The sequence below is a fragment of the Streptomyces polyrhachis genome (genome assembly GCF_042663125.1).
GTDB classification, from domain to species: domain Bacteria; phylum Actinomycetota; class Actinomycetes; order Streptomycetales; family Streptomycetaceae; genus Streptomyces; species Streptomyces polyrhachii.
Map to the genome: position 1 here is coordinate 1 of NZ_JBHSZO010000024.1, position 56236 is coordinate 56236.

The 56236-nt window shown below is 73.5% G+C and carries 55 protein-coding genes and 1 pseudogene (1 of these 56 cut by a window edge); 33 read left to right on the top strand and 23 right to left on the bottom strand.

Features of this window, described 5'->3' with window-relative positions; all coding sequences use genetic code 11:
* A pseudogene (locus tag ACFQLX_RS16235) lies at positions 1-195 on the bottom strand (cation acetate symporter); the annotation flags it as partial.
* Positions 192-611 carry a DUF485 domain-containing protein gene (locus tag ACFQLX_RS16240; RefSeq protein ID WP_386415680.1) on the bottom strand — a complete coding sequence of 140 codons (420 nt, stop codon included), beginning with the start codon at positions 609-611 and terminating at the stop codon, positions 192-194. The pseudogene ACFQLX_RS16235 and the gene ACFQLX_RS16240, both read right to left, overlap by 4 nt.
* Before the next feature lie 192 nt (positions 612-803).
* Between ACFQLX_RS16240 and ACFQLX_RS16245 the strand changes: the two genes are divergently transcribed.
* A complete protein-coding gene (locus ACFQLX_RS16245) occupies positions 804-2327 on the top strand; it encodes a S8 family peptidase (RefSeq protein ID WP_386415681.1) in 1524 nt (507 codons plus the stop codon).
* Here the strand turns inward: ACFQLX_RS16245 and ACFQLX_RS16250 are convergent.
* Genes ACFQLX_RS16250 through ACFQLX_RS16260 form a run of 3 tightly spaced genes read right to left on the bottom strand, consistent with a single transcriptional unit; the run spans position 2317 to position 5738 of the window.
* Positions 2317-3120, bottom strand: coding sequence for a lysoplasmalogenase (locus tag ACFQLX_RS16250; protein ID WP_386415683.1), 804 nt, complete (start codon positions 3118-3120; stop codon positions 2317-2319). The two genes, ACFQLX_RS16245 and ACFQLX_RS16250, sit on opposite strands and share 11 nt — an antisense overlap.
* The gene (locus ACFQLX_RS16255; RefSeq protein ID WP_386415839.1) at positions 3117-4001 is read right to left on the bottom strand and encodes a sterol desaturase family protein; all 885 of its coding nucleotides are present in this window, start codon (positions 3999-4001) and stop codon (positions 3117-3119) included. Before ACFQLX_RS16255 ends, ACFQLX_RS16250 begins: the two co-directional genes overlap by 4 nt.
* A 54-nt stretch (positions 4002-4055) precedes the next feature.
* Positions 4056-5738: a hydrogenase maturation protein gene (locus ACFQLX_RS16260; protein WP_386415685.1), complete on the bottom strand. Its 1683-nt coding sequence runs from the start codon at positions 5736-5738 to the stop codon at positions 4056-4058.
* Positions 5739-5996: 258 nt separating this feature from the next.
* On the opposite strand from ACFQLX_RS16260, the gene ACFQLX_RS16265 reads away from it, so the two are divergent.
* From ACFQLX_RS16265 to ACFQLX_RS16285, 5 genes are all read left to right on the top strand, one after another.
* Complete coding sequence (locus ACFQLX_RS16265) at positions 5997-8048, top strand: phosphocholine-specific phospholipase C (protein ID WP_386415841.1); 2052 nt, start codon at positions 5997-5999, stop codon at positions 8046-8048.
* 238 nt (positions 8049-8286) lie between these two features.
* Complete coding sequence (locus ACFQLX_RS16270) at positions 8287-9285, top strand: DEDDh family exonuclease (protein WP_386415687.1); 999 nt, start codon at positions 8287-8289, stop codon at positions 9283-9285.
* 98 nt (positions 9286-9383) lie between these two features.
* A complete protein-coding gene (locus tag ACFQLX_RS16275) occupies positions 9384-9617 on the top strand; it encodes a hypothetical protein (protein WP_386415689.1) in 234 nt (77 codons plus the stop codon).
* Between the two features lie 78 nt (positions 9618-9695).
* Positions 9696-10520 carry an SURF1 family cytochrome oxidase biogenesis protein gene (locus tag ACFQLX_RS16280; protein ID WP_386415690.1) on the top strand — a complete coding sequence of 275 codons (825 nt, stop codon included), beginning with the start codon at positions 9696-9698 and terminating at the stop codon, positions 10518-10520.
* 4 nt (positions 10521-10524) lie between these two features.
* Positions 10525-11280: an SDR family oxidoreductase gene (locus ACFQLX_RS16285; RefSeq protein ID WP_386415693.1), complete on the top strand. Its 756-nt coding sequence runs from the start codon at positions 10525-10527 to the stop codon at positions 11278-11280.
* Positions 11281-11344: 64 nt separating this feature from the next.
* Here the strand turns inward: ACFQLX_RS16285 and ACFQLX_RS16290 are convergent, their stop codons facing one another.
* The 6 genes from ACFQLX_RS16290 to ACFQLX_RS16315 all read right to left on the bottom strand — a co-directional run bounded on the left by ACFQLX_RS16290 (position 11345) and on the right by ACFQLX_RS16315 (position 18857).
* A complete protein-coding gene (locus tag ACFQLX_RS16290) occupies positions 11345-12136 on the bottom strand; it encodes an enoyl-CoA hydratase/isomerase family protein (RefSeq protein WP_386415695.1) in 792 nt (263 codons plus the stop codon).
* Between the two features lie 101 nt (positions 12137-12237).
* Positions 12238-12459, bottom strand: a complete 222-nt coding sequence (locus ACFQLX_RS16295; RefSeq protein ID WP_323377788.1) for a helix-turn-helix domain-containing protein — start codon at positions 12457-12459, stop codon at positions 12238-12240.
* A 325-nt stretch (positions 12460-12784) separates the two neighbouring features.
* Positions 12785-14383 (bottom strand): ABC-F family ATP-binding cassette domain-containing protein, encoded by a 1599-nt coding sequence (locus tag ACFQLX_RS16300; RefSeq protein WP_386415697.1) that lies wholly within the window; start codon positions 14381-14383, stop codon positions 12785-12787.
* A 191-nt stretch (positions 14384-14574) separates the two neighbouring features.
* Positions 14575-16023 carry a hypothetical protein gene (locus ACFQLX_RS16305; protein ID WP_386415699.1) on the bottom strand — a complete coding sequence of 483 codons (1449 nt, stop codon included), beginning with the start codon at positions 16021-16023 and terminating at the stop codon, positions 14575-14577.
* Between the two features lie 940 nt (positions 16024-16963).
* Positions 16964-18100, bottom strand: coding sequence for an alpha/beta hydrolase (locus ACFQLX_RS16310; protein ID WP_386415702.1), 1137 nt, complete (start codon positions 18098-18100; stop codon positions 16964-16966).
* A 97-nt stretch (positions 18101-18197) separates the two neighbouring features.
* A complete protein-coding gene (locus ACFQLX_RS16315; RefSeq protein WP_386415704.1) occupies positions 18198-18857 on the bottom strand; it encodes a class II aldolase/adducin family protein in 660 nt (219 codons plus the stop codon).
* Positions 18858-19144: 287 nt separating this feature from the next.
* On the opposite strand from ACFQLX_RS16315, the gene ACFQLX_RS16320 reads away from it, so the two are divergent.
* Together ACFQLX_RS16320 and ACFQLX_RS16325 are read left to right on the top strand one after the other, a co-directional pair.
* A complete protein-coding gene (locus ACFQLX_RS16320; protein ID WP_386415707.1) occupies positions 19145-20329 on the top strand; it encodes an inorganic phosphate transporter in 1185 nt (394 codons plus the stop codon).
* A 34-nt stretch (positions 20330-20363) separates the two neighbouring features.
* Positions 20364-20606 carry a hypothetical protein gene (locus ACFQLX_RS16325; RefSeq protein WP_386415708.1) on the top strand — a complete coding sequence of 81 codons (243 nt, stop codon included), beginning with the start codon at positions 20364-20366 and terminating at the stop codon, positions 20604-20606.
* 68 nt (positions 20607-20674) lie between these two features.
* On the opposite strand, the gene ACFQLX_RS16330 is transcribed toward ACFQLX_RS16325, so the two are convergent.
* Together ACFQLX_RS16330 and ACFQLX_RS16335 are read right to left on the bottom strand one after the other, a co-directional pair.
* Positions 20675-21643 (bottom strand): SCO1860 family LAETG-anchored protein, encoded by a 969-nt coding sequence (locus ACFQLX_RS16330; protein WP_386415710.1) that lies wholly within the window; start codon positions 21641-21643, stop codon positions 20675-20677.
* Positions 21644-21854: 211 nt separating this feature from the next.
* Entirely contained in the window at positions 21855-22946 is a 1092-nt protein-coding gene (locus tag ACFQLX_RS16335) for an amidohydrolase family protein (RefSeq protein ID WP_386415713.1), read from the bottom strand.
* Positions 22947-23308: 362 nt separating this feature from the next.
* Between ACFQLX_RS16335 and ectA the strand changes: the two genes are divergently transcribed.
* The 5 genes from ectA to ACFQLX_RS16360 all read left to right on the top strand — a co-directional run bounded on the left by ectA (position 23309) and on the right by ACFQLX_RS16360 (position 27894).
* Entirely contained in the window at positions 23309-23896 is a 588-nt protein-coding gene (ectA, locus tag ACFQLX_RS16340) for a diaminobutyrate acetyltransferase (RefSeq protein WP_386415715.1), read from the top strand.
* Positions 23893-25161: a diaminobutyrate--2-oxoglutarate transaminase gene (gene ectB, locus ACFQLX_RS16345; protein WP_386415718.1), complete on the top strand. Its 1269-nt coding sequence runs from the start codon at positions 23893-23895 to the stop codon at positions 25159-25161. The genes ectA and ectB overlap by 4 nt, the downstream gene beginning before the upstream one ends.
* 52 nt (positions 25162-25213) lie before the next feature.
* A complete protein-coding gene (locus ACFQLX_RS16350) occupies positions 25214-25609 on the top strand; it encodes an ectoine synthase (RefSeq protein ID WP_386415719.1) in 396 nt (131 codons plus the stop codon).
* Positions 25610-25627: 18 nt separating this feature from the next.
* A complete protein-coding gene (gene thpD, locus ACFQLX_RS16355) occupies positions 25628-26524 on the top strand; it encodes an ectoine hydroxylase (RefSeq protein ID WP_386415721.1) in 897 nt (298 codons plus the stop codon).
* 71 nt (positions 26525-26595) lie between these two features.
* A complete protein-coding gene (locus ACFQLX_RS16360) occupies positions 26596-27894 on the top strand; it encodes an alpha/beta fold hydrolase (protein ID WP_386415724.1) in 1299 nt (432 codons plus the stop codon).
* A 66-nt stretch (positions 27895-27960) separates the two neighbouring features.
* On the opposite strand, the gene ACFQLX_RS16365 is transcribed toward ACFQLX_RS16360, so the two are convergent.
* From ACFQLX_RS16365 to ACFQLX_RS16375, 3 genes are all read right to left on the bottom strand, one after another.
* Positions 27961-28248 (bottom strand): hypothetical protein, encoded by a 288-nt coding sequence (locus ACFQLX_RS16365; protein ID WP_386415726.1) that lies wholly within the window; start codon positions 28246-28248, stop codon positions 27961-27963.
* 59 nt (positions 28249-28307) lie between these two features.
* On the bottom strand, positions 28308-29567 hold the full coding sequence (locus tag ACFQLX_RS16370) for a cobalamin-independent methionine synthase II family protein (RefSeq protein WP_386415729.1): 1260 nt from the start codon (positions 29565-29567) through the stop codon (positions 28308-28310).
* 81 nt (positions 29568-29648) lie between these two features.
* Entirely contained in the window at positions 29649-30296 is a 648-nt protein-coding gene (locus ACFQLX_RS16375; protein WP_386415732.1) for a histidine phosphatase family protein, read from the bottom strand.
* Positions 30297-30608: 312 nt separating this feature from the next.
* On the opposite strand from ACFQLX_RS16375, the gene ACFQLX_RS16380 reads away from it, so the two are divergent.
* The 20 genes from ACFQLX_RS16380 to ACFQLX_RS16475 all read left to right on the top strand — a co-directional run bounded on the left by ACFQLX_RS16380 (position 30609) and on the right by ACFQLX_RS16475 (position 52357).
* The gene (locus tag ACFQLX_RS16380; RefSeq protein ID WP_386415734.1) at positions 30609-30815 is read left to right on the top strand and encodes a CbtB domain-containing protein; all 207 of its coding nucleotides are present in this window, start codon (positions 30609-30611) and stop codon (positions 30813-30815) included.
* Between the two features lie 21 nt (positions 30816-30836).
* The gene (locus tag ACFQLX_RS16385; protein WP_386415736.1) at positions 30837-31640 is read left to right on the top strand and encodes a CbtA family protein; all 804 of its coding nucleotides are present in this window, start codon (positions 30837-30839) and stop codon (positions 31638-31640) included.
* 31 nt (positions 31641-31671) lie between these two features.
* On the top strand, positions 31672-32682 hold the full coding sequence (locus tag ACFQLX_RS16390; RefSeq protein WP_386415739.1) for a cobalamin biosynthesis protein: 1011 nt from the start codon (positions 31672-31674) through the stop codon (positions 32680-32682).
* Complete coding sequence (locus ACFQLX_RS16395) at positions 32679-34208, top strand: cobyric acid synthase (RefSeq protein ID WP_386415741.1); 1530 nt, start codon at positions 32679-32681, stop codon at positions 34206-34208. The genes ACFQLX_RS16390 and ACFQLX_RS16395 overlap by 4 nt, the downstream gene beginning before the upstream one ends.
* A gap of 38 nt (positions 34209-34246) precedes the next feature.
* Positions 34247-37897: a cobaltochelatase subunit CobN gene (gene cobN, locus ACFQLX_RS16400; protein WP_386415743.1), complete on the top strand. Its 3651-nt coding sequence runs from the start codon at positions 34247-34249 to the stop codon at positions 37895-37897.
* Positions 37894-40026 carry a putative cobaltochelatase gene (locus ACFQLX_RS16405; RefSeq protein ID WP_386415745.1) on the top strand — a complete coding sequence of 711 codons (2133 nt, stop codon included), beginning with the start codon at positions 37894-37896 and terminating at the stop codon, positions 40024-40026. The genes cobN and ACFQLX_RS16405 overlap by 4 nt, the downstream gene beginning before the upstream one ends.
* Positions 40026-40634 (top strand): cob(I)yrinic acid a,c-diamide adenosyltransferase, encoded by a 609-nt coding sequence (gene cobO, locus ACFQLX_RS16410; protein WP_386415747.1) that lies wholly within the window; start codon positions 40026-40028, stop codon positions 40632-40634. Before ACFQLX_RS16405 ends, cobO begins: the two co-directional genes overlap by 1 nt.
* Positions 40628-42160: a cobyrinate a,c-diamide synthase gene (locus ACFQLX_RS16415; protein ID WP_386415749.1), complete on the top strand. Its 1533-nt coding sequence runs from the start codon at positions 40628-40630 to the stop codon at positions 42158-42160. The genes cobO and ACFQLX_RS16415 overlap by 7 nt, the downstream gene beginning before the upstream one ends.
* A complete protein-coding gene (gene cobI, locus ACFQLX_RS16420; RefSeq protein ID WP_386415750.1) occupies positions 42145-42888 on the top strand; it encodes a precorrin-2 C(20)-methyltransferase in 744 nt (247 codons plus the stop codon). Before ACFQLX_RS16415 ends, cobI begins: the two co-directional genes overlap by 16 nt.
* Complete coding sequence (cobM, locus tag ACFQLX_RS16425; RefSeq protein ID WP_386415752.1) at positions 42885-43799, top strand: precorrin-4 C(11)-methyltransferase; 915 nt, start codon at positions 42885-42887, stop codon at positions 43797-43799. The genes cobI and cobM overlap by 4 nt, the downstream gene beginning before the upstream one ends.
* Positions 43796-45037: a cobalt-precorrin-5B (C(1))-methyltransferase gene (locus tag ACFQLX_RS16430; RefSeq protein ID WP_386415753.1), complete on the top strand. Its 1242-nt coding sequence runs from the start codon at positions 43796-43798 to the stop codon at positions 45035-45037. The genes cobM and ACFQLX_RS16430 overlap by 4 nt, the downstream gene beginning before the upstream one ends.
* Positions 45034-46284 (top strand): precorrin-6y C5,15-methyltransferase (decarboxylating) subunit CbiE, encoded by a 1251-nt coding sequence (cbiE, locus tag ACFQLX_RS16435; RefSeq protein ID WP_386415755.1) that lies wholly within the window; start codon positions 45034-45036, stop codon positions 46282-46284. Before ACFQLX_RS16430 ends, cbiE begins: the two co-directional genes overlap by 4 nt.
* Complete coding sequence (gene cobJ, locus ACFQLX_RS16440) at positions 46281-47978, top strand: precorrin-3B C(17)-methyltransferase (RefSeq protein ID WP_386415757.1); 1698 nt, start codon at positions 46281-46283, stop codon at positions 47976-47978. The genes cbiE and cobJ overlap by 4 nt, the downstream gene beginning before the upstream one ends.
* Positions 47979-48157: 179 nt before the next feature.
* The gene (locus tag ACFQLX_RS16445; RefSeq protein WP_386415760.1) at positions 48158-48505 is read left to right on the top strand and encodes a DUF362 domain-containing protein; all 348 of its coding nucleotides are present in this window, start codon (positions 48158-48160) and stop codon (positions 48503-48505) included.
* Positions 48502-49149: a precorrin-8X methylmutase gene (locus tag ACFQLX_RS16450; protein ID WP_386415762.1), complete on the top strand. Its 648-nt coding sequence runs from the start codon at positions 48502-48504 to the stop codon at positions 49147-49149. Before ACFQLX_RS16445 ends, ACFQLX_RS16450 begins: the two co-directional genes overlap by 4 nt.
* Positions 49146-50066: a sirohydrochlorin chelatase gene (locus tag ACFQLX_RS16455; RefSeq protein WP_386415763.1), complete on the top strand. Its 921-nt coding sequence runs from the start codon at positions 49146-49148 to the stop codon at positions 50064-50066. The genes ACFQLX_RS16450 and ACFQLX_RS16455 overlap by 4 nt, the downstream gene beginning before the upstream one ends.
* Positions 50056-51225 carry an Rv2231c family pyridoxal phosphate-dependent protein CobC gene (gene cobC / locus ACFQLX_RS16460; protein ID WP_386415766.1) on the top strand — a complete coding sequence of 390 codons (1170 nt, stop codon included), beginning with the start codon at positions 50056-50058 and terminating at the stop codon, positions 51223-51225. Before ACFQLX_RS16455 ends, cobC begins: the two co-directional genes overlap by 11 nt.
* On the top strand, positions 51222-51746 hold the full coding sequence (locus ACFQLX_RS16465; protein ID WP_386415767.1) for a DinB family protein: 525 nt from the start codon (positions 51222-51224) through the stop codon (positions 51744-51746). The genes cobC and ACFQLX_RS16465 overlap by 4 nt, the downstream gene beginning before the upstream one ends.
* A gap of 99 nt (positions 51747-51845) precedes the next feature.
* A complete protein-coding gene (locus tag ACFQLX_RS16470; protein WP_386415768.1) occupies positions 51846-52103 on the top strand; it encodes a type II toxin-antitoxin system Phd/YefM family antitoxin in 258 nt (85 codons plus the stop codon).
* The gene (locus ACFQLX_RS16475) at positions 52100-52357 is read left to right on the top strand and encodes a Txe/YoeB family addiction module toxin (RefSeq protein WP_386415771.1); all 258 of its coding nucleotides are present in this window, start codon (positions 52100-52102) and stop codon (positions 52355-52357) included. Before ACFQLX_RS16470 ends, ACFQLX_RS16475 begins: the two co-directional genes overlap by 4 nt.
* 264 nt (positions 52358-52621) lie before the next feature.
* On the opposite strand, the gene ACFQLX_RS16480 is transcribed toward ACFQLX_RS16475, so the two are convergent.
* From ACFQLX_RS16480 to tnpC, 7 genes are all read right to left on the bottom strand, one after another.
* Complete coding sequence (locus ACFQLX_RS16480; RefSeq protein ID WP_386415772.1) at positions 52622-53053, bottom strand: Uma2 family endonuclease; 432 nt, start codon at positions 53051-53053, stop codon at positions 52622-52624.
* Between the two features lie 68 nt (positions 53054-53121).
* Entirely contained in the window at positions 53122-53898 is a 777-nt protein-coding gene (locus ACFQLX_RS16485; RefSeq protein ID WP_386415775.1) for a hypothetical protein, read from the bottom strand.
* Complete coding sequence (locus tag ACFQLX_RS16490; RefSeq protein ID WP_386415777.1) at positions 53885-54178, bottom strand: hypothetical protein; 294 nt, start codon at positions 54176-54178, stop codon at positions 53885-53887. The genes ACFQLX_RS16485 and ACFQLX_RS16490 overlap by 14 nt, the downstream gene beginning before the upstream one ends.
* A gap of 691 nt (positions 54179-54869) precedes the next feature.
* Positions 54870-55334 (bottom strand): hypothetical protein, encoded by a 465-nt coding sequence (locus ACFQLX_RS16495; RefSeq protein ID WP_386415779.1) that lies wholly within the window; start codon positions 55332-55334, stop codon positions 54870-54872.
* 5 nt (positions 55335-55339) lie between these two features.
* The gene (locus ACFQLX_RS16500; RefSeq protein ID WP_386415844.1) at positions 55340-55750 is read right to left on the bottom strand and encodes a hypothetical protein; all 411 of its coding nucleotides are present in this window, start codon (positions 55748-55750) and stop codon (positions 55340-55342) included.
* 37 nt (positions 55751-55787) lie between these two features.
* Positions 55788-55961: a hypothetical protein gene (locus tag ACFQLX_RS16505; protein ID WP_386415781.1), complete on the bottom strand. Its 174-nt coding sequence runs from the start codon at positions 55959-55961 to the stop codon at positions 55788-55790.
* A gap of 18 nt (positions 55962-55979) precedes the next feature.
* Positions 55980-56236 carry the 3' end of an IS66 family transposase gene (gene tnpC, locus ACFQLX_RS16510; protein WP_386415784.1) on the bottom strand. It continues 961 nt past the right edge of the window, so only the last 257 of its 1218 coding nucleotides appear in the window; the start codon falls outside the window, past its right edge; its stop codon occupies positions 55980-55982.

Sequence of the window (56236 nt, forward strand, 5' to 3'; positions counted from 1 at the left end):
CAACCCGTTCTGGAACCCCGTGAACGACCGCCCGCCCGCGTAGTAGTCGGTGGCGCTCTTCGTGCCGCGCGCCGCCCACAGCGTGATGGCCAGCGTCCCCAGCACGAAGACGGAGAACAGCCCGACGATCAGCGGCCGGTGCTCCTGCGCCTGGACGGCCGCCTCCCAGGTGCGGTCCGCGGACCCGGCGCTCACGCGGCCTCCTCCACCTGGGTACGGACCGCCTCGGCGCGCGGGTCGAGCCTGGCCGCCGCGTAACGGGCGTAGGCCCAGGCGAGCAGGAACGTCGTGGCGAACTGGCCGATGCCCAGGACGAAGGCGACGTTCAGCCCGCCGGCGACCTGGCGGCCCATCAGGGAGCCGGCGTAGTTGGACAGCAGGACGTACAGCAGGTACCAGCCGACGAAGGCGGCGGTCAGCGGGAACGCGAACGAGCGGTGCGCGCGGCGCAGTTCGGTGAAATCGGCGCCGCGCTGCACCTGCGTGTAGCGGCCGGGCCGCTGCTGGTGCGGGATGGCCCCGGGCAGGGTGCCGTCCTGCGGGGAGGGTGCGGTGTCCAACGGTGACTCCTGGGCGTGGGGCCGGACTGCGGGGACGGGGCGGGGATTCATGAACGTGACATGCATCACACCGCCGTTTGGCGCATCGTACAAACGCAACACCCCTGGCCATCCGTGTGGACACGGGAAAGCACCGCCAAGTGTCGTATTGATGGCCACCGGTGGGCGGGATAGCTTCCCTTGCCATGCCCCCGACCGGGCTGACCCCCAGAAGCCGGTCGGACCCTATGAGCGGGAGACCCCATGACCCATCCCGGTTTTGGAAGGCGGCGGCTGACCGCCGCCGCGATCGGCCTGGCCCTCACGGCGACCGTCGGGTTCCTGCCCGGGATCGCCGCCACCGCCACGGCGGCGAACACCAACCCGGCGGGCAAGTCCGCCGGGCAGACCCTCACCTACGTGGTCAACACCGCGACGGACGAGGCGACTTTGGCCCGGGTGCGCGGCGCGGTCACCGAGGCAGCCGGTTCGGTCGTCATCACGTACGAGAAGATCGGCGTGATCGTCGCCAGCTCCGCGAACCCCTCCTTCGGTGACCGCATGCGGCGCGTCCCCGGTGTGGACTCCGCGGGCGCCACCCGCACCGCGCCGCTGCGTCCGCAGTCCACCACCGAGGTCGGCGGCCCTCAGGTGGTGGACGCGGCGAAGGCGGCCCAGGCGCCGGCGGCCGAGGGCATGGAGCCGATGGAGGCCGACCAGTGGGACCTGCGGGCCATCCGGGCCGACCAGGCCCACCGGGTCTCCACCGGCAGCCAGGACGTGACCGTCGCGGTCATCGACACCGGCGTGGACGACACCCACCCGGACCTCGCGGCGAACTTCTCGGCCGCGCAGTCCGCGAACTGCGTCGGCGGTGTCGCCGACACCAGCGCCGGCGCCTGGCGGCCCGACAGCGCGAAGAACGACTACCACGGCACCCATGTCGCCGGTGAGATCGCCGCCGCCCGCAACGGCGTCGGCGTCGCCGGGGTCGCGCCCGGCGTGAAGGTGTCGAGCATCCGGGTCAGCGAGAAGAAGACCGCGCTCTTCTACCCGGAGGCCGTGGTCTGCGCCTTCGTCTTCGCCGCCGACCACGGGGTGGAGATCACCAACAACAGCTACTACATCGACCCGTGGCTCTACAACTGCCTGGACGACCCCGACCAGCGCGCCATCGTCGACGCGGTGGACCGCGCCTCGCGCTACGCCCAGTCGAAGGGCACCCTGCACCTGGCGTCCGCGGGCAACTCCAACCACGACCTCGACTCCGACGCCATCCTGGACGACTCCAGCCCGGACGACTCCACGGCGTACCCGCGCACCGTCGACCCGCACTCCTGCTTCGACATCCCCACCCAGCTCCCGGGTGTCGTCACCGTCAGTGCCACCGGGGTGCACAACCTCAAGTCGTACTACTCCAGTTACGGACTCGGGGTGGTCGACGTGGCGGCGCCCGGCGGCGACCGCTACCAGATCCCCGACACCCCCTCGGCCAACGGGCGCATCCTGTCCACGATGCCCGGCGGCGAGTACGGCTTCCTGCAGGGCACCTCGATGGCGAGCCCGCACGCGGCCGGCGTCGCGGCGCTGATCAAGAGCAGCCACCCGGAGCTCTCCGCCGAGCACCTCCAGGCGGCGCTGGAGGCCCAGGCCGACGACGTGGCGTGCCCGGAGTTCTACGACCCGGACGGCAACGGCGTCCAGGACTCCACCTGTTCGGGCCCGGCGGCGGACAACGCCTTCTACGGCGAGGGTGTCGTGGACGCCCTGGACGCCGTCACGAAGTAGCGGCGCCCCGCGGCTGGTGGAGGGTGTGCTGCGCGCGCAGCACACCCTCCACCAGCAGGAACTGCCCGCCGATGTAGGTGAGCATCACCCAGAAGGACGCCGCGGGAGGCTGCGGCCAGCCCGCGAGGTCGCCGGCGATCAGGGTGTCGGAGAGCAGGAAGAGCGCCCCGCCCGCCCCCGCGACGCGCCCGAGTGCGCCCGCGCAGCAGGCCATCGCGGCCAGCAGCAGGCTGTACGCGCCGACGGGGACGCGCAGCCCGGCGTCCAGCCCCGGCCAGAGCGCGACCAGCAGCGCCGCCCAGGCGACCGCGTAGCCGAGGGCGATCCGGGGCGCGGGGTCCGTAAGGAGGAGTCGCGGCGGGGAGAACCGCAGCCGGGAGAGCCACGGACGGAAGAGCAGCAGGTAGCAGACGTGCCCGGCGGCGAAGGCGGCCATTCCGGCCAGGAAGGGCACGGTGGCGCCGCCCTGCAGCAGTACGTCCCCCGCCCAGCCGCACAGCAGCGCCGCGATCAGCGCGCGCGGGGCCCGGCGGGCGGCGGCCCAGGCGGCGAGGAGCGGCATCAGCAGCGGCTTGGTGAGCAGGTCGAGCCAGTGCAGGTCCAGCAGCAGGGCGAGCAGGTGTACGGCGCCCGCGGCGGCGAAGGCGCGCAGCAGTACGGGCGGGCGCGGCGCGATGTCGGCCCAGGCGACGCGGCCAACGACCGCCTGGCCGCGGTCGGCGCCCAGGCGCGGGGCGCCGAGACGGGCCGGGCGGGCCGGGAGGGGGTGGGTCGGGAGGGAACGGAACTTCATGCGGCAGGTTCTTCCAGACGGTCGGGGCCTTCCAGACGGTCGGCGGCGGGGTGGGGCGGCTGCCAGCCGGGCCCGCGCAGGAGGTGCCCGGCGCGGGCGCGCCAGCCGCGCGCCGCGCGCAGGTCGCGGGCGAGGGCGGCGTACTCGTGGGTGGCGACGCGCAGCGGGTTGTGGGTGGTGATGTTCTTCGTCAGCCCGTAGACGCACCGCTCGCGCTCCGGGGCGAAGGAGCCGAAGAGGCGGTCCCAGACGATGAGGATGCCGCCGAAGTTGCGGTCCAGGTAGCCGCCCTGCGAGGCGTGGTGGACGCGGTGGTGGGAGGGGGTGTTGAGGAGGAACTCCACGGGGCGCGGCAGCCGGCCGATGCGCTCGGTGTGGATCCAGAACTGGTAGACGAGGCTGACCGAGGAGCAGAAGGCCAGCGCCGCCGGGTGGACGCCGCAGGCGATCAGCGGCAGGTAGAACGGCCAGGAGGTGAGCGAGGTCCAGGGCTGGCGCAGGGCGGTGGAGAGGTTGAACCTCCGGCTGGAGTGGTGGACCACGTGGCAGGCCCACAGCAGCCGCACCACGTGGTGGCCTCGGTGCGAGAAGTAGTAGAAGAAGTCCTGGCCGAGCAGGATCAGCGGCAGCGTCCACCAGGTGGTCTCGATCCGCAGCGGGGTGGCCGCGTAGAGGGCCGTGTAGAGCGCGACGACGGGGATCTTCCACAGCAGGTCGGTGCCGAGGCTGCCGAGGCCCATGGTGATGCTGGTGGCGGCGTCCTTCGCCTCGTAGCCGGCGGCGTCCTCGTCGGGGTGCAGCCGGTAGCTGACGAGCTCCACGAGGGTCAGCAGGACGAAGGCGGGTATGGACCAGAGCACCACGTCGGGCAGGTCGGGCACGGGCATGACCGCACAGTAGGGCGGGCGGGGGGCCCGCGACCAGGGTCCACGTAGTCACGTTGTCACTACGGTGGCGGTCGGGTGCTTGCGGACGAAGGCCGCGCGCAGGCGGTGGTAGGGCTCGTCGGGGCCGTAGAAGTTGCGGCGTATCCGGGCGAGTTCGTCGGCGCGGTACCAGGCCAGCGGCTTGACCTCCTCGTCCTGGGCGAGCCGGCGGCGTTTGGCGGCCAGCCGCGCCGCCAGGTGCGGGGAGGCGGCCGCGGCGGCGGCCAGCGCGGCGACCTCGGCGGGGAAGGCGGCGGGGGTGGTGGGCAGGACGCGGTCGGCGAGGCCGAGGTGGCGGGCGCGGGCGGCGCTGACGGGCAGCGCCTCCTCGGTGAGGGCGCGGGCCTGTTCGCGGCCGACGCGGCGGGGCAGGGTGTACGTCCACAGCTCGGAGCCGTACAGGCCCATCCGGCGGTAGTGCGGGTTGAACACGGTGCCTTGGCGGCACCAGACCTCGTCCGCCGCCAGCGCCAGCATCACGCCGCCGGCCGCCGCGTTGCCGCCCAGGGCGGCGACGGTGAGCCGGTCGGTGGTGGTGAGGACCGCCTCCACCAGGTCGTCCATGGCGTTGATGTTCTCCCAGGACTCCGCCGCCGGGTCGGCGGCGGCCTCGATCACGCCGAGGTGGATGCCGTTGGAGAAGAAGTCGCGGGCCCCGCCCAGCACCACCACGCGTGTGGGGCGGGTGAGGGCGTGGCGGTAGGCGGCGAGCAGCCGGCGGCACTGGGTGGTCGACATGGCGCCGGCCGGGAAGGAGAAGCGCAGGAAGCCGACCGGGCCGCGCTCCCGGTAGTGGATGTCCGTCCAGGTGCGGCGGCCGGGCGGCAGCTCCAGGCGGGCCGGGACGGCGGTCAGCCTGCGGGCGCGGGCGCCGAGCGCGAGGGTGGCGGGCTGCTTGAAGGCGGGGGCGCCCGACTCGTGGCGGGGGCGCAGTTGGGTGAGCCAGACGGCGCCGTCGGTGGTGGCGCGGCAGACGGCGCCGGCCCGGCGGGCGACCAGCCGGCCCGCCTCGCCGGTGAGCTGGTCCTCCTGGTGGCCGCCGTAGAGGAAGAACCCGCGGCCCTCGATCTCGTCGGGCACGCCGGGCTGGGAGTCGGCCGCGCGGAGTTTGCGCAGCACGGTGGCGGTGGTGTCGCGGGTCCAGTCGATACGGCGCCGCTCGGCGGGGAAGCGCGGGCGGGCGCGGCCCGCGGTGTCGGGGCGGGTGTAGTCCAGCGGGCGGGGGCGGTAGCTCCCCGACTCGTAGCGCTGGACGGCGAGATGGACCGCCTCCAGGGCCGCGTCGGCGACCTCGCCCCGGTAGAGGTCGCTCTTGGCCGTGCCCGCAGGCAGGACGCACTCCGCACTCGCCCAGATGTCGCCGGCGTCGAACTCCTCGGCCGCCTGCAGCACGGTGACGCCCCAGCGGCCCGCGCCCTCCTCGATCGCCCAGTCCAGCGCGGAGGGCCCCCGGTCGCCGGGCGGCCCCGGGTGGACGACCAGGCAGACCCGGGTCGTCCACAGGGCGGCGGGGATGCGGGAGGTGAGCATCGGGGCGATGACCAGAGGGGGGTCGAAGGCGCGGACGGCCGCGAGCAGGGCGGCGTCCCCGGCGGCGAGCTGCAGCCGTACGACGTGGCCGCGGTCGCGCAGCTCGGCGTCGACGCGCTGGGTGAGGCTGTTGTCGGCGCTGGCGACGAGCAGGATCCGCATCTGTCCTCCGGTCCGGAAGCGGGCTCGGTCACCATTGGCGCACGCACCGACACTCACCGTCGCGGAGATGGCCGTTTTCGCTCATCGGGTGGCATGTGTCGGGTATACGCGCCGCGGCTGTGCGAAATGCGGCTCCTTAAGGGGGAGTTCCACGCGTGTTCGCGCCAGGATTACGGGCACGCCTCACCGGGCACGCACCGTGGGGCACACCGCTCCCGTCCCGCACACCGCCACAGGAGGCCCCTCCCCATGTCGCCCATCCCCGATCTGGACCGCCGCCGATTCCTCCAGATAGCGGGCGGCACCGCCGCCGTCGCCGCCCTCACCGGCAGCATCACCCGCGCCGCCGCCATCCCGGCGGCCGTCTCCACCGGCACCATCCAGGACGTCGAGCACATCGTCGTCCTGATGCAGGAGAACGAGTCCTTCGACCACTACTTCGGCCGGCTGAAGGGCGTGCGCGGCTTCGGCGACCCCCGCCCCGTCGTCCTGCCGTCCGGGAAGCCGGTCTGGCACCAGGAGGGCGGCGGCAAGACCGTGCTGCCGTTCCGCACCGGCTCGGGGGGCACGGTGCTGGGCGACGAGTACCTGCAGGGCCTCAACCACGACTGGGCGGGCGGCCAGTCGGCGTACAACGGCGGCACCTACGACAACTGGATCCCCGCCAAGACCGCCGCGACCATGTCCTACCTGAACCGCCAGGACATCCCCTTCCACTACGCGCTCGCCGACGCCTTCACCGTCTGCGACGCGTACTTCTGCTCCTTCATCGGCGCGACCGACCCCAACCGCTACTACCTGTGGTCCGGTTACTCGGGCAACGACGGCACCGGCGGCGGCCCCGTGCTGGGCAACGAGGAGCGCGGCTACGGCTGGAAGACCTACCCCGAGCGCCTGGAGGCGGCGGGCGTGTCGTGGAAGGTCTACCAGGACGTCGGCGACGGGCTGAACGCGGCGGGCTCCTGGGGCTGGATCAACGACGCCTTCCGCGGCAACTACGGCGACAACTCGCTGCTGTACTTCAACAGCTACCGCAACGCCCAGCCCGGCAGCCCGCTCTACGACAAGGCCCGCACCGGCACAAACGCCAAGGCCGGCGAGGACTTCTTCCACCTCCTGCGCGCCGACGTCGAGAACGGCCGACTGCCGCAGGTCTCCTACATCGTGGCCCCGGAGGCGTTCTCCGAGCACTCCAACTGGCCGCCGAACTACGGCGCCTGGTACATCGCGCAGGTCCTCGACGCGCTCACCGCCAACCCGGAGGTGTGGAGCAGGACGGCCCTGTTCATCACCTACGACGAGAACGACGGCTTCTTCGACCACGTCGTGCCGCCCTTCCCCCCGCTGTCCGAGGCGCAGGGCGCCTCCACCGCCGACGCCTCCCTGGACGTCTACACCGGCGGCGTCACGGGCTACACCAAGGCCGGGCCCTACGGTTTCGGGCCGCGGGTGCCGATGTTCGTCGTCTCCCCCTGGTCCACGGGCGGTTACGTCTGCTCGGAGACCTTCGACCACACCTCGATCATCCGCTTCATGGAGGAGCGCTTCGGGGTCCACGAGCCGAACATCTCCCCCTGGCGCCGCGCCGTCGCCGGCGACCTGACCTCGGCCTTCGACTTCACCCAGGCCGACACCGCGCCCAAGCCGCTGCCCGACACCTCCGGCTACACCCCGCCGGACCGCAACCGCCACCCCTCCTACCCGCTGACGCCGCCGGCCAGCCCGTCGATGCCCGTCCAGGAGGCGGGCTCGCGCCCGACGCGTCCGCTGCGGTACGCGCCCACGGTGGACGGCAGCCGGGTCAGGGGCGGCTTCAGCCTCACCTTCGGCGGCGGCGCCGAGGCCGGGGCCTGCTTCTACGCCACGTCCACCGGGCGCGGGCAGGCGCCGCGCACGTACACCACCGAGGCCGGGAAGACCCTCACCGGCACCTGGGCGGCGAAGAAGGCGTACGACCTCTCCGTCTGGGGCCCCAACGGCAGCACGGCGCGCTTCCGGGGCGCAAGCCTGGCCGGCGGCCCCGAGGCCACCGCGCGCCATGACGCGGCCACCGGCAACGTCGTCCTGACGCTGACCACCTCCGGCACGGCCCGCCATCTGACGGTCGCCAACGCCTACGGCGGCCAGGCCCAGACCTTCACCGTGCGCTCCGGGGAGCCCGTGGTGCACACCGTGGACCTGCGGGGCAGCGCGCGCTGGTTCGACGTCTCGGTCACCGACGAGGACGACGCCGCCTTCCTGCGGCGCTTCGCCGGCCATGTGGAGACCGGGGAGGCGGGCGTGAGCGACCCGGCGCTGCTCACGGACTGACCGCCGGCCCCTTGCCGAACTCCGGGCCCCTCGCCTGCGCCGTCCCGCGCAGGCGAGGGGCCCGGCCCTGTCGTACGTACGCACGGCCGCCGAAAGACCACCGGAGCCGGCCGCCTCCCGGACCGCACAAGCAAACCGCCGCGATCGCCGCGAAACCGGGATCTATCACCCGCATCCCGCCCCGGTGCCCCGCACCTGCGCCCGGCTCTGTCAGTGACGCCCCTTATGCTCCTGGACCATGCTCGAAGACCGCACGGCACCATCGATCTGGCCCGAGGGGTACCCGCAGGGGTACGCCGTCGTCGACGTGGAGACCACCGGCCTGGCGAAGGACGACCGGATCGTGTCCGCGGCGGTCTACCGGCTGGACGCGCGCGGCGAGGTGGAGGACCACTGGTACACGCTGGTCAATCCCGACCGTGCCCCCGGCCCGGTGTGGATCCACGGCCTGACGGCCGAGATGCTCGCCGGCGCGCCCCGCTTCCCCGAGGTCAGCGGGGAGCTGACGGAGCGCCTGCGCGGCCGGGTCCTGGTGGCGCACAACGCCGCCTTCGACTGGGGCATGATCGCCCGGGAGTACGCCCGGGCCGGCCTGGAGCCGCCGGTGCGCCAGCGGCTGTGCACGATCGCGCTGGCCAAGACGCTGCGCCTGGAGCTGCCGAGCCTGCGGCTGCAGGCGCTCGCCGCGCACTTCGGCGTCGTCCAGCAGCGTGCGCACCACGCGCTGGACGACGCCCGGGTGCTGACGGAGATCTTCCGCCCCAGCCTGCGCCGCGCCGCCGCGTCGGGCCTGCCGCTGCCCCTGCTGACCTGCCGTCCGCTCACCGAGTGGCCGACCGGGCGCGGGGCTCCGGCCGCGGAGCCGCCCCAGGCGGGCGCCCCGGACGGCGCCGCGCAGGCGGGGTCGTGGCGCAGCTGGCGCCCCGCCCGCCGGCTGCCTCCCTGCCCGTACCCCAATCCGGGCCGCTTCCAGCCCGGCGGGCAGCTGCTGCAGGGGATGCGCGTGGCCTTCTCCGGCGACACCTCCATCGACCGCGAGCTGCTGGAGGACCGGGCGGTGACCGCCGGGCTGCACGTGGCGGGCAGCGTCTCGCGGCTGACGAGCCTGCTGGTGACCAACGACCCGCAGGCGGCGACGGGCAAGGCGATGAAGGCGCGGACGTACGGCACGCCGGTGGTGGACGAGACGTCCTTCGTCCAACTGCTGCTGCACGTGGGCCCGGCGCCGGGGGTGTGACACCGGCCGCCCGGCCGTTCCCTGCAATCAGGTGAAAGCGGTACGACGCGGCGCCGGGCTTATCGTCGTACAGCCGCGGCCGTCGCAGGCTGATGCCCATGGCTAGATGTGAAGTCTGCGGAAACGACTACGGCATGTCCTTCGAGGTCCACGCGCAGGGCGAGGTGCACGTCTTCGACTGCTTCGCCTGCGCCATCCACCGGATGGCCCCGATCTGCGAGCACTGCAGCTGCCAGGTGATCGGCCAGGGCGTGGAGTCCGGCGGGCACTGGTACTGCGGCTCGCACTGCGCCCGCGCGGAGGGGGTGCAGGGGATCGTCACCCACGTGTAGCGCCCCCGCTCCCGCCGCCGGACCGCTGGTCCCCTCCCGGCGGCGGGGGCGTACCGGGCGGGAGGTACCGTCGGGGGTGTGTACCGCTTTCTCCTGACCCGGCAGTGGGTGATCCTCACCCTGGTCGCCGTCCTCCTCGTCCCGGCGATGATCCGGCTGGGGTTCTGGCAGTACCACCGGCACGAGGCCCGGGTCGCGCGCAACGAACTCGTCGCCCGCAACCTCGCCGCCCCGCCCCTGCCCGTCCAGGACCTCTCCCGCCCCGGCCGCGGGATCCCGCGCGCCGACACCTGGCGCACGGTGAGCGCCACCGGCTCCTACGACCCGGCGCACGAGGTCGTCGTCCGCCAGCGCACGGACGCCGACGGCAAGCAGGGCTACTTCGTCGTCACTCCGCTGCGGCTCGCCGCCGGCGCCGGTACGGTCCTGGTCAACCGGGGCTGGATCCCGGCCGGCGGCGACCTCACCACCTTCCCCGAGGTGCCGCCCGCGCCCACCGGCGAGCTCACCGTGACGGGCCGGCTGCGCGCCGACGAGACGACCTCCGCCAGCGGCATCAAGGAGCGGCGCGGGCTGCCCGCCCGGCAGGTCATGCTGATCGACAGCCGCGACGAGCGGGCCACCGCCGGCGCCGCGGGGCCCGTACTGGCCGGGTACGTGCAGCTCACCGCCACCGCCCCCCGACCCGCCGGCGGCCAGCCGCAGCCCGTGGCCGCGCCCGACCACGACAGCATCGGCGTGCACCTGGCCTACGCGGTGCAGTGGTGGCTCTTCGCGGCGGGCGTCCCGTTCGGCTACTGGGTGCTGGTACGGCGCGAGCGGCGTGAGCGCCTCGCGCGGGCCGCCGCCGGGGACGGCGCTGACGCGGCCCTGGCGCCGCCGGAGCCCGTCACGGCAGACTGACCCCATGGATCTTGAACTCAAGGACCGGGTCTACATCGTCACCGGCGCCACCCGCGGGCTGGGCCGCGCCACCGCCGCCCAACTGCTCGCCGAGGGCGCGAAGGTGGTCGTCTCCGGGCGGCACGCCGAGGAGGCGGCCAAGGCCGCCGGGGAGCTGGGCGAGGGGGCGGTCGGCATCGGCGCGGACAACGCCGACCCGGCGACCCCGGGCCGGCTCATCCACGCGGCCCGCGAGCACTTCGGCCGGCTCGACGGGGTGCTCATCAGCGTCGGCGGACCGCCGGCGGGCGCGGCCGAGCAGCTCACGGACGACCAGTGGGAGCGGGCCTTCGAGTCGGTCTTCCTGGGCGCGGTGCGCCTGGCACGCGCGGTCGCCGGGGAGCTGGGCGAGGGCGGCGTGATCGGCTTCGTCCTGTCCTCCTCGGTGTACGAGCCGGTGCGCGGTCTGACCATCTCCAACGCGCTGCGCCCCGGACTGGCCGGCTACGCCAAGTCGCTGGCCGGGGAGCTGGGCCCCAGGGGGGTGCGGGTGGTGGGCCTGCTGCCGGCGCGCATCGACACCGACCGGGTGCGGGAGCTGGACGCCCTGACGGGGGACGCGGACGCCTCCCGCGCGCGGCAGTCGGCGGCCATTCCGCTGGGCCGCTACGGGCGGCCGGAGGAGTTCGGCAAGACGGCCGCGTTCCTGCTCTCGCCGGCCGCCTCGTACCTCACGGGCGTCATGCTGCCGGTGGACGGCGGGGCGCTGCACTCCTTCTGAGTTCCGGGCGCGTACGGACGCCCCCGCCCCGCGCTCGCACGGGGCGGGGGCGTCCGCCCTGCCGCTACTCGCCCACTCCGGCGAGATCCCGCAACCGGCGCCCCTGGGCGGCGCGTTCGGCGGCGCGCTGCTCGTCGTAGGAGCGGCCGGCGGCGCCGCGCAGCAGCGCCTTGGTCTCCACCACCGCGTCGCGGGGGGCGGCCAGCAGGGCGGCGGCCAGGTCGGCGGTGGCGGCGTCCAACTCCTCGCGGGGGACGACGAGGTTGGCCAGTCCGGTGCGCTCGGCCTCCTCGGCCCGTACGAAGCGGCCGGTGGCGCAGACCTCCAAGGCGCGGGCGTAGCCGAGGAGTTCGACCAGCGGACTGGTGCCGGCCAGGTCGGGGACCAGGCCCAGGGAGGGCTCGCGCATGGCGAACTGCACATCGTCGGCGACCACGCGCAGATCGCAGGCGAGGGCCAGCTGGAAGCCCGCGCCGATGGCGTGGCCCTGCACGGCGGCGACGGAGACGAGGTCGTTGCGCCGCCACCAGGTGAACGCCTCCTGGTACCCGGCGATGGCGGTGTCGAGCTCGGCCTCGGGCAACTGGGCCAGCTCGTGGAAGGACGGCATCCCGGGGACGCCCTCGGGGGTGATGACCCGCAGGTCCAGGCCCGCCGAGAAGGACTTGCCCTCGGCGCGCAGCACGGCCACGCGCACGGAGCCGGGGAGCAGTCGGCCGGCCTCGGCGAGGGCGGACCAGGTGGCGCCGGTCTGGGCGTTGCGCTTGGCGGGATTGTCGAGGGTCACCGTGGCGACGGTGTCGCCGTCGCCGGAGAGGGCGACGCGGACTCCGTCCCTGTTCAGCAGCTCAGTCATATACCGAACAGTAACCACCCGGCCGGCCTCTCGGCCGACCGGGTGGCACCGCACCACTGGACGCGCGGGGCGCCCGCTTCACCCTGAAACCCCGGGGGGCCTCAGGACGAGGCGGCCTTCTTGCCCCGCGTCGCTCCGCCGCGACCCCGCAGGGTCACGCCGGACTCACTGAGCATCCGGTGCACGAATCCGTAGGAGCGGCCGGTTTCCTCGGCCAACGCCCGGATGCTCGCACCGGAGTCGTACTTCTTCTTCAGGTCTGCCGCGAGCTTCTCGCGCGCGGCGCCGGTAACCCGGCTGCCCTTCTTCAGAGTCTCGGCCACCCGTGCCTCCTCATACGGAAGTGCGCTCTGCGGTTCTCATGATCACCCCTTTATCGCCTGCTGGCCACCCATTCGGCAAGGTCCGCGTCAACTGGTTTTCCGGACGGGGGGTGGGAGGCGGGAGCGGAAGGGGTGATTTCGAGGGGCGCGGGAGCGTCCACCGGCCCGGCTGCCCGTAAAAGCGGCAGGTCAGATGACCTTCGCGGCGGGGCAGGGCGCGCCACGGCCGCCACACGCCCCCCGTCGCGAAGGCGCGCCGGGGGGATGAGGGCGTCTCACACAGATGATGGATCACCCATGGGCCGAATGATCCAGAACGAATGGATCACGCCAGGGCGACGAGGTCCGCGTAGTCCTCGCCCCACAGGTCCTCGACGCCGTCGGGGAGCAGGATGATCCGCTCGGGCTGCAGGGCCTCCACCGCGCCCTCGTCGTGGGTCACCAGGACCACGGCGCCGCTGTAGGTGTGCAGCGCGCCGAGGATCTCCTCGCGGCTGGCGGGGTCGAGGTTGTTGGTGGGCTCGTCCAGCAGCAGCACGTTGGCGGAGGAGACCACCAGGGTGGCGAGCGCGAGGCGGGTCTTCTCGCCGCCGGACAGGACGCCGGCCGGCTTGTCGACGTCGTCGCCGGAGAAGAGGAAGGAGCCGAGGATCTTGCGGACCTCGACCAGGTCCATGTCCGGGGCGGCGGAGCGCATGTTCTCCAGCACCGTGCGCTCGGGGTCGAGGGTCTCGTGCTCCTGGGCGTAGTAGCCGAGCTTGAGGCCGTGGCCGGGCTGGACGGTGCCGGTGTCGGGCTCCTCGACGCCGCCGAGGAGGCGCAGCAGCGTGGTCTTGCCGGCGCCGTTGAGGCCGAGGATGACGACCCGGGAGCCCTTGTCGATGGCCAGGTCGACGTCGGTGAAGATCTCCAGCGAGCCGTAGGACTTCGACAGGCCCTCCGCCATCAGCGGGGTCTTGCCGCAGGGGGCGGGCTCGGGGAAGCGGAGCTTGGCGACCTTGTCGGAGACGCGCACGGCGTCCAGGCCGGAGAGCAGCTTCTCGGCGCGGCGGGCCATGTTCTGCGCGGCGACGGTCTTGGTGGCCTTGGCGCGCATCTTGTCGGCCTGGGAGTTGAGGGCGGCGGCCTTCTTCTCCGCGTTCTGCCGCTCGCGGCGGCGGCGCTTCTCGTCGGCCTCGCGCTGGGCGAGGTAGAGCTTCCAGCCCATGTTGTAGACGTCGATGACGGAGCGGTTGGCGTCCAGGTAGAAGACCTTGTTGACGACCGTCTCGACCAGGTCGACGTCGTGGGAGATCACGATGAAGCCGCCGTGGTACGTCTTCAGGTAGTCGCGCAGCCAGCTGATGGAGTCGGCGTCGAGGTGGTTGGTCGGCTCGTCGAGCAGCATGATGTCGGAGTCCGAGAAGAGGATCCGGGCCAGCTCCACGCGGCGGCGCTGACCGCCGGAGAGCGTGTGCAGCGGCTGGCCGAGCACGCGGTCGGGCAGCGCGAGGCTGGCGGCGATGGTGGCGGCCTCGGCCTCGGCGGCGTAACCGCCGCGGGTGAGGAACTCCGTCTCCATGCGCTCGTAGCGCTTCATGGCCTTGTCGAGGGTGGCGCCCTTGCCGGTGGCCATCCGCTCCTCGTCCTCGCGCATCTTGCGGATCATCACGTCCAGTCCGCGGGCGGAGAGGATGCGGTCGCGGGCGAGGACGTCGAGGTCGCCGGTGCGGGGGTCCTGCGGCAGGTAGCCGACCTCGCCGCTGCGGGTGACGCTGCCGGCGGCGGGCTGGCCCTGGCCGGCGAGGACCTTCGTCAGGGTGGTCTTGCCGGCTCCGTTGCGGCCGACGAGGCCGATGCGGTCGCCCTTGGCGACGCGGAAGGAGGCGGACTCGATGAGGATGCGGGCGCCGGCGCGCAGCTCCAGGCCGGTTGCGGTGATCACGGACTTGCTCCAGGGCAGGGGGAAGGGACGTCGGACGGGGCGTGGATTCGTGCGACGTCGATCTAGTGCACGAGGAGGGAGGCCATGGACCCAGTGTATCGGGGGTACGCAAACCGGATTCCGGCACGGACGGCGGCCTCGTCGCGGGCTGGCCGCCCGGGTCCGTACGGAACGCGCGGGTGCCGGGATTCTCAGGCGCCGCCCTTGTGGACCTCGAAGGCCGCCTTGCGGACGGCCTTGGCGAGGACGGGGTCGGGGTGGGCGGCGGCGAGGGCGACGAGGACCTGGACGGTGCGGGGGTGGCCCACCTCGCGGATCTCGGCGAGGAGTTCGGGGACGGTGGACTGGACGGCGGAGTCCAGATGGCGCACCAGCAAGTGCCCGTCGCCGTGGTCGGCGACGGCCGCGGCGGTGTCGACCCACAGCCAGGTGGCCTCCGGGCGGCTGAGCACGGAGGGCGCGTCCTCGGGGTCGGCGCCCTCCTGCTCGGCGAGCCAGAGCAGGGCGTACGGGCGAAGAACCGTCTCTGCGGTCGCCTCGCGCACGGCGGTCTCGGCGGCGGTGCCGGCGACGCGCAGCGCCTCGAAGGCGAGGCCGCGCAGCAGGGCGTCGTCGCCGCGGGCGACGTCGAGCAGCTCGGCGACGGCGATGGAGGTGGGACGGGCGGCGAACCAGGCGCGGTACTCGGCGCGGGCCGGGCCCGGGGTGAGGCCGGCGCAGCCGCGGAGCATGGCGGCGGCGGGCTGCTCGATGTTGCCGCCGGCGGGGCTCTGGGCGGCGACGCAGATCTGCTCGATCTTCGTCCAGACCGCCCAGTGGCCCAAGGGGGTGAGGGTGGCCTCCTCGCGGGCCTCGTCGCGGGTGAGGGCGCCGATGGCGGCCAGGGCGGTGAGGGCCCAGTCGAGGAGGGCGGGGAGGGCGTCCTGACCGTCGGCGGAGGGGGCGCTGTCGCCGGCGGCGTCCGCGGTGGGGCCGACGGCGAGAGGGGTGCCCTCCTCGCCGTACGGGACCTCGCAGCGTTCGGTGCGGATCTCGGCGACGCGCTGCTGGAGGATGTCCAGGAGGGCGGGGACGCGGACGGCTCCGCCGGTGAGGTGGAGCAGGGCGAGGGGCTGGGGCATGGCCTCGACGACCTCGGCGACCGCTTCCGCGGAGACCGCGTCGGGGGAGACCGCGTCGGGGGCGGGGCTTCCGGCGGGGGCGCCGGCTGCGACTCCGGTGATGTCTCCGGCGGGGTCGGGGACGGGGTGGGCGAAGGACCAGGCGTCGAAGAGGGCGACCCAGCCGCGCAGGGCGGCGCCGTCGTCGCTGTTCCAGGCGCGCAGGCGCCAGCCCGGGCGGGCCTGCTCGCCGTGCAGCTCGATGAGTCCGGCGAGGCGGGCGCGGGCCCAGTCGGTGACGACTTCGGCGGGAGTGGTGCCGAGCTGCTCGGCGGCCTCCTCGGCGGCGACGCGGCTGGGCGTACCGACAGCCTCGGCCCACCGGGCGACGCGGGTCGCGCCGGCGAGGACCGTGCGGGCCTGGGCGGCGAGCACGGACGCGGGGGCGATGCCCTCCGGGGGCTTGGGGGCGGGGCGCAGCGCCCGATCGGTGACTGCCCGCCGGGCGGCGTCGGCCGCCTGTGCGGGGTGCTTGCGCACGAGTCGGAGCGGAGCGCGTCCGTGGGGGTTTCGGGCCGTCACGGGCAACAGTGTTCCTGCTGGCTGCCGGAAAGCCCAAACCGGGGGTCCCTCCGGGGGCGGGCGGCACGGGCGTCGGCTTCCGCCGGGGGCGTCGGCTTCCGCCGGGGGCTACGGCTTCCGCCGGGGGCTACGGCTTCCGCCGGGGGCGACGGCTTCCGCCGGGGGCGACGGCTTCCGTTGCGCCGGCTGACGCGTTCCGGGCTTCGCCCGGAGTCCTCAAACGCCGGACCGGCTGGGAGTAGGTCTGCTGGCGAAGTGCCCTTGCGCCGGCTGACGCGTTTCCGGCTGCGCCGGAAGTCCTCAAACGCCGGACCGGCTGGATGTGGCTCAAGCGGTGGCCGCTCGAAATTCAGCTCCCGCCGCGCCGGCTGACGCGTCCCGGGCTTCGCCCGGAGTCCTCAAACGCCGGACCGGCTGGGAGTGGCTCTGCTGGCGAAGTGCCCTTGCGCCGGCTGACGCGTTTCCGGCTTCGCCGGAAGTCCTCAAACGCCGGACGGGCTGGATGTGGACTCGCCCACGTACCAAACCGCCCGGCCACCGTCGCAACAGCGCCATCCCTGCGGCGCGGAGTGGCGCAGCCTCCTCGGCGCGGGAGCGACGTGACGCCTCGGCGCGGAGCGGCGCAGCCTCCTCGGCGCGGAGCGGTGTGACGCCTCGACCGTCGCCCTCTGACACCCCGGCGTGCGACTCAAGACGCCCGACGCTTCCACCCCAGCCCGCCCGCGTCGCGGAGCGACGCAGCACCCCCTGTCGCGGAGCGACACAGCCACCCCCACCACCCCTACCCCTGTCGCGGAGCGACACAGCCACCCCCACCACCCCTACCCGCGTCGCGGAGCGACGCAGCCCCCCGCCCGTGCCCTATCGCGGAGCGACCCACCCCCCATACCCCACCCCCTCACACCAACGGCACAACCGCCCTCCGCACCCTCTCCTCATACGCCCCCGGATCCACATTCCACAGCCCCCCATGCCGCCCCCCGGCGACCGTGTGGACCTGCACCCGATCGGGGTGGTGCGCAGCCAGGTCCTCCAGGGGCTCCCTCGGGGTCAGTGTGTCGTCCTCGCCCCGGAGCAGCAGCGTCTGCGGGGCGCCCGGGGGCGACCACACCTCCGACAGGGCCGCGGTGGTCGCCGGTGTCGACATCGCCGCCAGGTAGCGCAGGGGGGTCGGCAGGGAGCGTTCCTCTCCCAGTGCCCGCATCGCCGCGCGGGCGTCGAGGACCGGTGAGTCCAGCACCACCCCGCTGATCCGGTCGCGCAGTTCCGATGCGGCCGCCGTGCGCAGCACGCGCTCCGCGCCCGTCGACCAGCCGTACAGCACGACCCTCCGCGCGCCGTGGGACACGGCGTAGCGCACCGCCGCCTCCAGGTCGCGCCACTCCTCGTGGGCGGGGTCCGCGGGGCGGGGGGCGCCGGGGTCGCCCCGGTGCGCCGGCATCAGGACGGGCAGGCCGAACCGGTTGAGCGCCGGCAGGACGTTCAGCGCCTGCTCCCGGCCCGCGCCCGTTCCGTGCGCGGTGACCACCCAGGTGTCGCGTGTGCCGAAGACGAACCAGGCCGGTACGCCGCCCAGCTCGTCCTCGATCACCACGTCGGCCGGTTCCAGGGTGGGCGTCTCGTACACCTGCGGTGTGATCCGCAGCCGCGCGCCGGGGCGCAGGGTGCCGCGCAGGACGCCGTGCAGCCGGCGCACGACCGGGCCCTCGCCCGTCCCGTCGCTGCCCTCGACCTCGCCGATCACCGCGTGGACGCCGTCGCCCGTCAGCCCGTACACGCCGGGGAGCAGCGCCGCCGGGCCGGGGCTGAGGACGACGTGGCTGCCGTCCGCCCCCAGCAGGGTGACGGCGCCGTCCGCGAAGCCGGGCGGGGCGGCGGGGCGCAGTGTCCGCGCGGCGCCGTAGCGCCCCGCGGCGAAGACGGCGGCGCCCGCGGCCAGGGCGGCGCCGGCGAGCGCGGCGCCGCCGCGGAGCGCCCGGCGACCGGGGGCTCCCCGGCGGTGCTGACGATGCTGGTGACGCGGGTCCACAGACACGTCCTCATTGTCGGCGCCCTCGCCCGACCCGGCCAGCGCTCGGGCGCCGCCACCCGCCGCCGGCCGCCGATTCCCCCGCCCCGGACCGGCCGGGCGGCTACCGCTGCCCGTACCCCCGCAGCTGCTCCCCCACCGCCGCCACCTCGGCCGGGTCCAGCAGCGCCGGCGTCATGCCCGGCACCGAGTTCGCCGTCAGCCAGAGCCGGCAGAGCCACTCCAGCAGCGCCGTGCGCTCGTACGCCTGGTCGAGGCTCGCCCCGTACGCCATCGTGCCGTGGTTGCGCAGCAGGCAGGCCGAGCGGTCGCGCAGCGCCTCGCGCATGCCCGCCGCCAGCTCCTGCGAGCCGTAGCGGGCGTACGGGGCGACGCGGACCGGGCCGCCCAGGGCCGCGGTCATGTAGTGGATCGGCGGCAGCTCCCGCACCAGTGTGGAGACTGCCGTCGCGTGGACGGCGTGGGTGTGGACGATCGCGCGGGCCTCGGGGGCGGCGGCGTAGAGCGCGAGGTGCATGGGGAGTTCGCTGGTCGGGCGCAGGGTGCCGGCCGTGCGGCGGCCGTCCGGGGAGACGGCCGTGAGGTCGCCGGGGCCGAGGCGGTCGTACGGGATTCCGCTCGGCGTGACGAGGATCTCGTCACCCACGCGGACCGAGACGTTACCCGCTGTGCCGACGATCAGTCCCTCGTCCGCCGTGCGCCGTGCGATCTCCAGCAGTCGCGTCCAAGCCGCCTGCCGGTCCACCGAGTTGAGCTGCTCCACGCGCCGACCCTTCTTCCCGTTCTCCGCCGGAACCTTCCACGAGCACACCCGCGGGCCGTCGGCCACCCTTGATCACGTGAACCACAAGTGAAGGGACGGTGACGCACCGCGCTGTCCTTCCTGGCCTCTTTGGGCCGAAAGACCCGTGATCGGAAGGCAGAAGTCCCCTTCCGACCGTCATTCGTTCACCCACGTCATCGCCAGGACCGACCTCGTTCATCTTCCGTTCATTCGGACTGCCTACGTTCCTCAAGCCCCCAGACGTTCGAGTGGATTGTCAGGTCTCCATGGAACACCTCACCCTCATCATCGGAGTCGTGATCGTCACGGCGCTGGTGTTCGATTTCACGAACGGGTTCCACGACACGGCCAACGCCATGGCCACCACCATCTCCACCGGGGCCCTGAAGCCCAAAACCGCGGTGGCGATGTCGGCAGTACTCAACCTCGTCGGCGCCTTCCTCTCCGTGGAAGTGGCCGCGACGATCTCCAAAGGCATCATCGACGAGGGCTCGGGGATCCAGCCCGCGGTGATCTTCGCCGGCCTCGTCGGCGCGATCGTCTGGAACCTGCTGACCTGGCTGGCCGGTCTGCCGTCCAGTTCCTCGCACGCCCTCTTCGGCGGTCTGATCGGCGCCACGGTGGTCTCGGTCGGCCTGGACGGCGTGCACATGGACGCCGTGGTCATGAAGATCCTGATCCCGGCCGTCGCCGCCCCGATCGTCGCGGGCGTCGCGGCGATGCTGGCCACGCGCCTGACGTACCGGCTCGCGGAGCGCCGCGACCCGCAGGACACCGTCAAGGGCTACCGGGCCGGCCAGATCGCCTCGGGCGCCCTGGTCTCCCTGGCGCACGGCACCAACGACGCGCAGAAGACGATGGGCGTCATCACCCTGGCGCTGGTCACCGGCGGCGTCATCGCCCCGGACTCCGACCCGCCGCTGTGGGTCATCGTCTCCGCGGCCGTGGCGATCGCGCTGGGCACCTACCTCGGCGGCTGGCGCATCATCCGCACCATGGGCAAGGGCCTCACCGACATCCAGCCCCCGCAGGGCTTCGCCGCGCAGACCAGCTCCGCCGCGGTCATCCTGACCTCCTCGCACCTGGGCTACGCGCTCTCCACCACCCAGGTCTGCTCCGGCTCGATCATGGGTGCGGGCAAGGGCCGCAAGGGCGGCGTGGTGCGCTGGAGCACCGCCGGGCGGATGTTCGCCGCCTGGGGTCTGACGCTGCCCGCCGCCGGCCTGGTCGCCGGCGGTGCCGCCCTCCTCGCGGACCGCGGGGACTGGGGCGTGGTGACCGTGGCCGTGCTGGGCGCGGGCGCCTGCGCGGCGATCTGGGCGGCCTCGCGCCGCAAGCCGGTCGACCACCACAACGTCAACGACGTCGACGGGGCGGCCGAGGGCTCCCCCGCGCCGGTGATCATCCCCTCCCCCGCCGCCGCGACGCCTGCGCCGCAGGCCACGGTCTGAGACAGGCACGCACGGAACAGGCAGGAGCCTTCACATGCACATCGACTGGGCCGCACTGGGTCAGGTCTTCGGCGTCAGCGTCGGAGTGACGGTCGCCGTCGTGGGTCTCTTCACCCTCGGCATCCTCGGGACGTCGCGGCGTACGGAGCCGGCCGCCGCCGGCGCGGCGTCCACCGCCACGGCGCCCTCGGCGGGCGCGCGGACCGGCGCGTACCTCTGCTTCGCGCTCTGCGCGGCGGCGGTGGCGTACGGCATCTGGGTCATCGTCGCCGGCTGACGGCCGGCGTCCGGTACGCAGCCCTCGGGGCCCGGGCGGTGACCACCGCCCGGGCCCCGAGGTGCGTCCTACCCCCGGGCGCGCCGCCGGCCCAGGGCCAGCGCGCCGGCGCCCGCGCCGAGGAGGACGACCGCCGCGCCCGCGACGACCGGGGTGGCGGAGCCGCCGCCCGTCTCGGCCAGGTCCTCGCCGCCGGTCTGGGTGTCCACCTCGGCCGCCGGGCCGGCGGAGGGCCCCCCGTTCTCTCCGCCGGTCGGCCTGGCCGCGGGCGACTCGCAGGACGCCTCCACGACGGTGACGCTGCCGTGCACCTTCGCCACGCCCAGCTTCAGCGGGTCGACGTCGACCTCCAGCTTCAGGGCGCTGGTCGTCGCGGACCGCTCCGTGGTCGCGGTCTGCGAGAAGGTCAGCGACACCTCCCCGACGCCGGGGACGGGGAGCTTCGCCGGCGGCCCGCCCGCCGTGACGTGCCTGCTGAGGCCCAGGATCTTCACCGGGCCGGCGACGGTCGACCTCGCCTCCGGCGTCCCGCCCGCCTCGCAGCTCGCGGTGGACGTCACCGTGCCCAGCTCCAGCAGGGGGAGCTGGGGCAGGCCGGGGACGTTCAGCAGGACGTTCTCCAGCCGGGCCCGCGCGACGGCCCGCTCCTCGTCGACGCTCGCCTCGGCGCGGGCCGTCTGGGCGGTGAGCAGCGAGAGGGGCTGCCCGGCGTTGACGCCGTCGAGCGTGACGTCGAGGGAGTTCCGGTCGGAGATCCCCTCGGCGTCGGAGGGGGCGCTGACCTCGTTGAGGGAGGTGTGCAGGGGTATCTGCGCGGTCTTGCCGAGCAGGGCGATGTCCAGGTCGGCGCGCAGGACGGCGGCAGCCGCGCTGCCGGTTTCGGGGGCTGTCTCGGAGGCGGTCTCGGAGGCGGTCGCGTGGGCGGCCGGGGCGCCGAGCAGGGCGGCGGGGGCGGTCGCCAGCGCGGTGGCCGCGAGGACGCCCGCGAGGCGTCGGTGGATCGGGGCCGGCGGGCCGGCCTGGGTCGGGCTGGTCAAGGTAGGACCTCTTGAAGGGCGTGGGCCGTCAACAACACGAACATGCTTGCGCACCGAGAGTGACGACACGGGCACTCGACCCTCATTCACCCCATCGAGTGAGTTTCAACTCGCCCGCCCCATCCGGAACTTGAGCCACCACTTACTCGAACTCCCGCTCCCACCAGCGGCGTCGCGCGCCCGCTCCGACGCACGGCGCCCTTTCGTCCCGTTACGCCACCACGCGCCCGCGCAGTACGATCCGCCGCGGCGCCTCCAGGACCCGCAGGTCCGCCCGGGGATCGGCCTCGTAGACGACCAGGTCCGCGGACTCCCCCTCGGCGAGTCCGGGGCGGCCGAGCCAGGCGCGGGCGCCCCAGGTCGCGGCGGAGAGCGCGGCGACGGCGGGCAGTCCGGCCGCGGCCAGCTCCCGTACCTCCCGGCCGATGATGCCGTGCGGCAGCGAGCCGCCCGCGTCCGTGCCGGCGTAGATCGGGACGCCGGCCTCGTGGGCGGCGCGCACGGTGTCGTAGCGGCGCTCGTACAGGCGGCGCATGTGGGCTGCCCAGTGGGGGAACTTGGCCTCCCCGCCCGCCGCGAGCGCGGGGAAGGTGTCGATGTTGACCAGCGTGGGGACGATGGCCACGCCGCGTTCGGCGAAGAGCGGGATGGTCTCCTCGGTGAGGCCGGTGGCGTGCTCGACGCAGTCGATGCCCGCCTCGACGAGGTCCGCCAGGGACTCCTCGGCGAAGCAGTGGGCGGTGACGCGGGCGCCGAGGCGGTGGGCCTCGGCGATGGCCGCCTCGGCCGCCTCGCGCGGCCAGCAGGCGCCCAGGTCGCCGGTGGTGCGGTCGAGCCAGTCGCCGACGAGCTTCACCCAGCCGTCGCCGCGCCGGGCCTCGCGGGCGACGTAGGCGGGGAGGTCCTCGGGCTCGATCTCGTGGGCGTAGTTGCGGATGTAGCGGCGGGTGCGGGCGATGTGCCGCCCGGCCCGGATGATCCGCGGCAGGTCCTCGCGTTCGTCGATCCACCGGGTGTCGGCGGCCGATCCGGCGTCGCGGACGAGCAGCGTGCCGGCGTCGCGGTCGGTGAGGGCCTGCTTCTCGCTGGTGTCCGCGTCGACGGCGCCGTGGGCGTCGAGCCCGACGTGGCAGTGCGCGTCGACGAGCCCGGGCAGCGCCCACCCCTCCACCACGGTGATGTCACGGGCGGTGGCCGGGCGTTCGAAGGAGACCCGGCCGCCGACGACCCACAGCTCGTCGCGGACCTCCTGGGGGCCGGTGAGGATCCGGCCCCTGATGTGCAGCACAGCGCGTTCGGTCATGGGCGCAGCGTAGAACGCGCCGGGCGCGCGCCGGCATCGAGCCGACACCGGGCCGGGAGGCCGCGGCACGGCGCCGGCGGACCCCGGCGGACCCCGGTGGACACAGAAAAGCACAGCCCGTAATCCAGGCGACAATTCACGCGCATATCCGGTGGCTCACCTGCCCCCAAACCCCATGCCCAAACATTAAGGTTCCGTCAACCGCCAAGAGAATGTGAGCCACCCCACAACACGTCCGATTCCTCCGGTAATTACCGGACAGAACGCCGCAACCGCCGGGCCTTCCGATAACACGGATCAGCGCGGCACGTAACCCCCGGAGGGCGTGCGATCCCGATTTCTTGTCGGTAAATTCACCCGTCATGACTGCCGTACAAGCAGACCTGTTCCAACCCGTCGGCCGTTCACCGGAATTCGCGTCACCGGAATTCACGCCGGGATCGCCGGACGAGCCGCCGCTCGACCGGCCCGGGGTCGGGGACGGGCCGGCGCTGTGGCGCCTGGCCCGCGACTCGGGGGCGCTGGACCTCAACTCCTCCTACAGCTACCTGCTCTGGTGCCGCGACTTCGCCGCCACCTCGCTGGTGGCCCGCGGCCCGCAGGGCTCCCCCGTCGCCTTCGCCACCGGCTACGTCCGCCCCGAGGCGCCGGACACGCTCCTGGTCTGGCAGGTCGCCGTGGACGGCGCGTACCGCGGCCGCGGGCTGGCGGGGCGGCTGCTGGACGAGCTGGGCGCCCGGGTGGGCGCCAGCCACGGCGTCCGGCGGCTGGAGACGACGATCACCCCGGGCAACACCGCCTCCGAACGGCTCTTCACGGCGTACGCCCGCCGCCGCGGCGCGCCGCTCAGCCGCGAGGTGCTCTTCGCCGGGGAGCACTTCCCCGACGGCCACGACCCCGAAGTCCTCTTCCGTATCGGCCCCTTCACCACCGACGGAGAAACGCTGTGACCCTCACCCCGCCCGCCCTGAGCGTCTTCGAGACCCTGGAGTCGGAGGTGCGCAGCTACAGCCGCGGCTGGCCGGCGGTCTTCGACCAGGCCCGGGGCAGCCGCCTGTACGACGAGGACGGCCACGACTACCTGGACTTCTTCGCCGGAGCCGGGGCGCTGAACTACGGGCACAACAACCCGGTGCTGAAGCGCGCCCTGCTGGACTACCTGGAGCGCGACGGCATCACGCACGCGCTGGATATGGGGACGCGGGCGAAACGGGCATTCTTGGAGACGTTCCGGAATGTCGTGCTGCGACCGCGCGATCTGCCGTACAAGGTGATGTTCCCCGGCCCCACGGGGACGAATGCGGTGGAGTCGGCGCTGAAGCTGGCCCGGAAGATCAAGGGCCGTGAATCGATCGTCTCGTTCACCAACGCTTTCCACGGAATGTCGCTGGGCTCGCTGGCGGTCACGGGAAACGCCTTCAAGCGGGCGGGGGCGGGAATTCCGCTTGTCCACGGCACTCCGATGCCGTTCGACGACTACCTGGACGGGCAGGTGCCCGACTTCCTGTGGTTCGAGCGGCTGCTGCAGGACTCGGGCTCGGGGCTCAACCACCCGGCCGCGGTGATCGTGGAGACGGTGCAGGGCGAGGGCGGCATCAACGTCGCGCGCACCGAGTGGCTGCGGGGGCTGGCGGAGGTGTGCGCCCGGCACGACATGCTGCTGATCGTCGACGACATCCAGATGGGCTGCGGGCGCACGGGGCCGTTCTTCTCGTTCGAGGAGGCGGGCATCGTCCCCGACATCGTGACGCTGTCGAAGTCGATCAGCGGCTACGGGCTGCCGATGGCGCTGACGCTCTTCAAGCCGGAGCTGGACGTCTGGGAGCCCGGTGAGCACAACGGCACCTTCCGGGGCAACAACCCGGCGTTCGTGACGGCGACGGCCGCGCTGGACACGTACTGGACGGACGGCGGGATGGAGAAGCAGACGCTCAGGCGCGGCGAGCAGGTGGAGTCGGCGCTGGTGGCGCTCTGCGCGGAGGCGGCCGCCGAGGGTGCCGTGTACCGGGGCCGGGGGCTGGCGTGGGGGATCGGGTTCCCCGACCCGCGGCGGGCGGCGGCGGTCTGCCGGCGCGCCTTCGACCTGGGGCTGATCCTTGAGACGTCGGGTCCGCGCAGCGAGGTCGTGAAGCTGCTGCCGGCGTTGACGATCACGCCGGAGGAGCTGGAGGAGGGCCTGCGCACGCTGGCGCGGGCGGTGCGGGAGACGGCGTGAGCGAGCGGTACGGCACGGCGCGACGGACAGCTGAGGAAAGGCTCGACACCCCATGATCATCAGGTCGTTCAAGGACATCGAGGGCACGGACCGGCACGTCAGGTCGGCCTCGGGGACCTGGGAGAGCAAGCGCATCGTCCTGGCGAAGGAGCGGGTGGGCTTCTCCCTCCACGAGACCGTCCTGTACGCCGGCACGGAGACGCGCATGTGGTACGCGAACCACGTCGAGGCCGTGGTCTGCACGGAGGGTGAGGCCGAGCTCACCGACGAGGAGACGGGCGAGACGCACTGGATCTCGCCGGGCGTGATGTACCTCCTCGACGGGCACGAGCGCCACACGCTGCGCCCGAAGACCGACTTCCGCTGCCTGTGCGTCTTCAACCCGCCGGTGACGGGCCTCGAGGACCACGACGCCGACGGCACCTATCCGCTGCTGACCGAGGACTGACCGAGGAGCATGAGCGAGATGACGACGACGACCGTACGGACCGACCTCTACCCGACCCGCGGGACCGGCGAGGTGCGCACCCGGCGCCAGGACCCGGTGGTCTGGTCGGCCCCCGACGCGCCGGGCCCGATCACGCCGTGGGAGCTGGAGGCGTACGACCGCAACGGCTTCATGGCGATGGAGCAGCTGATCACGCCGGAGGAAGTGGACGTCTACCGGGCGGAGTTGGACCGCCTGACGGCCGACCCGGCCGTGCGGGCGGACGAGCGCTCGATCGTCGAGCCGCGCTCGCAGGCAGTGCGCTCGGTCTTCGAGGTGCACCGCCTCAGCGAGGTGTTCGCCGGGCTCGTACGCGATCCGCGGCTGGCGGACCGCGCGCGCCAGATCCTGGGCTCGGACGTGTACGTCCACCAGTCGCGGATCAACGTGAAGCCGGGCTTCGGCGCCTCGGGCTTCTACTGGCACTCGGACTTCGAGACGTGGCACGCGGAGGACGGGATGCCGCGGATGCGGGCGGTCTCGGTGTCGATCGCGCTGACGGAGAACTACGAGACGAACGGCGGCCTGATGATCATGCCGGGTTCGCACCGCACGTTCCTGGGCTGCGCGGGGGCGACCCCGCGGGACAACTACAAGCGCTCCCTGCAGATGCAGGACGCGGGCACGCCGTCCGACGCGGCGCTGACCTCGTTGGCGGACGCGCACGGCATCAAGCTCTTCACGGGGGCGGCGGGCGCGGCGACGTGGTTCGACTGCAACTGCATGCACGGCTCGGGCGACAACATCACGCCGTACGCGCGCAGCAACGTGTTCATCGTGTTCAACAGCGTCGAGAACGCGGCACAGGAGCCGTACGCGGCGCCGATCCGCCGCCCGGAGTTCATCGGGGCCCGGGACTTCACGCCGGTGGGGTGACGCGCGGGAGCGCGCGTCCGCGGCCGAAGCCGGGTACGGGCGCGCGCTCCCTGCCCGGCTACCGTGCTCCCATGTCCACCCGCACCGCCCAGCCCGGCGTCCTCCTGACCGACCACCGCATCGAGGTCCCCCTGGACCACGACGCCCCCGGCGCCGAGCGCCTCACCCTCTTCGTCCGGGAGGCGGTGGCGCCCGACCGCGAGAGCGACGAGCTTCCCTATCTCCTCTACCTCCAGGGGGGTCCCGGCTCCCCCGGCCCCCGCCCGCAGGGCGCCGACGGCTGGCTGAAGCGCGCTCTTCGCGACTACCGCGTCCTGCTCCTGGACCAGCGGGGCACCGGCCGCTCCACCCCCGTCAACCGCCAGACCCTCCCCCGGCGCGGCACCCCCCAGGAGCAGGCCGCCTACCTCGCGCACTTCCGCGCCGACTCCATCGTGCGCGACGCGGAGTCCGTCCGCCGCACGCTCCTGGGCCCCAGCGGGAACTGGTCGCTGCTCGGCCAGAGCTTCGGCGGCTTCTGCACGCTGACCTACCTCAGCCAGGCGCCCCAGCATCTGCGCGAGTGCTTCGTCACCGGCGGGCTGCCCGGTCTGCGCGCCACGGCCGAGGACGTCTACCGCGCCGCGTACCCCCGGGTGCGGGCCAAGAACGAGCGCCACTACGCCCGTTACCCGCAGGACGCGGCGGTGGCGCGGCGGATCGCGGAGCACCTCGTGAAGGAGGACGTCGCCCTCCCCGACGGCCGGCGCCTCACCGTGGAGGGCTTCCAGTCCCTCGGGCTGCTGCTGGGCTCGGGCAGCGGCAGCCACCAGCTGCACTGGCTGCTGGAGGACCCGTGGGTGCCGGGCGCGGACGGCGAGGAACTGGCGGACGCCTTCCTCGCGGCGGTCCAGGAGCGCCTCTCCTTCGCCGCCAACCCCCTCTACGCGGCGCTGCACGAGGCCATCTACGCCCAGCGCTCCGTCGGCGGCGAGCCGACCGCGTGGGCGGCCCAGCGGGTACGGGCCGAGTTCCCGGAGTTCGACCCGGCGGCCGAACGGCTGCTGTTCACCGGGGAGATGATCTACCCCTGGATGTTCGACACCGACCCCGTACTGAAGCCGCTGCGCCAGGCCGCGTACCTGCTGGCGGAGCGCACCGACTGGCCGGACCTGTACGACCCGCAGCGTCTGGCGGCCAACCGGGTGCCGGTGTACGCGGCGGTCTACCACGACGACATGTACGTGGACCGCGACGACTCCCTGGCGACGGCGGAGGCGGTCGGCGGCGTACGGACGTGGATCACCAACGAGTGGGAGCACGACGGCCTGCGCGTCAGCGGCGGCGAGGTGCTGGACCGGCTGATCAGGATGAGCCGGGAAGGGCTCTGAAACCGTCTGCGGGGGGAGCCGGCGCGCCGGCTCCCCCCGCAGGCCCCCTTGACCCGGTGGCGGCCTTTACGCGGTGGCGGCCGGCCGCGTCAGGAGCGGCAGCACCGCCGGGACGCCCGCGGTGGTCTGCTTGACCGCGGCCGCGAGCGTCTCGCCCTGCATGTCGACGATGCCGGCGGCCAGACCGCCGCCCAGCGCCACCGCGCCGGCGGGGCTGGTCAGGAGCGTCTCGGCGTCGGTGGGCGTGGTCAGAAAGCCGTCGTCGGCCGGGGCGGCGCAGGCGGTGGAGGCCGCGGTCAGGGTCAGGCCGGTGGCGAGCACACCGAGGGCCGCGATCGTACGGAGCTTGTTCATCAGGTCTTCCTGTCTCTGGAGCCGGTTGCGGGTTGTCGGTCGGGGCGGGCGGGCGGCGGCTACGCGCCCAGGCGCTCCGCGGCCATGCGGGTGCCCAGCACGCGCGCGCGGATCTTGGCGAAGGCGGTGTCGCGCGGGGTGGACTTGTCGTCGGCGAAGGGGGCGAAGCCGCAGTCGTCGCAGGTGCCGAGCTGGCCGAGCGGGATGAACTCGGCGGCCTCCAGCACCCGGTCGCGTACCTCCTCGGGCGTCTCCACCCGGGAGGTGATGGGGTCGGTCACGCCGACGAAGACCCGCTGGTTGGGCTTGATGTGCTCGCGGACCAGGGCCAGTACGGAGCGGCGGTCGCGCTCGCTGGCCATCTGGAGGTAGAAGTTCCCGGCGTGCAGGTCGAAGAACCTCGGCAGGAAGCGCGCGTAGTCCACGTCCGCGCTGTGGGTGGAGTCCTGGTCGCCGCCGGGGCAGGTGTGGACGCCGATGCGCTGGCGCTCCTCGGGGGTGAAGCGGTCCAGCACCTCGTTGTTCAGGGAGACGAACTCGCGCAGCATCCCGCCGTCGGGATCGAGCTTGAGGGAGACGCGGCCCTCGGTGAAGTCCATCTGCACCTTGTGGGCGCCGGCGTCGAGGCTGCCGCGTACGTCGGCCTCCGCCTCGTTGACGAGGTCCTCGTGGAACTGCGCCCGGGAGTAGCCGCGGATCCCCAGCGGCGGGTAGAACATGCTCAGCATCGACGGCGCGATCACCGCCTGCTTCACCGGCAGTTCGGCCTTCGACCTGATCGTCTTGAGGACGGCCCTGGTCTCCCGCAGGTAGTCGGCGCCGTGCGCCTGGTAGCGGAAGTCCCCCTCGGTCAGCAGCGGCAGCTGGCGGGTGTGGCCGTCGGCGAACGGCACGACCTGGCCGCCCGGGTTGAGCCGCAGTCCCGCGACCGGGTAGGTGGCGAAGCTGGGCTTGGACTGCTCGCCGTCGGTGATGACGGGCGAGCCGGTCTCGATGAACCGCTCGATGGTGTCGCGCAGTGCCTGCTCGCGGTGCTGGTCGAGTTCGCGCCGGGTGATCCGGCCCGCGGCGAAGTCCCGGTTGGCCTGGATCAGGTGCGCCGGGCGGGGGATGCTGCCGATCGGCTCGGTCGGCACGACGACCTTCTCCGCCGGCTTCTTCGGCCGCCGGCCGTCCGCCGCCGCCTCGGCGGCCGCTCCCAGGCCGCCCATCGCGACCGCTCCGGTCGCCACGGCGGCGTAGCCCGCCGACTTCAGGAAGTGGCGCCGCCCGCTGTCGACCTCTGCCGGCCCGGTGGTCTGCTCGTCCGGCTTGCCCATGGTGTGCTCCTTCGACGGGATCTCCGGATACCCCCCGTCAATCGGGGGCCCACCGTCGTAACCAGGGGGCACTCGAACGGGTCACGAACCCCCGGTCGCATTCCGTCGATCGGCGCACAGTAGTACGACAAGACGCCCAGCCCCCGAGCACCGCCCCCGCGCCCAGCCCCCGAGCACCGCCCCCACCCGCAGGTTCCACCGCCCGCCGCGCCCCACCAGCTCCGTGGCCGCCAGCGGGGCGACGTCCAGCCGCCAGAAGGCGGCCGGCGGCAGCCCGAGCGCCCGTACCAGCGCGGCCCGGACCAGCGCCGGGTCCGCGACGGCCACCGTCCGCCCCTGCGGTACGGATCCCAGCCACTCCCCCGTCCGCGCCAGCAGCGCCGCCAGCGACTCCCCGCCGTGCGGCGCCGCTTCGGGGTCGGTCAGCCACGCCTCCACCTCGCGGGGCCGCTCGGCCGCCACCTCGGCCAGCGGGCGCCCGCGCCACGCGCCCGCGTCCCAGTCCGCCAGCTCCGCGCGCCCCTCGGCCCGCAGCCGCAGCGCCCCCGCGGTCTCGCGGCAGTGCGCGGCCGGGGCCGTCCAGGCCCGGTCCGCGCGCGGCGTCCCCGCCGCCCGCGCCCGCTCGGCCGCCCGGCGGCCCGTGGCGTCCAGGGGGCCGTCCGCGCCGAACACCGCCGCCCGCAGTCCGCCGCTCACCGCCGGGGCCACCAGCGTCAGTCGTGCCGTCACGGGCGTGCACGCTACCTCTTCGCGCGCCGCGCACCGCCCGTGGTCGCGCGCATCGTGAGTCGTATCACCCCACCCTCAACAGCCGTCCCGTTACGCCCCTTTCGCCACGGATGTCGGGCAGGCGCCCTGTTCGACGCGGGCTTGGCGCGGGTATGGTCAGCGCGTCATCGCATACGACGGCGCAGGAAGTCCGGTGCAACTCCGGCACGGCCGCGCCACTGTGAGTCCGGGGACCTCCCCCGGCGAGTCAGACCCGCACCGTCGTCAACGCACCACCGAATGGGACGCGTGATCCCAGGGAGGTCTTTCCCCATGGCCCAGTCTGCCGCCGTGCCCGGCTCCGTTTCCGCCGAGGTCCCGGCCATCGCTCCGGTTCCGCTCAGGGCGCTCGCCCCCTGGGCGCTGTTCACCGTCGTGTTCTCGTCGGTGGCGTTCTTCTTCATCGGCGCCGAGCAGAGTGCTCAGCTGCACGAGTTCCTGCACGACGGCCGGCATCTGCTCGGCTTCCCCTGCCACTGACCCGACAGGGGACCCCCTTTCATGAACTCCGTATCCGTACGGGGCCTGTTGGTGCGCGGCATGCTCGCGGGTCTGCTCGCGGGCTGCCTCGCCCTGCTCGTCGCGTACTTCCTGGGCGAACCGCATCTCGACGCGGCCATCGCGTACGAGGAGGGCGGCGCCGAAGCCCCCGGTCACAGCCACGGCAGCGGCGGCCATGACGGTGCCGCCGCGCACTCCCACGACCACGCGGAGGAACCGCTGGTCAGCCGCACCGTCCAGGCCACCGCCGGGCTGGCCGCCGGCATCGTCGTCTTCGGTGTCTGCGCGGGCGGCATCGCCTCCCTCGCCGTCGCCTACGCGCTGGGCCGGGTGGGTCGCTTCGGCCCGCGCGCGACCAGTCTGCTGGTCGCCGGCGGGGCGCTGCTGGCGGTGTACGTCGTGCCGTTCCTCAAGTACCCGGCGAATCCGCCGGGGGTGGGCGATCCGGCGACCATCGACCGGCGTACCCAGCTGTACTTCCTGCTCCTGGCGCTCGGCGTGCTGCTGGCGCTGCTCGCCGTCGTCGCCGGCCGGCGGCTCGCGCCACGGCTGGGCAGCTGGAACGCCACGCTGGCGGCGGGAGGCGCCTTCGTCGCGGCGATCGGCCTGGCGTACGCCCTGATGCCGTCGCTGAACGAGGTCCCGGCCGACTTCCCGGCCCAACTCCTGTGGCAGTTCCGCCTGTCGGCGCTGGCGGTGCACGTGACGCTGTGGGCGTCCTTCGGGGTGGTGTTCGGTCTGCTGGCCGAGCGGCAGCTTCTTCCGGGGTCCGCACCGGCGCGCTCGGTCGCCGCCGTCAGCTGACCGCCCCCGCCCTCCGCCTCTAAGGACCCCTGTGCCCTCCACCGGCCCCGCGTCCACCGCGTTCACCTGCGGTGTCGTGCTCGGCTTCGCGGCCGATCTCGCCGCCGGCGACCCCCGGCGCGGTCATCCGGTGGCGGCCTTCGGGCGGTTGGCCGGGGCGCTGGAGCGGCGGCTCTGGCGCGACCACCGGGGGTGGGGCGCGGCGCACGCGGTGGTCTGCACGGGGGCGGCGGTCCTCACCGCCGCCGCGCTCCAGCGCCTCACCCGGCAGCACCCGGGGCTGCGGGCCGCGTTGGCGCTCGGCGCCACCTGGTCCGTCCTGGGCGGCACCTCGCTCGTACGGGAGGCGGAGGCGGTCGGCGCCGCGCTGCGGGCCGGTGATCTGGCCGGGGCGCGGCGGCGGCTGCCGCATCTGTGCGGTCGCGATCCGCAGGCGCTGGACGGCCCCGGCCTCGCGCGGGCGGTGGTGGAGTCGGTGGCGGAGAACACCTCCGACGCCGTCGTCGGCGCGCTGGTGTGGGGGGCGCTGGGCGGGGTGCCGGGGCTGGTGGGCTTCCGCGCGGTCAACACCCTGGACGCCATGGTGGGCCACCGCTCGCCGCGCTACCGGCGCTTCGGCTGGGCCGCCGCCCGGCTGGACGACGTGGCGGGCTGGCCCGGATCGCGGCTGACCGCCGCGCTGGCGGTGGCCGCCGGGCCCGATCCGGCGGGCGCCTGGCAGGCGTGGCGGCGCGACGGCCACCGGCATCCGAGCCCCAACGCGGGCCCGGTGGAGGCGGCCTTCGCCGGAGCGCTGGGCGTCCGGCTGGGGGGTCGACTCTCCTACGGGGGATGGGTGGAGCGCCGCCCGGAGCTGAACCCCATGGCGCGGGCGGTCGTCCCGGCGGACATCGCGCGGGCCGCGCGGCTCTCGCGCACGGTGGGCGCGCTGGCGCTGGCGGCGACGGTGTCCGTACGGCTGCTGGCCGCGCATACCCGAGGCGGGCAGCACCCGAAGAACAGGCAGCACACGAAGAACACGAAGAAGGGGAAGCGACCATGACCGGCGGACTGCTCATAGCCGGCACCACCTCCGACGCGGGCAAGAGCGTCGTCACCGCGGGGGTCTGCCGCTGGCTGGCCCGCAAGGGGGTGAAGGTCGCCCCGTTCAAGGCCCAGAACATGTCGCTCAACTCCTTCGTCACCCGCGAGGGCGCCGAGATCGGCCGCGCACAGGCCATGCAGGCCGCGGCGGCCCGGGTGGAGCCGAGCGCGCTGATGAACCCGGTGCTGCTGAAGCCCGGTTCGGACCGCTCCAGCCAGGTCGTCCTGATGGGCAGGGCGGTCGGTGAGCTGTCGGCGCGCGGCTACCACGCGGGACGCCAGGAGACGCTGCTCGGCACCGTGCTGGACTGCCTGGCCGAGCTGCGGCGCACCCACGACGCGGTCATCTGCGAGGGCGCCGGCTCCCCGGCGGAGATCAACCTGCGCCGCTCGGACCTCGTCAACATGGGGCTCGCGCGCGCGGCCCGGCTGCCCGTGGTGGTGGTCGGGGACATCGACCGGGGCGGCGTCTTCGCCTCCTTCTTCGGTACGACGGCGCTGCTCGCGCCCGAGGACCAGGAGCTGGTGGCGGGGTACCTGGTGAACAAGTTCCGGGGTGATGTGACGCTGCTGGAGCCGGGGTTGGAGATGCTGTACGGGCTGACCGGGCGGCGCACCTTCGGCGTGCTGCCCTTCCGGCACGGGCTCGGCATCGACGAGGAGGACGGGCTGCGGCTCTCCCTGCGCGGGGCTGTGCGCGAGAGCACGGTGGCTGCTCCGTATGGGACGGACGTGCTGCGGGTGGCGGTCGTCGCCGTGCCGCTGATGTCCAACTTCACCGACGTCGACGCGCTCGCCGCCGAACCGGGCGTCGTGGTGCGCTTCGTGGACCGTCCGGAGGAGCTGGCCGACGCGGACCTGGTGGTCCTCCCCGGCACGCGCGGCACCGTACGGGCGCTGGCCTGGCTGCGGGAGCGCGGGCTGGCGGACGCTCTCGTGCGGCGGGCGGCCGAGGGGCGGCCGGTGCTGGGGATCTGCGGCGGCTACCAGATGCTCGCGACGCGGATTGTCGACGAGGTGGAGTCGCGCGCCGGCGAGGTGGCGGGGCTGGGTCTGCTGCCGGTGCGGATCGCCTTCGCCGCCGAGAAGACCCTTGCGCGGCCGAGTGGCCGGGCCCTGGGCGAGCAGGTCGAGGGGTACGAGATCCATCACGGCGTCGCCACCGTCGAGGGGGGTGAGCCGTTCCTCTTCGATGACCAGCAGCACAGCCTGGACGGCTGCCGCCTGGGCCCCCTCTGGGGCACCCACTGGCACGGCTCACTGGAGTCCGACGCCTTCCGCCGCGCCTTCCTGCGCCAGGTCGCGGCGGACGCGGGGCGTGCCTTCGTACCGGCGCCCGACACCTCCTTCGCGGCGCTGCGGGAGGAGCAGCTCGACCTGCTGGGCGACCTGATCGAGCAACACGCGGACACCGGCGCCCTGTTGCGGCTGATCGAGGACGGCGCCCCGGCCGGGCTGCCCTTCGTACCGCCGGGAGCGCCGTGAACACCCACCCCGAACCGACCACCCCCACCGGGAGTCCGATGAGCACCGTCCTGCTCCTCTCCACCGCCGACACCGACCTCCTCGCGGCCCGTGCCTCAGGCGCCCCGTACCGCATCGCCAATCCCGTACGGGTCGACGTCGCCGCCGAGTTGCCGGCGCTCCTCGCCGGCGCGGACCTGGTGGTCGTACGGCTGCTCGGCGGCAAGCGGGCCTGGGAGGACGGGCTGGCGGCGATCCGCGCGAGCGGCGTCCCGGCGGTGCTGCTGGGCGGGGAGTCCGTGCCGGACGCGGAGCTGATGGCGGAGTCGACCGTCCCGGCCGGGGTGGTGGCGCAGGCGCTGGCGTACCTGGTGGAGGGCGGGCCGGGGAACCTGGTGGAGCTGACGCGCTTCCTGTCCGACACGGTGCTGCTGACCGGGCACGGCTTCGCCGAGCCGCAGCGGATGCCGCAGTACGGGGTACGCGGGGCCCGTACCCGCGACGAGGCGCGGCCGACGGTCGGGGTGCTCTTCTACCGGGCGCACCAGCTCGCCGGGAACACCGCGTTCGTCGACACGCTGTGCGAGGCGGTCGAGGCGGCGGGGGCCAACGCGCTGCCGGTGTACTGCGCCTCCCTGCGCGGCGCGGACGAGGGGCTGTACGAACTCCTGGGCCGGGCGGACGTGTTGGTCACGACGGTGCTGGCCTCCGGCGGCACGGTCGCGGCGGACGCCTCCGCCGGCGGCGACGAGGAGGCGTGGGACATCGGCGCGCTGGCGGCGCTGGACGTACCCGTGCTGCAGGGCCTGTGCCTGACCTCCTCGCGCGCCGACTGGGCCGCCTCAGATGCCGCGCTGTCGCCGATGGACGCGGCGATGCAGGTGGCGATCCCGGAGTTCGACGGGCGGCTGGTCACCGTGCCGTTCTCCTTCAAGGAGGAGGGCCCCGACGGGGTGCCGGTGTACGTGGCGGACGCCGAGCGGGCGCGGCGCGTCGCGGGGATCGCGGTGCGCCACGCCCGCCTCGCGCACAAGCCGAACGCCGACAAGCGGATCGGGCTGGTCTTCACCGCCTATCCGACCAAGCACTCGCGGGTGGGCAACGCGGTGGGCCTGGACACGCCCGCCTCCGCGATCCGGGTCCTGGAGGCGCTGCGCGCGGCCGGCTACCGGGTGGACCAACCCCCGTCCGACGGCGACGAGTTGATCCACCGGCTGATCGCGGCCGGCGGGCACGACGTGGAGTGGCTGACCGAGGAGCAGCTCGCCGCCGCGCCGGCGCGGGTGCCGCTGAAGGACTACGAGGCGTGGTTCGCCACACTGGACCCGGCGCTGCGGGAGGCGATGACGGAGCACTGGGGGGAGCCGCCCGGCTCGCTCTACGTGGACGGCGACGACATCGTGCTGGCCTCGCTGCGGTTCGGGAACATCGTGGTGATGATCCAGCCGCCGCGCGGCTTCGGCGAGAACCCGATCGCCATCTACCACGACCCCGACATGCCGCCCTCGCACCACTACCTGGCCGCCTACCGCTGGCTGGACCGTACCTTCGGCGCGGACGCCGTGGTCCACATGGGCAAGCACGGCACGCTGGAGTGGCTGCCGGGCAAGGGGCTCGGCCTGTCGGGGGGCTGCGCGCCGGACGCGGTGCTGGGGGAGCTGCCGCTGATCTACCCCTTCATCGTCAACGACCCCGGCGAGGGCACCCAGGCCAAGCGGCGCGGGCACGCCACGGTCGTCGACCACCTCGTACCGCCGATGGCACGGGCCGACTCCTACGGCGACCTGGCCAAGCTGGAGCAACTCCTCGACGAGTACGCCCTGGTGAGCGACCTCGACCCGGCAAAGGCGCCGGCGGTGCGCTCGCAGATCTGGACGCTGGTGCGGGCCGCGGAGCTGCACCACGACCTGCACGTGGACGACCAGCCGGGCGAGGACGAGTTCGACGCGTTCGTCATGCACGTCGACGGCTGGCTCTGCGAGATCAAGGACGTGCAGATCCGCGACGGGCTGCACATCCTGGGCGCCGGTCCGGAGGGTGCGGCGCGGGTCAACCTGGCGCTGGCGGTGCTGCGTTCGGCGCAGATCTGGGGCGGGGTGGGCGGCGCGCTGCCGGGGCTGCGGGCGGCGCTGGCGGCCCATACGGGGCTGGTCGAGGCGGAGTTGCTGGCGGAACCGGGCGCGCGCGTCGACGTACCGAAGGAGCTGACGGCGCTGGCGGAGGGCCCCGCCCGGACCGCCTCCGACGCGGTGGACCTGCTGGAGCAGGTGGCGCGGCGGCTGGCCGAGGCGCTGGAGGCGCGGGACTGGGACCCGGCCGCGGTACGGCCGGTGGTGGCGGAGGTGCTGGGCGTCGAACTCCCGGACGCGGTCCGCGTGTTGGAGTTCGCCTGCACGGAGGTCGTGCCGCGCCTGGCCCGTACCACCGACGAGATCACGCACATCCTGCACGCCCTGGACGGCGGCTACGTCCCCGCCGGGCCCTCCGGCTCACCCACGCGCGGACTGGTCAACGTCCTGCCGACGGGCCGCAACTTCTACTCCGTGGACCCCAAGGCGATCCCCTCGCGGCTCTCCTGGGACGTGGGCAGCGCGCTCGCGGACTCCCTCCTCCAGCGCCATCTGGCCGACAACGGCGCCTATCCGCGCTCGGTGGGGCTGACCGTCTGGGGCACCTCGTGCATGCGCACGCAGGGCGACGACATCGCGGAGATCCTGGCGCTGCTGGGCTGCCGCCCGGTCTGGGACGACGCCTCGCGGCGGGTGACGGGCTTCGAGGTCGTGGACGCGGGCGAGTTGGGACGGCCGCGCATCGACGTCACCGTCCGCATCTCCGGCTTCTTCCGCGACGCCTTCCCGCACGTGGTGGCGCTGATCGACGACGCGGTGCGCACGGTCGCCGAGCTGGACGAGCCGGCCGAGGTCAACTACGTCCGCGCCCACGCCGACGAGGACACCGCCGTCCACGGCGACCGGCGGCGCGCGACGGCCCGTATCTTCGGCTCGAAGCCGGGCGCGTACGGGGCCGGGCTGCTGCCCCTGATCGACGCCCGCAACTGGCGCTCGGACGCGGACCTGGCCGAGGTCTACGCGGTCTGGGGCGGCTACGCCTACGGGCGCGGACTCGACGGGCGCCCGGCCCGGGGGGACATGGAGACGGCGTTCCGGCGCATCCAGGTGGCGGCGAAGAACGTCGACACGCGCGAGCACGACCTCATGGACGCCGACGACTACTTCCAGTACCACGGCGGGATGGTCGCGATGGTGCGCCATCTGACGGGGTCCAACCCCGAGGCGTACGTGGGGGATTCGGCTGTCCCCGACCAGGTGAAGACCCGCACGCTGGGCGAGGAGACGCACCGGGTCTTCCGGGCGCGGGTGGTCAATCCGCGCTGGATGAGCGCGATGAGAAGGCATGGCTACAAGGGTGCTTTCGAGATGGCCGCGACGGTCGACTACCTCTTCGGCTACGACGCCACGGCCGGCGTGGTGGACGACTGGATGTACGAGAAGCTCGCCGCCGCGTACGTCTTCGACGCCGAGAACCAGGACTTCATGAAGCGCTCCAACCCCTGGGCCCTGCGCGGCATCAGCGAACGCCTGCTGGAGGCGGCGGACCGGGGGCTGTGGGCCCGGCCGGACCCGTCGACCCTGGAGCGGCTCCGCGCGCTCTACCTCGAACTCGAAGGCGATCTGGAGGGCGGCGAATGACGCGCACGCCTCCGGCGCTCCCGCGCCCAGGAGAGGACCACTCTGTGACCACGTACCCCTTCCCAGCCGTCGTCGGCATGTCCGAACTACGGCTCGCGCTGCTGCTCAACGCCGTGTCCCCGCAGGTGGGCGGGGTCCTGGTGCGTGGAGAGAAGGGCACGGCCAAGTCGACCGTCGTCCGCGCACTCGCGGCGCTGCTGCCCGGGGTCGACGTCGTGCCCGGCTGCCGCTTCTCCTGCGACCCGGCCGCCCCCGACCCCGGGTGTCCGGACGGCGGGCACGAGAGCGCGGGCGGTACCGAACGCGCGGCGCGGATCGTGGAGTTGCCCGTCGGCGCCTCCGAGGACCGCCTCGTCGGCTCGCTGGACATCGAGCGGGCGCTCGCGGAGGGTGTGAAGGCCTTCGAGCCGGGACTGCTCGCGCGGGCCCATCGGGGCATCCTCTACGTGGACGAGGTCAACCTCCTGCACGATCATCTGGTCGACCTGCTGCTGGACGCCGCCGCGATGGGCTCCTCCTATGTGGAGCGCGAGGGCGTCTCGGTGCGCCACGCGGCGCGGTTCCTGCTCGTGGGCACCATGAATCCCGAAGAGGGCGAACTGCGACCGCAGTTGCTGGACCGCTTCGGCCTCACCGTCGAGGTCGCCGCCTCCCGCGAGCCGGAGGAGCGCGTCGAGGTCGTACGCCGCCGCCTCGCCTACGACGCCGATCCGGCGGCGTTCGCGGCGCGTTGGGCCGGCGAGGAGACCGCGCTGCGGGCGCGGATCGCCGCCGCTCGGGAGCTGCTGCCCTCCGTCGTGCTCGGTGACGCGGCGCTGCGGCAGATCGCGGCGACCTGCGCGGCCTTCGAGGTGGACGGGATGCGCGCCGACCTGGTGATGGCGCGCACCGCGCTGGCGCTCGCCGCCTGGGCCGGCCGTACGGACGTACTCGCGGAGGACGTCCGCCAGGCGGCGCTGCTGGCGCTCCCCCACCGGCGGCGGCGCAATCCCTTTGACGCGCCGGGGCTGGACGAGGAGAAGCTGGACGAGACACTGGCGGAGTTCGGCGCGGGCGACGACGGGGACGACGATCCGGAGCCGGACGGAGGGCCGGGGGGCTCTTCGCCCGACGACGGGGCCTCGGACGACGGGCCCTCGGACGGTCCGAGCGGAGACGCCCCGTCCGAGCCCGCGAGCGGTCAGCCGTCCGCGCCGACGAACCGCGCGGAGGACACGGAAGGCAGCGCACCCGGCGCAGAGGGCCGGGAGGACCAACCCACCGCCCCCACCGAGCCGTTCCGCGCCCGCCTCCTGGACGTCCCCGGCGTCGGCGAGGGCGCGGCGGGGCGCCGCTCGCGGGCCCGTACCGCCACCGGCCGCACCACCGGCGCCCGGCGCCCGCGCGGCACCCTCGGCACACTGCACCTCGCCGCCACCGTGCAGGCCGCAGCCCCGCACCAGCGGGCGCGCGGCCGGCGCGGCCCCGGTCTCGTCCTGCGCCGCGACGACCTGCGCGAGGCGGTGCGCGAGGGGCGCGAGTCCAACCTCGTCCTCTTCCTGGTCGACGCCTCCGGCTCGATGGCCGCCCGCCAGCGGATGGGCGCGGTGAAGGGCGCCGTGCTCTCGCTGCTGCTGGACGCCTACCAGCGCCGCGACAAGGTCGGCCTGATCACCTTCCGGGGCCGCGACGCGGAGCTGGTGCTGCCGCCGACCTCCTCGGTGGACACCGCCGCCGCGCGGCTGGAGCGGCTGGCGAGCGGGGGCCGCACCCCGCTGGCGGCGGGGCTGCTGGCGGCGCGCGAGGTGCTGCGGGTGGAGCGGCTGCGCGATCCGGCGCGACGGCCACTGCTGGTCGCGGTGACGGACGGCCGGGCGACGGACGCGCGGGCGGCGGGCGGCGGCGACCCGGTGGCCGCCGCAGGGCGTGCGGCGCGCCTCCTGGCAGCGGACGGTACGGCCTCGGTAGTGCTCGACTGCGAGTCCGGTCCGGTACGGCTGGGACTCGCCGGTGTGCTCGCGCGGGAGTTGCGGGCGAGCGCTGTCACGCTGGACGAGCTGCGCGCCGACCACGTGACCGCGCTGGTCCGCTCGACCGTCCACCAGCACGCCAACCACCCCGCCAACCACCCCGTGAGAAAGGCAGCTTGATGCCGAAGGGACAGCCGGACGCCGTACCGGAAGACGGTCTGACGACCCGTCAGCGACGCAACCGCCCGCTGGTCGTGGTCCACACGGGCGTGGGCAAGGGCAAGTCGACGGCCGCTTTCGGGCTGGCGCTGCGGGCCTGGAACCAGGGGTGGCCGATCGGGGTGTTCCAGTTCGTGAAGTCCGCGAAGTGGCGCGTGGGCGAGGAGCGCGCGCTGCGGGTGCTGGGCGACAGCGGCGAGGGCGGCTCGGTGGCCTGGCACAAGATGGGCGAGGGCTGGTCGTGGATCCAGCGCGAGGCCCGCGAGGGCGAGCTGTCCAACGAGGACAAGGCGCGGGAGGGCTGGGAGCAGGTCAAGCGCGATCTGGCGGCGGAGACGTACCGGCTGTACGTGCTGGACGAGTTCGTCTACCCGATGGTGTGGGGCTGGGTGGACACCGCCGAGGTGGTGGAGGTGCTGGCGAAGCGCCCGGGGACGCAGCACGTGGTGCTCACGGGCCGCAACGCCCCTGCCGAGCTGGTGGAGTTCGCTGACCTGGTGACCGACATGTCGAAGGTCAAGCACCCGATGGACGCCGGGCAGAAGGGCCAGCGGGGCATCGAATGGTGACAACTCCCGCCGCCGCCACGGCGGTTCCGCGCCTGGTCATCGCCGCGCCGTCCTCCGGCAGCGGCAAGACGACCGTGGCGACGGGCCTGATGGCGGCGTTCACCGGGGCCGGGCTGCGCGTCTCCCCGCACAAGGTGGGCCCCGACTACATCGACCCCGGCTACCACGCCCTGGCCACCGGCCGCCCGGGCCGCAACCTGGACGCGTACCTCTGCGGCCCGGAACTGATCGCACCGCTGTTCCTGCACGGGGCGGCGGGCGCGGACCTGGCGCTGGTCGAGGGCGTGATGGGCCTCTACGACGGCGCGGCGGGCGAAGGCGAACTGGCCTCGACGGCCCACGTGGCGAAGCTGCTCGCGGCCCCGGTGGTCCTGGTGGTGGACGCCGCCTCGCAGTCCCGCTCGGTGGCGGCCCTGGTCCACGGCTTCGCCTCCTGGGACACGGGCATCCGCCTGGGCGGCGTCATCCTGAACAAGGTCGCCTCGGACCGCCACGAGGAACTGCTGCGCGAGGCCCTGGACGAGTCGGGCGTCCCGGTCCTGGGTGCCCTCCGCCGCACCCCGGGCCTACAAACCCCCTCCCGCCACCTGGGCCTGATCCCGGTGGCGGAACGCCGCACGGAGGCCGAGGAGTCGCTACGAACCCTGGCGACCAGAGTCCGCGAGGGCTGCGACCTCCAGTCCCTACTGGCACTGGCGCACTCGGCACCGGCGCTGACGGGAAAGGCGTGGACCCCGGAGGAAGCACTGGGGGCAACCCTGTCACTCCCAGCCCGTCCGGCGTTTGAGGCCGAGGCGCGCAGCGCCGATCAGCCCGGCCGGCCCGCGGACGGAGTCCGCTCGACCAGCACAGCGAGGCCAGAGCTGCGAAGCAGCGATTCGGGGGGCCGGGGGCGCAGCCCCCGCAGCGTGACCCGACCCGTGATCGCCATCGCCGGCGGCCCCGCCTTCACCTTCTCGTACCCGGAACACGCCGAACTGCTGACCGCCGCCGGCGCAGACGTCATCCCCTTCGACCCCCTGCACGACACCGCCCTCCCGCCCGAGACCGCAGGTCTCATCCTCGGCGGCGGCTTCCCGGAGGCACACGCAGCGGAGCTGAGCGCCAACGACCGCCTGCGCAAAGCCGTATCAGACCTCGCCGCGTCCGGCGGCACCATCGCCGCCGAGTGCGCCGGCCTCCTCTACCTGACCCGCGACCTCGACGGCCACGCCATGTGCGGCGTCGTGGACGCCACCGCCCGCATGACCGACCGCCTCACCCTCGGCTACCGCGAGGCGGTCGCCCTCACGGACACCCCCCTGGCAGCCGCGGGCGAACGCGTCCGCGCCCACGAGTTCCACCGCACCACCTGCGACCCCCCATCGGGAGAGACCCCCGCCTGGGGCGTCGTCCGCCCCACCCGCGCGGTCGAGGGCTTCGCCCGGGGCAACGTCCACGCCTCCTACCTGCACACCCACTGGGCGGCGACGCCCCACACCGCTGCCCGCCTCGTCGAAAGCTGCCGCCCATGTCCCTCCCTCTGACGGTCCCCCGGCTGACCGGCGTCGGGGTCGGCCCCGGCGACCCCGACCTCATCACCGTGAAGGGCGTCCGCGCCCTGCGCGAGGCCGCCGTCGTCGTCGTACCGGTGATGGAGGACGCCGGGACGGGCCGCGCGGAGGCGACGGTGCTGCACCACACGCAGGCGGCGAAGGTCGTGCGGGTGGTGTTCGCACTGAACGAGCGCGAGGACCGCGCGCGCCGCGAGGCCGCCTGGGACGCGGCGGGCGAGCGCGTCGCGGCGCTGCTGCGGGAGCACGGCACGGTGGCGTTCGCGACGATCGGCGACCCCAACGTGTACTCGACGTTCACGTATCTCGCCCAGACGGTACGGGCGTTGGTGCCGGAGGTGGCGGTGGAGACCGTACCGGGCATCACCGCGATGCAGGACCTCGCGGCCCGCAGCGGCGCGGTGCTGACCGAGGGGACCGAGCCGCTGACCCTGATCCCCGTGACCGCGGGCGCGACGGCCCTGAAGGAGGCCCTGGAGGGGCCGGGGACGGTCGTGGCGTACAAGTTCGGGCGCCAGGCCGCGGAGGTGCGGGCCGCACTGGCGGCGACCGGGCGCCTCGCGGACGCCGTCTGGGGCTCGGCGCTGGGACTGCCGGGCGAATCCATCAGCCCGGCCGGGGAGTTGGGCGGCACACCGCTCCCCTACCTGTCGACGCTGATCGCGCCGGCCCGTCGTACACAACGCGGAGGAAAGCTGTGAGCGCGAACGGCAAGGTGACGATCGTCGGCGCCGGCCCCGGTGCGGCGGACCTGCTGACGCTGCGCGCCGCGCGCGCCATCGCCGAGGCGGACGTGGTGATCTGGGCGGCCAGCCTGGTGCAGGCGGAGGTGCTGGAGCACGCGCGGCCGGAAGCGGAGGTGCTGGACTCGGCGGCGCTGTCGCTGGAGGACGTGGTGGCGGTCTACGAGCGCGCCGCCCGCGAGGGGCTGCGCGTGGCCCGTATCCACTCCGGCGACCCGGCGCTGTGGGGCGGCACCCAGGAGCAGCTGGAGCGCTGTGCGGCGCTCGGTATCGCCACCGAGATCATCCCCGGCGTGTCGGCGTTCTCGGCGGTGGCGGCGCTGGTGGGGCGGGAGTTGACGATTCCCGAGGTGGCCCAGTCGGTGATCCTGACGCGGCTGGGCGGCGGGAAGACGCCGATGCCGCCCGGGGAGGAGGTCCGCGAGTTCGCCCGGCACGGGACGACGATGGCGGTGTTCCTCTCGGCTGCGCGCTCGGGGCAGCTGGCAGCGGAGCTGCTGGAGGGCGGATACGCGCCCGGGACGCCGGTGGTGGTGGCGTACCAGGCGACCTGGCCGGAGGAGCTCGTCGTGCGCTGCACGGTGGAGACGCTGGAGGCGACGGTCAAGGAGCACCGGCTGTGGAAGCACACGCTGTTCCTGGTCGGCCCGGCGCTCTCGGCCTCCGGGACGCGCTCGCACCTCTACCACCCCGGTCACTTCCACGGTTTCCGGCGCGCGGACCCGGCGGCGCGGCGGGCGCTGCGTGAACAGCGTGCCGTGAGCGCCGGGTTGAAGCCGGACTCGACGACGGACTCGACGACGGAGTTGACGACGGCATCGACAGCGGAGTCGACAACCGGACCGATGCCGAGGACCGCCCGTCGATGACGGCCGACGGCCCCGAACTCCGCGAGCCGGACCTGCCCCGCACGGCGAAGGTCCGGCCCAAGGCGCTGCGTACCGGCTGGACGACCGGCACCTGCGCCTCCGCCGCGACCCGCGCGGCCGTGCTGCATCTCGCCACGGGCGAGCCGCAGTCGTGGGTGGAGGTCGGGCTGCCGTCGGGGCGTCGGGTGACGTTCGCGGTGGAGCGGGCCGAGGAGCTGCGGCCGGGGCGGACGCAGGCCGTGGTGGTGAAGGACGCCGGCGACGATCCGGACGTGACGCACGGGGCGCACCTGACGGCGACGGCGAGTTGGGCCACGGCGCCGGGTCTGGAGCTGCACGGCGGTGTGGGCGTCGGCGTGGTGACGAAGCCGGGGCTGGGCCTGGAGCTGGGCGGTCCGGCGATCAATCCCGTGCCGCGCCGGATGATCACGCAGGCGGTGGGAGAGGTCGTGGACCTGGCCGCGCGCGGGGTGGAGGTCACCATCAGCGTGCCGGACGGCGAGCAGCGGGCGCGTAAGACGACGAACGCCAAGTTGGGCATTCTGGGTGGCATTTCGATCCTGGGGACGACGGGCATCGTGCGCCCCTTCTCCACCGCCTCCTGGCGGGCGAGCGTCGAGCAGGCGGTCGCGGTGGCGGCGGCGCAGGGCGAGCCGGCGGTGGTGCTGTGCACGGGCGGGCGCACCGAGCGCGGGGCGATGGCGCTGCTGCCGGGGCTGCCCGCGGTGTGCTTCATCGAGGTGGGCGACTTCACGGGCGCGGCACTGCGGCGGGCGGTGGAGCACGGCGTACGGCGGGTGGTGTTCGTCGGGATGGTCGGCAAGCTGACCAAGCTGGCCTCCGGGGTGCTGATGACGCACTACACCCGCTCGAAGGTGGACACCTCGGTGCTGGCGGAGATCACCCTCGCCGTCGGCGGCGGGGAGGCGCTGGCCGAGGACGTGGCGGCGGCGAACACCGCGCGCCACGCGTACGAACTCTGGGACGGCGCCGGTCTGTTGGAGACGGCGGGGCTGGAGCTGTGCCGCCGGGTGGTGGGCGTGCTGGAGCGCTTCACCGACGGCGTGGTGGCGGCGGAGGCGGCGATGGTGGACTTCACGGGGCAGCGGGTGACGGCCTCGGCGGGGGGCGTGCTGCTGCCGGACGGCGGTCGACTGGCGCTGGACGAAGGCGCGTTCCGGCCGTGGGCGCACGGCGAGGGGCGGCCGGGCGGCGTGGACGGGGGGCGGCCGTCGTGATCACCGTCATAGGCATGGGTACGGGCACGCCTCCCCCGCGACTGGGCGAGGCGGTGCTCGTGGTGGGCGCGGCGCGCCACCTGCGGGCGGCGGTGCTGCCCCCGGCCGCCGAGGAGCTCGTCCTGGGCCCGCTCGCCCCGGCGTTGGAGCGGATAGCCGCCGTGGGCGCGGCCCCGGTGACCGTGCTGGCCTCGGGCGATCCCGGCTTCTTCGGGATCGTACGGGCCCTCGCGGACCGTTTCGGCACGGCGGCCCTCGACATCCGCCCGGCCGCCCCCTCGGTCGCGGTGGCCTTCGCGCGCCTGGGACTGCCCTGGGACGACGCGGCGGTGGTCAGCGCGCACGGCCGTGAGCTGCGCACGGCGGCGAACGTCTGCCGGGCGCGCCCGAAGACGGCCGTGCTGACCGGACCGGGCGCCGGGCCGGCGGAGTTGGGGGCGGCGCTGGCCGGCACGGGGCGCGTCCTCGTCGTCTGCGAGGCCCTCGGCACCCCCGGCGAGCGGCTGCACCGCCTCACCCCCGCCGAGGCGGCGGCGCGCGACTGGTCGGGCGGCCCGGTGAACCTGGTGCTGTGCCTGGACGAGACGCGCACCGTGGCCCCCGCCCAGCGGACGATCGCCGGATCCGGCGCCGGGATATCCCAATGGGCGCTGCCCGAGGACGACTTCGCCCACCGCGACAGCATGATCACCAAGTACGAGGTGCGGGCGCTGGCCCTGGCCCGCCTCGGGCCCCGGCTCGGGGACCTGGTGTGGGACGTGGGCGCCGGGTCCGGGTCCGTCGCGGTGGAGTGCGCGCGGCTGGGCGCGGCGGCGATCGCGGTGGAGCAGAGCCCGGACGGCACGGCCCGCATCCGCGCCAACGCGGCGGCGCACGGCGTGGACGTCGAGGTGGTCGAGGGCAAGGCGCCGGACGTACTGGCCGAACTTCCCGACCCTGACGCGGTGTTCATCGGCGGTGGCGGCGCGGAGCTGCCGCGCATCACGGCTGCGGCGGCGCGAAGGGCGCGGCGGGCGGTGGTGGTGACGCTGGCCGCGCTGGACCGCGTACCGGCGGTGCGAAAGGCCCTGTCGGGGGCGGGGCTCGCGGTGGACGGGGTGCAGTTGCAGTCCGCGCGGCTGGCCCCGCTGCCCGGCGAGGTGACCCGACTGGCCGCGACGAACCCGGTGTTCGTCCTGTGGGGGCTGCGGCCTGCGACTTCCCCCGTACGAAACGCACACGCACGAAACGAAGGAGATCCCTCGTGATCGGCCTCATCTCCGCCACCGCCGCCGGCGCGGCGGCCCGCGACCGGCTGGCGGCAGCCTGGCCCGACCGCACCCGGGTCTACGACGGTCCGGTGCGCGCCTCGGTGGAGCGCGCCTTCGCCGAGTGCGACCAGGTGGTCTGCTTCCTGGCGACCGGCGCGGCGGTACGCCTCCTCGCGCCCCTCCTGGCGGACAAGCACACCGACCCCGGCGTGGTCTGCGTGGACGAGGCCGGGCGGCACGCGGTGGCGCTGCTCGGCGGCCACGAGGGCGGCGCGAACGCGCTCGCCGCTCAGGTGGCGGCCCAACTCCCGGGCTGCGCACCGGTGATCACGACGGCGACGGACGCGGTGGACGTACCGGGGCTGGACACCCTCGGGTGGCCGGTCGAGGGGGAGGTCGCGGCGGTCGTACGGGCGATGCTCGACGGGGAGCCGGTGGCGCTGCGCGCGGACGCGGTGTGGCCGCTGCCGGCGTTCCCGGCGAACGTGGGACCGGACGGCGCGTCCGCGCTGCTGGTGACCGACCGGCTCGTGGCGCCGGCGCCCCGGCAGGCGGTGCTGCGCCCGCCGTCGCTGATCGTGGGCGTCGGCGGCAGCAGGGGTGTCCCCGAGGCGGAGGTGCTGGAGCTGATCGAGGCGGCGCTCGCGGAGGCCGGCCTGTCGCGGGCCTCGGTGGCCGCGCTGGCGACGGTGGACGCGAAGGCCGACGAGGCGGGGATCGCCGCGGCGGCCGAACGGCTCGGCGTACCCCTGCGCACCCACCCGGCCTCCGACCTGGCAGCGGTGGAGGTGCCCAACCCCTCCCCCGCCCCCCTGGCAGCGGTCGGCACGCCCAGCGTGGCGGAGGCGGCAGCCCTGCGGGACGCCGGCCCCGGAGCCGAACTCCTCGTCCCCAAACGGAAGTCGACGCCGCCCGACCGCCCCGCGATGGCGACCTGCGCGATAGCCCGCCGCCGCCCCCGGGGCCGCCTCGCGGTCGTCGGCCTGGGCCCCGGCGCCCGTGACCTCCTCACCCCGCGCGCGACGGCGGAGCTGCGCCGCGCCTCGGTGGTCGTCGGCCTGGACCAGTACGTCGACCAGATCCGCGACCTGCTGCGCCCCGGCACCCGCCTGCTGGAGTCGGGCCTGGGCGCGGAGGAGGCCCGCGCCCTCAGCGCGGTGGCGGAGGCACGTACGGGCCACGCGGTAGCCCTGATAGGCAGCGGCGACGCGGGCGTCTACGCGATGGCCTCCCCGGCGCTGGCGGCGGCGACCACGGACATCGACGTGATCGGCGTCCCGGGCGTCACGGCGGCCCTCGCGGCAGCGGCCCTCCTGGGCGCCCCCCTGGGCCACGACCACGTCTCGATCAGCCTCTCGGACCTGCACACGCCATGGGAGGTGATCGAACGCCGAGTCCGCGCAGCAGCAGCCTCGGACCTGGTGGTGACGTTCTACAACCCCCGCAGCCGCGGCCGCGACTGGCAACTCCCCGCAGCCCTGAAGCACTTGGCAGAACACCGCCCCCCCACCACCCCGGTAGGCATAGTCCGCAACGCCTCCCGCCCGGACGAGTCAACCCGCATCACCACACTGGCGGACCTGGACCCGACGACGGTGGACATGATGACGGTGGTGACGGTAGGCAACACGGCAACGCGCATGGTGGCCACCCGCATGGTGACCCCAAGGGGCTACCGGTGGCAGTCATGACGAACACTCCCCGTCCCGACCACCCCACTCCAGCCCGGCCGACGCTTGAAGCCAGAACGCACAACACACCCCCAGCCCGGCCGGCGCTTGAGGCCAGAGCTGCGAAGCAGCGATCCGGGGGCCCGGGGGCGCAGCCCCCGCAGCGCAACGCACCCCTAGCCCGGCCGGCGTTTGAGGCCATGGCGCGAAGCGCCATCCCAGCCCGGCCGGCGCTTGAGGCCGAGGCGCGAAGCGCCGACGAGCCCGGCCGGCGTTTGAGGCCGGAGGCGCGAAGCGCCGACCCGGGGGCCCGGGGGCGCAGCCCCCGCAGCGCAACGCGCCCAGCGGTACACGTAACCCCCCGCTGCGCGGGCTGCGGTGCGTGCCTCCTCACCTGCCCCACCCACGCCATCCGCCCCACCGCCGGCACCCTCACCATCCGCGAGGACCTCTGCACAGGCTGCCTGGAGTGCATAGACGTCTGCCCCGTGGACGCGATAGAGGAGCTACCCCTCCCCCCCACCCCCCCTTCCAGGAGCCCGAGATGAGGACCACCGTCCACCCCATCGAGCAGGAGTCCTTCCGAAGGCTCCGCACCCGCCTGGACACCTCCCCCCTCCCCCCGCTCACCCGCGCGGTCGTGGAGCGGGTCATCCACTCCAGCGCGGACCTCGCCTACGCACAGGACCTCGTCTGCGACGAACGCACCCTCGCAGCCGCCCACCGCGCCCTGCACGAAGCCGCCGCCCCCATCGTCGCGGACGTCGAAATGGTCGCGGCGGGCATCACCGCCCGCAGCGCGCTCTGCCGCGTACGCGACGCGAAGTCGACCCCCGACCTGACCCGTTCCGCCCACGCGATCCGCCTGGCGTACGAGGAGGTCGGCCCGGGAGCGGTCTGGGTGATCGGCTGCGCCCCCACCGCCCTGGAGGAGCTGATCACCCTGGACGCCGCCCCCGCCCTGGTGATCGGCCTCCCCGTCGGCTTCGTCGGCGCGGCGGAGAGCAAGGCGGCCCTGCGCGAAAGCGGACTGCCGGCGGTCAGCAACATCTCGGAGAAGGGCGGCTCAGCAGTAGCCGCGGCGGCCCTGAACGCCCTCCTCTACACCGCACTACCGACCGAAGCACCCCCGACCCGACCCCGCACCACCGTGCCCCGGGCACCCCGCACCACCGTTGAGGAGACCGCATGACCCCCCAGCCCCCGCCCGCGCTGCTCATCGCCGGCCACGGCACCCGCGACGAGGCGGGCGCGGCGGCGTTCCGCGCCTTCGTCTCCCAACTTGCCTCCGACAACCCGGAGTTGCCGGTCGCTGGCGGATTCATCGAGCTGTCCCCGCCCCCGCTGGGCGAGGCGGTGGCGGGTCTCGTCGCCCAGGGCGTACGCCGCTTCGCCGCCGTCCCGCTGATGCTCGTCTCGGCCGGCCACGCCAAGGGCGACATACCGGCGGCGCTGGCCCGCGAGCGCGAGCGCCACCCCGGGCTGACGTACTCCTACGGCCGCCCGCTGGGCCCGCACCCGGCGCTGCTGAGCGTGCTGGAGCGGCGGATCGACGAGGCCCTGTCCGGGGCGGACCGCGCGACGACGACGGTGCTGCTGGTCGGCCGGGGCTCAACGGACCCGGACGCGAACGCGGAGGTGCACAAGGCGGCGCGGCTGCTGTGGGAGGGGCGCGGCTACGCGGGCGTGGAGACGGCGTTCGTCTCGCTGGCCGCGCCGGACGTCCCCGCCGGCCTGGAGCGCTGCCGCCGGCTGGGCGCGGGCCGGATCGTCGTCCTGCCGTACTTCCTCTTCACCGGCATCCTCCCGGACCGGGTCCGCGAGCAGACCACGCGGTGGGCGGAGGCGAACCCGTCGCTGGACGTCCGTACGGCCGAAGTGATCGGCGCGGAACCGGAGTTGGCATCCCTCGTCATGGAGCGCTACCGGGAGGCCCTGACCGGAGACCTCCGCATGAACTGCGACACCTGCGTCTACCGCATCGCCCTGCCCGGCTTCGCGGAGAAGGTGGGCGCCCCCCAGCAGCCGCACTACCACCCGGACGAGGACGGGAGCGGCCACCACCACGCCCACCACCCGCACCACGGCGGCCACGCCCATGCGCACTGACGCCCGACCGGGCCCCCACGCCCCCCACGACCTGCGCCACCACGGCGACGCGGAGGTCCGCGAGGCCCGCCCCGCCACCGACCTGGCGGTGAACGTCCGCGCGCACACCCCGCCGCCCTGGCTGAAGGAGCGCCTGATCGCCTCCCTCGACGAGGTGGCGGCGTACCCGGACGGCACCCGCGCCCGCGCGGCGGTGGCGGCGCGCCACGACCTGCCCCCGGACCACGTGCTGCTGACGGCGGGCGCGGCGGAGGCGTTCGTCCTGATCGCCCGATCCGTACGGACGGTCCAACCCACCGTCATCCACCCGCAGTTCACGGAGCCGGAGGCGGCCCTGCGAGATGCCGGCCACCGGGTCCACCGCGTCCTGCTCCACCCGGAGAACGGCTTCTGCCTGGACCCGGCGGCGATCCCGGATTCGGCGGACCTGCTGGTGCTAGGCAACCCCACCAACCCGACCTCGATCCTGCACCGGGCCGAGGCGATAGCCTCCCTCGCCCGGAAAGGCCGCACCCTGGTGGTGGACGAGGCGTTCATGGACGCGGTCCCGGACGAGCCGGAGTCGCTGGCCCCCCTCGTCGGCCACCTCCCGGGCCTGATCGTCCTGCGCAGCCTGACGAAGACCTGGGGCCTGGCGGGCCTGCGCATCGGCTACGCCCTGGCGACCCCCGCCGACCTGGCCCCTCTGCTCCGGGCCCAGCCCCTGTGGCCGGTGTCGACTCCCGCCCTGGCGGCGGCACAAGCCTGCTCCACCCCCGAAGCCCGAGCCGAAGCGACGAAAGCGGCCCACGAAACAGCCGCGGACCGCGCCTACCTCCTGGACCGCCTAGGCCGCTTCCCCACCCTCACCCCCGTTACCCCGCCCGCGGCCCCCTTCGTCCTCCTCCACACCCCCGACGCCGACAACCTGCGCCTGCACCTACGCACCCACGGCATAGCGGTCCGCCGAGGCGACACCTTCCCCGGCCTGGACGCGAACTGGCTCCGCCTGGCAGTCCGCGACCGCACCACAACGGACCGCCTGACGGCGGCGCTGGCCGAGCACACGGAGCACGCGCGCACCCCCGATCCCCGCAACAGGCAAGAGACACTTACCGGTTCCCTGCAGAAAAGTTCACTGGTGCCGCACACTCCCCCTCCGGGAGAATCGCACCCATGATCACACCGGACACCAAGGACTGGACCTGGGTCCTCCAGCGCCCCTGCGAGGAGTGCGGCTTCGACGCCTCCGCGGTCCCCAGGGAGCAGGTCGCCGACCTCCTGCGCCGCACGGCCCCCTTGTGGGAGGAGGTACTGACCCGCCCGGACGTACGCCGTCGGCCGCGCGCGGACGTCTGGTCACCGCTGGAGTACGCCTGCCACGTACGCGACGTCCACGACGTCTACGCGCGGCGCCTGCACCTGATGCTCACCGAGGACAACCCGCACTACCCCAACTGGGACCAGGACGCCACGGCCGTGGCGGAGGACTACGCGGCCCAGGACCCGGCGACCGTGGCCCGCGCCCTGACCGCGAACGCCCACCACCTGGCGGACGCCTTCGCCAAGGTGACCGGCGACCAGTGGGCCCGCACGGGCCTGCGCAGCGACGGAGCGTCCTTCACGGTGGAGACCTTCGCCCGCTACTTCATCCACGACCCCCTCCACCACCTCCACGACGTCGGCGCCCCCCTCCCCTGACGAGAAGGCCGGAATTTTCACTGTACCGAATTAAGTACACTTGTGGTACCGTTTTGAGTACGCTTCTGTAGGGACTGGCGACGTGCACGGGAGGAACCCATGACCATCAACGCAAGCGAAGCGCGCAAGGACTTCTTCGGCCTGATCCGTCGCGTCACCGAAGACCACGCGCCCGAGCGCGTCACGTCGAAGGCGGGCACCGTCGTGATCATGTCCGAGGAGGACTACAACGCCTGGGAGGAGACGATGTACCTGCTGCGCTCCCCCCGCAACGCCGCCCGCCTCATGCGCTCCATCGAGCAGATGGACGCCGGACGCGGCACCGTACGGGACCTCATCGACACGGAGGACGCGTGAAGACGTCGTTCTCGGACGACGGGTGGGAGGACTACACCCACTGGGCCGACACCGACCGCAAGACGCTCCGCAGGGTCAACGACCTCATCAAGGAGATCAAGCGGACCCCCTTCGAAGGCAGGGGCAAGCCCGAACCGCTGAAAGGGAACCTGTCCGGCTGGTGGTCGCGCCGCATCACGCAGGAACGCCGGCTGGTCTACCGCGTCACCGACTCCGACGGCCTGGAGATCATCCAGGCCCGCGACCACTACTGACGCGAGGAAAGACACCGCCGCCTTGCGGAACTCGCTCGCCCGCTTCAGCTCGACGTCCTCCTTCTTCAGCGCCTTGAACTGGGCGGATTCCTCGCTGGTCGCCCCCGACCGGATACCGGAATCGATCCGGTTCTGCCGCACCCACTTGCACAGCGTCTCGGTCGAACCGATGCCCAGCTTCTGGGCGCCCCTACCACTACGTACTGACGACGGGATCGCGGCGACGGTCGCCTGATGCCTCGCGCCCTCGCGCACCCGGCGTCGCTAGCGGATCTTCTTGAAGTCGGTCCGCACCGTCACCGGAACCCCGGCGATCGAGAAACCGATCTCCTCACCGAACCGGTAGGGCACGGCCGAGGTGTACTCATCGCCCTTCGGCTCCCGGTAGAGCACACACTCCCCGGTCAGCACGTCCACGATCAGATACGTCGAAATCCCGCGCGCCGCGTATTGATTGAGCTTGCGCCCGTAGTCCTGCCCGACCGTCGAGCGCGAAACGCTCTCGGCGACGAAGTGCACATGCTTCTGATCGACGTAGGCGTCCGCCGGACCGAGTACACCCGCATCCACCACCAGCACATCCGGCTCGGGCGTATAGCCGTCCATCTCCGGCAGCACACCCTTGTCCCGCGTGACATGCAGAGAGGTCCGTGCTTGTGCGCTGACGTCCGCCGGTGTTGCCGTCACTACTGCCATCAGCGGTCTACACCAATCGGTCTAGACCAGAATTCGGAATTCCCCCCTGGAAGCCCTGCCTGCGCTCGTCACGCGTCGTCGAGGAGTTTGGCGGCCGCGATCGGGTCCATCAGGTTGGACCACGCCTGTTCCGCCGCCTCCAGCGGGCGCTCGGGCAAGGAGTACTCGGGGAACCAGCCGTCGAGCGCGCAGCCGGGAATCAGGTCGAGGACGGCGAGGGTCAGGGCGTCCGGGACGGACCCGATGATCCGCACGGCGACGTAAGTTTCGTGACCTTCAGCGGCGCGCACCTGGATACCGATGCGGGCTCCGCCGTGGACGGCCGTGTGCTCCCGGCTATCGAGGAGGGAGGCACGGGTCAGCTCGGCAACTCCCGTGGTCAGTTGTCGCTCGAACCGGGCCGCCGCCTCGGCGTGGTAGCGCATCCGGTCGGTCTCGTCCGGCAGGAGGTGCGCGGTGTACGTCGAGCTGGTCAGGGCCGGGGTATGCGTGGTGTTGTAGCGCGCCCTGGCTGCTGTCCCCGTCGCGGCGAGGGTGGCGTAGAAGTCGGTGGTGCTGCCGTCCTCACGCCGGCCTGCCGCCACCAGCCATGTCCGCACCTCAGCCCCGGGTGCGTCGGTCCACACCGCACCGCGCCACCGCTGCACCTTGGCTTTGAAGAGCACTTGGTCGTCGATTGCGGCGATCCGCTCGTGCGCGGTGGCAGGATCGGCGAACTGTTCGTGGACCTTGGCCAGTAGCGGGTGGTCGAGTTCGTCGAGCGGGCAATCCACCAGGCCGGGGTCGAGGTGGAGATCCTCGCGGAGGCAGCGCAGGGTGGGGCGGGCACGGTCAGCCGGCGGCACGGTGCTCCGTCTCGTCGACACCCCCGACGGCGTCGAGTTCCTCCCGGCTCAGTCCGGCGAGCAGGGCCACACGGGAAGCGCGGGTGCCGTCGAGACGGGTCATCAGGTCCTGCATGCGGCGGCGCATCTCCTCGCGGCGGGCATCGAGGTAGAACTGCACGGCCTCCGCTACCAGGTCCTTCTTGGTCATCCCGAGGAAGTTCGCGCCGGACGCGATCAGCTCGTCTATGGCCGGATCGACCTTCAGCGGCGCCTGCCTGCGTGCGGTGTTCGTGGCCATGGGGATCCTCCTCGCCTCTCATGGCATGGTACCTCAGGTACCTCATCATGGCCAACCGCAGCGGGGGTTGGGGCGGTGTTGGGCCGGGGTCCCGTACGGGGTGGGACCGGGCGTGCGCCCGGGGGCCACACGCTCGCTGCCGCGAGGCGGGGCAGGTACTGCCCCTGCCCGTGTCTGCTGCCCCGCGGCCCCCGGGTGTGCGGCCAGCGCGGGTCCCACCCCGGGCGGGTGGCTCAAGACCGCCTCGGCCCCCGCCCCCGGCCACCGACCCGTGCACCCCACCGGGAGGCTCCTGGACGAGACGGTCGGGGATGTGCCCGGGGTTGCTGTAGCTGGATCATGTACGGCTGGGCGTTCTGGTCGGCGGGCGCGTCGTTACTGGTCGGACGGTGAGAGGGACGCTGGACCGACGCGCGAGGCCCCGAGCGAGCCCCGCCAGCTATCGCCCAGGGGCCGGGGCCCGCGCGCGGCGGAGCCAGCGGCGCCTCACCGACTGATCAGTCACGCGCTGCGCCCGCAGCCCGGAGACTGAACCGCCCAGCCCGGCACGTGGCGAGGGTCTGTTGCAGGAGTCCCGCAACCGACCCCCGCCACGACGGCAACGGTGACGGCAACGCAGACGTACACCCACGACGCCCAGTGGCCCGACCACCACATCGACGCATGCAATGCGCACGTCGAGCATTTGGCCCTACATAGGCCCTACTGCGCCATATTGTGCCAGTTCTTCACGCGCTGGACCGGACAACGGAATCCGCCGCCACCACCACGGAGCATCGGGCTGCTCACGCCTGTCTACCCTTTCATTCAGGCGGAGATCATCCGCCACCGTATACGAAATGAATCTTGCATCGACATCCTCGATTGCCGCGCGAACGTTTGGGACGAATTCCTCTCGTACGCCGGAAATCCCGGATTCGAGGAAATCGCGCAGATAGAGAGCCGCAAGGAAGTCGTGCGCACCCCAAACGGAGCGGTCGGACATCGGAAGGGGCATGTCACGCTCGATCTTCACCACGTGAGCCCTCCACCCCTTCAGTAGTTCGACCATGTCGAGCTCACGCTGCTCAGCGACCCTTACGGTCACCAGTCGGAGCTCTGCGTCGGCCTCGGGTCCAATAAACCGAGCGAACCACTCGTCATCGCCTTCTGCCACAGGAATCACCTTCCAATAAAGTAGGCGGTATTCCGCCACGGCATGTCGTAGTTAACGATGACCCGGATACCATTTTGGACAAACTCGGCCGAGTTTCCGTTGCCGTAGCGGGCCGGACCGGCACCGCGGAGAGTCTCCTCGATCTGAGTGATGGATGGCCGCCCCATTGTCGGATGAGCATCACCAGTGTGCCCACTTACGAACTGGGTGATCTCATCCAGCGTGTACTCACTTCCATGGAAGTCTTCTCCCCCGAGGCGGTCCCCAACCTTGCCGCCGACCGGAACGCCACAGAACGGACCACTGTTGTGGACAAGGACGGGCGTGGAGCCTGCCAGCACATAGTACGTGTGGAGGTCACTGACCGTCAGATTGCGGACTGAAGTTGACGTAGTCCACTGTTCGATCCCGACTATCTGGACGCGAGCGTCAGCGCCGTGACTGTTTAGGGGTTCAGCTGGTTGCGGGCAGCGTCCAGGGCCGCCCGGCGAAGAGGTCGCGGAGGGTGGTGAGGGGGTTGATGCCGTGTTTGCGGACGGTGGAGATATAGGAGCGGATCCTCGCGAAGCGCCTCGCGCCGGTCAGGGTCCGCCAGGCCCCGGAGATCTTCTGTTGCGCTTTGACCATCCGCAGGTCTCGTTCGGCCTAGTTGTTGTCGAAGGGGACTGCGAAGTCGGTCATGTATCGCTGGTACTCGGCTGCGCGGTCACGCAGGCGCTCGGCCAGGGCTCTGGCCTTGGGTTTCGGCCCGTGTGCGGGGCGGGGGTGGGCGGCGATGCCGCACAACGCGGCGTTGCGGTACCGCTCTTGGAATCCGTCCAGGGCGACAGGTGCCAGGGCGTGTTGCCCGGCGGTCAGGGCGACGGCGACGGCGTCCTTCGCCTCGATCAGTACGTCGATCA

Coding starts and splice junctions, on each gene's coding strand:
- ACFQLX_RS16385 (WP_386415736.1), top strand. CDS start 30,837: ATGAACTCCGTATCCGTACGGGGCCTGTTGGTGCGCGGCATGCTCGCG.
- ACFQLX_RS16325 (WP_386415708.1), top strand. CDS start 20,364: ATGCACATCGACTGGGCCGCACTGGGTCAGGTCTTCGGCGTCAGCGTC.
- ACFQLX_RS16455 (WP_386415763.1), top strand. CDS start 49,146: ATGACCCCCCAGCCCCCGCCCGCGCTGCTCATCGCCGGCCACGGCACC.
- ACFQLX_RS16370 (WP_386415729.1), bottom strand. CDS start 29,567: ATGGGCAAGCCGGACGAGCAGACCACCGGGCCGGCAGAGGTCGACAGC.
- cobN (WP_386415743.1), top strand. CDS start 34,247: ATGAGCACCGTCCTGCTCCTCTCCACCGCCGACACCGACCTCCTCGCG.
- ACFQLX_RS16335 (WP_386415713.1), bottom strand. CDS start 22,946: ATGACCGAACGCGCTGTGCTGCACATCAGGGGCCGGATCCTCACCGGC.
- ACFQLX_RS16490 (WP_386415777.1), bottom strand. CDS start 54,178: ATGGCCACGAACACCGCACGCAGGCAGGCGCCGCTGAAGGTCGATCCG.
- ACFQLX_RS16365 (WP_386415726.1), bottom strand. CDS start 28,248: ATGAACAAGCTCCGTACGATCGCGGCCCTCGGTGTGCTCGCCACCGGC.
- ACFQLX_RS16240 (WP_386415680.1), bottom strand. CDS start 611: ATGAATCCCCGCCCCGTCCCCGCAGTCCGGCCCCACGCCCAGGAGTCA.
- ACFQLX_RS16465 (WP_386415767.1), top strand. CDS start 51,222: ATGATCACACCGGACACCAAGGACTGGACCTGGGTCCTCCAGCGCCCC.
- ACFQLX_RS16250 (WP_386415683.1), bottom strand. CDS start 3,120: ATGAAGTTCCGTTCCCTCCCGACCCACCCCCTCCCGGCCCGCCCGGCC.
- ACFQLX_RS16505 (WP_386415781.1), bottom strand. CDS start 55,961: ATGGTCAAAGCGCAACAGAAGATCTCCGGGGCCTGGCGGACCCTGACC.
- ACFQLX_RS16380 (WP_386415734.1), top strand. CDS start 30,609: ATGGCCCAGTCTGCCGCCGTGCCCGGCTCCGTTTCCGCCGAGGTCCCG.
- ACFQLX_RS16275 (WP_386415689.1), top strand. CDS start 9,384: ATGGCTAGATGTGAAGTCTGCGGAAACGACTACGGCATGTCCTTCGAG.
- ACFQLX_RS16395 (WP_386415741.1), top strand. CDS start 32,679: ATGACCGGCGGACTGCTCATAGCCGGCACCACCTCCGACGCGGGCAAG.
- ACFQLX_RS16480 (WP_386415772.1), bottom strand. CDS start 53,053: ATGGCAGTAGTGACGGCAACACCGGCGGACGTCAGCGCACAAGCACGG.
- ACFQLX_RS16260 (WP_386415685.1), bottom strand. CDS start 5,738: ATGCGGATCCTGCTCGTCGCCAGCGCCGACAACAGCCTCACCCAGCGC.
- ACFQLX_RS16270 (WP_386415687.1), top strand. CDS start 8,287: ATGCTCGAAGACCGCACGGCACCATCGATCTGGCCCGAGGGGTACCCG.
- ACFQLX_RS16445 (WP_386415760.1), top strand. CDS start 48,158: ATGGCGCGAAGCGCCATCCCAGCCCGGCCGGCGCTTGAGGCCGAGGCG.
- ACFQLX_RS16320 (WP_386415707.1), top strand. CDS start 19,145: ATGGAACACCTCACCCTCATCATCGGAGTCGTGATCGTCACGGCGCTG.
- ACFQLX_RS16290 (WP_386415695.1), bottom strand. CDS start 12,136: ATGACTGAGCTGCTGAACAGGGACGGAGTCCGCGTCGCCCTCTCCGGC.
- ectA (WP_386415715.1), top strand. CDS start 23,309: ATGACTGCCGTACAAGCAGACCTGTTCCAACCCGTCGGCCGTTCACCG.
- ACFQLX_RS16405 (WP_386415745.1), top strand. CDS start 37,894: ATGACGCGCACGCCTCCGGCGCTCCCGCGCCCAGGAGAGGACCACTCT.
- ACFQLX_RS16285 (WP_386415693.1), top strand. CDS start 10,525: ATGGATCTTGAACTCAAGGACCGGGTCTACATCGTCACCGGCGCCACC.
- cobI (WP_386415750.1), top strand. CDS start 42,145: ATGTCCCTCCCTCTGACGGTCCCCCGGCTGACCGGCGTCGGGGTCGGC.
- ACFQLX_RS16430 (WP_386415753.1), top strand. CDS start 43,796: ATGACGGCCGACGGCCCCGAACTCCGCGAGCCGGACCTGCCCCGCACG.
- cobO (WP_386415747.1), top strand. CDS start 40,026: ATGCCGAAGGGACAGCCGGACGCCGTACCGGAAGACGGTCTGACGACC.
- ACFQLX_RS16470 (WP_386415768.1), top strand. CDS start 51,846: ATGACCATCAACGCAAGCGAAGCGCGCAAGGACTTCTTCGGCCTGATC.
- ACFQLX_RS16350 (WP_386415719.1), top strand. CDS start 25,214: ATGATCATCAGGTCGTTCAAGGACATCGAGGGCACGGACCGGCACGTC.
- thpD (WP_386415721.1), top strand. CDS start 25,628: ATGACGACGACGACCGTACGGACCGACCTCTACCCGACCCGCGGGACC.
- ACFQLX_RS16450 (WP_386415762.1), top strand. CDS start 48,502: ATGAGGACCACCGTCCACCCCATCGAGCAGGAGTCCTTCCGAAGGCTC.
- cobC (WP_386415766.1), top strand. CDS start 50,056: ATGCGCACTGACGCCCGACCGGGCCCCCACGCCCCCCACGACCTGCGC.
- ACFQLX_RS16415 (WP_386415749.1), top strand. CDS start 40,628: ATGGTGACAACTCCCGCCGCCGCCACGGCGGTTCCGCGCCTGGTCATC.
- ACFQLX_RS16245 (WP_386415681.1), top strand. CDS start 804: ATGACCCATCCCGGTTTTGGAAGGCGGCGGCTGACCGCCGCCGCGATC.
- ACFQLX_RS16360 (WP_386415724.1), top strand. CDS start 26,596: ATGTCCACCCGCACCGCCCAGCCCGGCGTCCTCCTGACCGACCACCGC.